Consider the following 48,102-nt stretch of genomic DNA (forward strand, 5'->3'; position numbering starts at 1 on the left):
ATCCAAAAGGAAATGTCATCGGTAACCCTAAATCAGACGATCCGAATACACCGGCACCGAATGATGCAACCGTGATCAGTATGGCTTCCAGCCCGGCAATTACCCTTGTTAAAACAGGTGTGGTAAGTACAGACGCAAATACTGTAACCTATAGTTTCAGCATCAGGAACACAGGAAACGTAACCTTGTCGGCCATCACCATCAATGATCCGAAAATTGGGTTGACCAGGACCGTTTCGGCGCCACTGGCTCCCGGCATATCAATTACAGAAACGGCTGTTTACACTTTGAGCCAGGCCGATAAAAATGCCGGAAGCGTAAGCAATAGCGCCACAGTGACTGCAAAGTCGCCAAGCGGCCAAACCCTAAGCGACGTATCCGGAACGGCTGAAAGCAACAATACGCCAACAGTAACAGTCATTCCTCAAAAGGCCCTGATCTCACTGGTTAAGACGGCCAGTTTCAGCGGCAACAAAGTTACCTATACTTTCAGCATTAAGAACCTGGGTAATGTAACCTTAAACACGGTAGAACTGAGCGATACCAAACTTGGCATCAGCAATAAAGCCATTGCCCTGGCAAACGGCTTATTGCCAGATGCTTCTGTGGTAACAACAGAGGTTTACACCTTAACACAGGCCGATAAAGATCTGGGCCAGGTCAGCAATACGGCTACTGTACAGGCCAAGGGGCCTTCTGGCGCTACAGTGCAGGATGTTTCCGGAACGGCGGAAGGCAATAATTCACCAACGGTAACTACTGTTCCGAAATCGCCGGTTGCGGTTGACGATAAGGCAGAAACCAAGGCGAACAGCCCGATTATCATATCCGTTCTGGCCAACGACGATCCGGGTAATTCCAGTCTTGACCTGCTGAGCATTGAAATAGTAACACAGCCTCAGCACGGTACGGTTAAAGTTAATACAGACGGCAGCATTACTTTCAGCCCTACACCGGGATATACCGGAGCTGATACTTTCCAGTATCGTGTTAAAGATTCATTTGGCTACTATACAAATGTGGCTACGGTAACGCTCAATGCAAACTTCTTTGAGATCCGCGTACCGAATCTGTTTACGCCAAACGGGGATGGCATCAATGATACTTTCGAGATCAGAGGGTTAAACCAATACCAGGACAATGAGCTGGCCATCTTTAACAGGTGGGGCAATGAGGTCTTCAAACAGAAAGGTTACCAGAATAGCTGGACAGGAGAAGGCCTGAATGAAGGTACATATTATTACGTGTTGAGGGTAAAACGCATTGGAAGTAATCAATATGAAATTTTCAAAGGTTATATAACCCTTGTCAGGGCATTTAAAAAATAGGAAACAGACAGGACCGGGTTGGTTCAATTACCTGGTCCTGATCAAAACGATATAAGATGAAGAAACTAATACTATCAATTACAGGATTAATATTTTTCCTTGTGCAACCGGTCTCGGCACAACAAGATGCACAATTCAGCCAGTATATGTTTAATGGCATATATATCAATCCTGCTTACGCTGGATACCGGGAGCAACTCAACGTCCATGCATTTTACCGGAGCCAATGGACGGGCATAGAAGGTGCGCCGAAAACAATGTCGCTGGCAATAGATGCCGTCGCTAATGATGGTAATGTTGGACTGGCTTTCCAGGTGTCGAATGACAAGCTGGGGGCACAAAGTAACCTTTCTGCGTATGCCAGTTATGCCTATCGTTTAAAAATGAACAGCGACGGAACATCAAGACTAGCCTTCGGCCTGAGTGCAGGTATAATGCAATTGGGAATAGATGGCGCGCTGCTTAACCCGAACGATCCGGAACCTTTTCAGCCTGTAGGGCTGCAAAGTACCATTGTTCCGGATGCCAGGGCGGGGATATATTATTCAGATAACCAATTCTATGCCGGCTTCAGTATCGATAACCTGCTGTCGCAATACATCGATGTAAGGAAACATGCTTTTATTCCGCAACCTAAGCCGCACTTTTACCTCACAGCAGGTGTATTGATGCCGTTGTCTGCCGAGGTCCTGTTAAAGCCATCCTTCCTGTTGAAAGATGACCGTGGCGGTCCTACCAGTCTGGACCTAAGCGCTTTTCTTATCCTGGCCGACAGGTTCTGGGTAGGTGGGGCTTACCGTACGGGGGTTAAACTATATCAAAAATCCTATATCCAGCAGGGCTTATCCAACCTCAATTCGGCTGTAGCAGCGGTGCAGGTTTTTCCTGCCCCGAACTTAAGGCTAGGTTATGCCTACGATTTCTCAATGGGCGCAATGCGGGGTTACAGTAACGGAACACATGAAATGTCTATCAGCTACTTCTTTAACCGCAAAAAAACCCGGATGTTAAGTCCACGTTATTTTTAAAAATATAAAGAAATGAAGAGAATCCTATCGCTAATATTGACCATTTCCGTATCGCTGTTGAACCTTGGTGTTGTAAGGGCACAATATATTTTAAAGGAAGCCGACCAGCAATTTGAGCTGTTTAATTATAATAAGGCCATCACTTTATACCTGCAGGCTTATAAAAAGAAAGCCACGGTGCATGCCGCCCAGCGTTTGGGAGAAGCGTACCGCTTCAAAAATGATTACCAGGCTGCAGAAAGCTGGTACGCCAATGCGGTAAAACTACCGGGAAGCAATCCTGAAAATACGCTTAACTATGCAAAGGCTCTACAGCAGAATGCAAAATTCAGTGCGGCCAAAGCACAGTATTTAAATTACTTCAGCAAAGAAAATACAACTTCACCGAATGTAAAAAACGAGTTGCTGGCATCCTGTGATTCCGCAATAAAATGGATGAGCAATCCGAAGCCGGTTCAGCTCAATAACCTTGGTTTGCTAAACGGTCCTGAATCAGAATGGGGCAGTGCAATTTATCAGCGCGCGCTGGTATTCGCATCCGACAGGGAGCATCCAAGCGGGAACAAGCCAATGAAAACACCATTTTTGAAGTTTGATGCTACAAAGCTTCCTGACAGGAAAGTTTATGGCTGGACAGGAAACGGGTACCTCAGGCTTTACAGCAAACAAGAGAACGATAGCGTACAGGTTTTTCCGGTCAATGTAAAGAGCAATTACCATATCGGAGCAGCAAGTTTTACTGCCGACGGGAATTATATGTACTTTACCCTAACCCGGATCCCGGAAAAACTGGCCAAAGGGGCACACAATATTGCGACCATTAATGTAGAGATTTACAGCAGCAAAAAAACCGATGAAAAGTGGGATGAAGCCGTTCCTTTTAAATACAATAAGGTAGATGCGTATTCCGTTGGTGACCCTTTTATTTCCAATGACGGGAACAGACTTTATTTTGTTTCAGATATGCCAGGTGGCCTGGGTGGAACGGACATTTACTACGTAGAAAAAAATGAGGGCGGTGAATGGGGCGAGGCAGTTAATTTTCGCGAGGTAAACTCGGCAGGAAATGAACGTTCCCCGTTTATGGCTAAAGCAGATGAATTTTACTTTTCTACCGATGGCAGGACAGGAATGGGTGGCCTGGATATTTTCAGGCGGTATAAAAAAGCCTACGGAGAAAATCAGATTGAAAATTTAGGATTCCCGGCCAATTCCCCCCAGGATGATTTTGCGTTCAATACCGACGCAAATACCGGGATATCTTATTTTTCATCCAATCGTTTTGGCGGTAAGGGCGGTGATGATATTTATAGTCTGGAGCCCAAAATAGCCGATAAACCCATTGCCCCTGTAAAAGCACTGACAGAGCCCCTAGCTGTTAATAAGGAAGTATCCCTTCCATCAACGGAAAACAATAAGCCCATCAGACTGGAGAACATCTATTACGATTTTAATAAATGGAATATCCGGGCAGATGCTGTGGTGGAACTGGAAAAACTTGTGCAGGTCATGAAAGACAATTCAAAGATCTGGATTGAACTGGGTTCACATACCGATAGCAGAGGAAATGACGCCTACAATTTCACCTTGTCGCAAAGAAGGGCAGAATCTGCTGTCCGGTATATCATTTCACGAGGAATAGATAAAGCCAGAATAGAGCCCCGGGGATATGGAGAAACGCAGTTGTTGAACCGCTGCCTGAATGGCGTAAAATGCACCGAACAAGAACACCAGCTAAACAGACGGACCGAGTTTAAAATAATTAAAGATTAATACGCAACGGTCCACATATCTGTGGTATTGTTTCCAATGATGGCATCATCTCAAAAACTTCTATTACAACGAAGCCCTGAGCGTTAAATGAAAAGGTACTTCCAGATGTGCTTTCGAATTGTCGAGGATCAGTTTAGCAGTCATCTCTCCCATTTCCCTGAAATCCGTAGAGATGGTGGTTATTCCGTTTAAAATGATCTTTTTTAATGGGGTTTCGTTATAGGAGATCACCCCAACATCCTTGCCCAGCTTCAGTTTCAGGTTAATGATCCTTTCAATCAGTATAACCAGGTCATCTTCCATCAGGTTAATGTAAACCTCTCCGGCACCTATTTCTTCTGTCAGGATCTGGTTGATCACTTTAGAAGTAAATGCGTACTGCTGACAAAAACGGTAAAAGCCCTTTAAGATCTCGATGGGATAATAGCTGCGCTTAGGCATGATGATCTTAATGGTATGGTATTTACTTAACTGTTCCCTTGCCTGTTCCAGCGCATTGTAAATGTCATTTTCAAAGTTCTCATAAACCGCAGCATATTCGCCGCTTACCCCCGGCACCAGTTTGTCCAGCATTACCAGCTTTTCTTTTGGGATCAGGTTGATCACTTCGTGGACATGGTCATGTCCTTCCATAAAATGAGGGATGATCACATAATGTGAATATTCTTCTTTATTGTTGGAAAGCAGCTTTTTAAACAGGTTAAAATCGTTGTTGTAGATATAAAAATCTACAGCCACATGATCGCCCAAAGCCTTGATAAAAGCATCGTAGATAATCTTTTTATGGGCACTGAGTTTGTTGAACAGCAGGAATATCTTAAGTGTACGCCTAAAATCGGTACTGATGATGTAATAACCTTTACCTGGAACAGAACCCACTACGCCGATCTTTTTCAGGTATTTATACCCTTTTTCTGCGGTATCTCTGGAGATTTCCAGCTCGTAGCTCAGTTCGTTGATAGAGGGCAGCAGGTAATCTTTCTGAATTTTACCTGCTTCTATGGCACTGAGAATAGAATTGGTGAGCTGCAGGTATTTCGGGGTAGAGGAATACTCGTCAACGTGTATGTAATCAAAAAACTTCAACGGCTTCATCAGGTTAATATAGCAGTTATTTAGGATAAAACCTTCCCGCCGGCGTAATATTTTAGTTCAATGATGTCGTTAGGTAAGGCTTTTGTATTCCATGAATGGTGAATGGCCAGTGCTGCACCAACTGCCGTTGCCTGGGCCATATAGGCTGCAAACACTTCCAGATCAGGAAAAACAGCGGCCAGTAAATTCATAAAGATAACGTTTTTACTAAAGCCCCCATCCACAAATATGCGTTTCACTGCGGTCCCATCCAGTACCCTCCTGGTAGAAATATATTGCTGGTTCACCAGGTCCAGGATCAGGCGGTGATAGGCCACAACATCTGAGGGATAATCGTTAAGGTCGCGCTGGGCGAAAGGTGATTCCTTTAAGCCTTTGGTCTCTTCTGCCCTGAATGGTGCAGCCTTATCTGATTGTTGTAAGTCCTCAACTATTTTAGGATCGTAAGCAACAGAACGGTAGGCAATGATATCTGTACCAAAATGGGCAGCAATCCTTTTTACCTGCTGTTCATGTTCATACCCTGCAAACAGCCGAGATGCTTTTACAGGCTTTCCTTCGTATTGTAAATAACAGAGACAGTCGTTCTCCAGTTCTTCTGTACTGAGCGGAATAGCATTAAAAGGATTTAAGCTGATGCACCAGGTTCCGGTAGAGAGGAGCACAAAGGGTTCATGGAAATTTACCAGGTAAGGGACCAGGGCAGCAGAACTGTCGTGGAAACCGGCACCAACGGCGTAATTGTTACCAGGGAATGCTGCCGGGATCACGCTGTCTGAGGGCACGATGGGTGCAAGTTTATCGATGATGCCTTCCTTACGTACCCAGTCGTGGTAATCGTTTTTCGTAAAATCCCAGAGATTGGTATGGCAACCAATACTGGTCAGGTCAGAATACGCCTCGCCCGAGATCAGGTAGCTCAGGTACTGGGGCAAATGGAGTGCATACCTGATCTGCTTAAACAGCTCAGGCTTTTCATATTTGATCCGGTACAACTGCATTCCGGAATTTAAGCTGCCCAATACCGGAGAGGCAGTACGATTGGAAAACGCTGCCATACCACCATAAGTATTGTAAAACTGTTCTTTTAAATTTTCCGGGTATTCCTTAAGGTAATTGTACAAAGGGGCCAGTGGGTTTCCATTTTCATCGATATAGACAAAGCTTGCCCCATAAGTAGCAAAGTTGATTGATTTTACTTCAAAAGCCGGATTTCTGAATACTTCCCGTAAGGAGTCAAAAACAGATAACCTTAAGCTTTCCAGGTTCTCGCAGGGGTCACCATCTTCATCTACTGTTTCTGTAAACCTGGCCGATCTTTCGAAAACAATTTTATAATGTTCATCAAAGAGGAACAGTTTTTTATTGGTCTTCCCTACATCAAATACAGCTATTACAGGAGTTGCCTTCATCTTTAATCCCATCAATTATAATCCAGTTGCTACAGTTTTTAAACCACGGCTTTTTATCAGTTCTTGTCTTACCTTACTATTTCTAAACAGCTCAAGCGGAGCCAGGGCCGCACCTGCACGTAAACGTGCTTCTGCTACCAAAGGACGCAGATCGCTACGAAATGCCTGTTGTAATATTTCCTGGGCACGCACCACATCATTTTCTTCCTGGGCCTGCTGCAATGCTTTACGGTCTACTGACAGTGCCTGCGCATAGGCCAGCATAATGGCTTCAACCGATTGTAACAGATCTTCTAAGGGGTCTTTAACATTATGTGAGGCATCGATCATCCAGCCCAGGTCTTTCCTGTGGTCCATACCACGTGCATCCATTCCTTCCACCAGTTCATTAAAGATCAGGAACAGCTGATAAGGTTTCATGCTACCTGCCGTTAAGTCGTCATCGCCGTATTTGGAATCGTTGAAATGGAATCCGCCCAGCTTTCCTTCCATCAGCAATAAAGAAACGATCTGCTCTATGTTAGCATTCGGCAGATGGTGACCAAGGTCGACCAGTGTAAAGGCTTTAGGGCCTAGTTTACTGGCGTACAATAAGGACTGTCCCCAATCGCCCACGGTAGTAGAATAGAAGTTGGGCTCAAAAGCCTTATATTCTACAAATACTTTCCAGTCGGCCGGCAAAGCTGCATAAATTTCCTGCAGGCTTTCCAATGTGTTCTGGAAGGCTTTCCTGAAGTTCAGCTGTCCGGGGAAACAGGAGCCATCTGCCAGCCATACCGTAAGTGCCTTAGAGCCCAGCTCCACACCCTGACGGATCACTTCAATGTTGTGTTCAATGGCCTGTTTTCTTACCGCCTTGTTTACATGCTGTAAGGAACCGAATTTATAGCTGTGCGCCTGGTTGGCCTGGTCCTGAAAGGTATTCGAGTTCATGGCATCAAAGCCCAGGCCATGCTGTGCTACCAAAGCTTTTATAGCCGGTACATTATCAGCCGTATCCCATGGAATGTGCAGGGATATGGTTCCGCTTGCTGCATTTAGTTTATGCAGCAGGCCGATGTCTTCAATCTTTTCTTCGATGTTGCGGGGCTCACCGCCCGAGGAGAAACGTCCGAAACGTGTACCCCCTGTGCCCAATGCCCAGCTGGGAATCCCGATCTGAAAGTCAATCAGTTTCTGTATGATCTCCTCTGCATTGGCAAGCTCATCTTTAACAAAGGTAAGTTTACGCTGATGTTTAGCCAACAGCTCATTGTTATGTGAATCTATCTGATAGTTCTCTAATATCATAATATTTGGTTTTAACGGACAAAGGCGTTGGCTACACCACCATCCACATTTAATACATTTCCGGTTGATTTATTAAGCAGGCCGCCTACAAAAGCGAAGCAGGCATTGGCTATATCGTCCGGTAAAATTATTTCATTCAGCAAGGTACGTTTTGCATAGTAAGCTGGCAACTCTGCCACGGTAATTCCGTAAGCTTTTGCCCGGCCTTCGGCCCAGCCACCAGCCCAGATATTGCTGTCGCTGATCACTGCATCAGGGTTAACCACGTTTACACGAATGCCATCTGCACCAAGTTCGGCAGCGTTTAACCTGCTTAAGTGCAGCTGAGCTGCTTTGGCACTGCCATAACCCGCATTGTTTGGCCCGCTTACCAATGCGTTTTTGCTTACAATGTTCAGGATATCACCACCGATATCCTGTTTTTTCATTACCGCTGCAGCAGCCTGGGTAATGAAAAACTGGCCTTTTACCAATACGTCATACAACAGGTCCCAATCCTTCTCGGTATGGTCTGCTATGGTTTTCGAAATAGAAAGGCCTGCATTGTTCACAATAATATCTACCCCGCCAAAAGCAAGCGCAGCAGCATCAAATGCAGCGTTAATGTCTTCAGCACTGGTTACATTCAGCAAGGCAGTGGCATAACTGTCTTTACCATATTTGTTTTTGAACTCTTCAGCAGCACCTTCCAGACGTTCTGCGTTCATATCGTTCAGTACCACTACAGCACCTTCTTCTACAAACTTTTTAGCAATTGCTTTACCAATCCCGCCTGCGCTTCCGGTAATCAGGGCTATTTTTCCCGACAAGGCTTTCGGCTTAGGCATGCGCTGCAGCTTTGCTTCCTCCAGCAGCCAGTATTCAATGTTAAACGCTTCCTGTCTCGGTAAAGAAGTGTATTCAGAAATGGCTTCGGCGCCTTTCATTACATTGATGGCGTTGGTGTAGAATTCTGCAGCCACCCTTGCCGTTTGTTTATCTTTTGAAAACGAGAACATTCCGATGCCTGGATATAAAATGATGACCGGGTTGGCATCACGTATGGCCGGGCTATTGGCATGTTTGCACGAATTGTAATATTCGGTATACATTTTACGGTAAGCCTCAAATTCAGGGGCCAGCCTTTCTTTCAGGGAGGACACATCACTCAGGTCTTCGCTGGCATCCAGTTTCAGTAACAGAGGGCTGATCTTAGTCCTCAGGAAATGGTCAGGACAGCTGGTACCCAAAGGGGCCAGACGGTCCAGGTCATTTGAATTGATAAATTCCAGTACCCTGGCGTCATCGGTAAAGTGCCCGATCATGTTTCTTTCGCTCGAGCAGAACCCCCTTAAAACAGGGGCAATAGCTGCGGCCTGTTTTGCACGTTGTGTTTTTTCGGCACTTTCAATTTTCTGTCCGCCAAATACCGGGCCTTTTTTACCATAATTTTCATCCAGGTATGCAGCACACCTTTCAATTACTTCAAGGGTATTTATATAGCTTTCGTAAGCTGTATCGCCCCAGGTAAATAAACCATGTGAACCTAACATAATGCCCCTGATGCCAGGGTTTTCGTCCAGGCATTTACGAAGCATCAGCCCCAGCTCAAAACCAGGTTTTTGCCATGGCACCCAGCCAATTGTTCCGTTAAACAATTCTTTGGTAATGCGTTCGCCATCTTTTGCAGCTGCAATAGCGATGGCTGCATCGGGATGCAGGTGATCAATATGTTTAAAAGGCAAAAAGCCATGTAAAGGGGTGTCAATAGAAGGCGCTTTACTGTCCAGATCGTAAATGCAATGGTTAAACAATTCCACCATTTCATCTTCGTATGCCAAACCCCGGTAAACATTTTTAAGGTTGCGCAGGCGGTCAACATATAAAGCGGCCAGGCCGCTTTTCTTTAAGGTACCCAAATCGCCGCCAGACCCTTTTACCCACATTACCTCTTTTTCTTCTCCGGTAAGCGGGTCTTTGGCCATGGCCTTGCAGGAGGTGTTACCTCCACCGTAATTGGTTAAGCGCAAATCTGCACCCAGTAAATTTGAACGGTAGATCAACAATGCTACTTCATCCCCGGCCATTTCAGCAGCCTTTGCATCATCCCACAAATAGCTTACATGTTTAAAATCGGTTGTTCGAGTACTCATAAAAATATTTCATTAATTGTTTATTGTTTCTATTTAATTGAATTGCCATAACCCACAATGAGTATGGATAAGATCAGGATTACAATGCCCGCAACTACGGTTCCAAAAGTCTTTTTCTTTACTCCCGACCATTCTTTAAAGAACAGGCCCCAGCCATTGGCCACCAAAATGATACAGGCCATGTGCAGGATCCAGCCACTGGCACCGTTACCCAGCTTGCTTTCGCCCATGCCATAAAAAAAGAACTGCAAAAACCAGGTGGTTCCGGCCAGTGCCGAGAAAATATAATTTTTAAGCAGCGGGGCTTTTTTATCCGAATAATCGCCAAAGGTTTTATTGCGGGAATTGAGCAGCATACACCAGAACAGGTTGGTGGTTAAACCACCCCATAAGATTACCACATAGGTTACATTGTTCTGGAACAGGAATTCACCCTGTCCGGGATTCAGTGCTTTCCAGGCCTCATTGGCATGATGGGCCATGTCTTTACCGGCATCAATACCAAAGGCAAAACAGGCACTTAAAATACCCGATACAATGGATACGATTAAACCGATACCCAGTTTATATTCTTTATTTGAAGGATCGGCCTTGCCCGAAGCAACCAGGTCCTTCTCTTTCATGCTGCCCGCCAGCCCGCATACCACAATACCCACTACGCAAACCAAAAGACCAAGCAATACCATTTGCCCCCATTGGGAAGCAGCCATATCTGATAAGCTGTCCTTACCAGCTGTAGGGTTAAAATCATAATACAAGGAAGGGATCAAGGCGCCAAACACCGAGCACAGGCCGAGTATAATGGTACTGCCCAGCGATATGCCCAGATAACGGACACCCAAACCATATGTAAGGCCTCCAATGCCCCATAACAGACCAAAGAAGTAAGTCAGGAATAAGATCTTGCCATCGGTTTGAACAATGATGTCCATAAAACCGGGGATGGTGAGGTAAGCTGCAAGTGGAGGTACGATTAACCAGGAGAACAGACCACCAACAATCCAGTAAGTTTCCCAGGCCCAGCCTTTAACTTTTTTGAAAGGGATATAGAAACTGCCGGAAGCAAAGCCGCCGATAAAATGAAAAATAACTCCTAATAGAATCTGCATGTTTAAGGTTTTAAATTTGGTCCGACTAAAATAGAGGAATGACAGTTGACTTCCGTCATGTACTGTCATGCCTAAATTAATGAATTACAATTATTTTGTAACTTTTATAATTACGGGGCCCAATAATCCGGATGACAATAATTTATCTTCTTTCTTAAAAACAATGTTTGTATTGGTGATGCGCTGCTCTTTCGGTAAAGCGGCATCTCCAATCAGCCTGTTGGGCCATAGGTTGATCACTTCTATCTGCAGCCTGTTCTGACCGGTCTTTAAAGCCGGGGAAATGTCGACATGCCAGGGTGCAGTCCACACCACGCCCAGGTTTTTACCATTCAGGCTTACTTCGGCTATGTTTTTCACTGTACCCAGATCCAGGTATACGGGTTTATCTTTCGACAATGGCTTATCGTAACTGAATGTTTTGGTGTAAACGGCCTTACCTGAAAAATACCTGATCCTTTCGTCAGCATGCTGGCTCCAATCCAGCAGACTGGCAAATTCAACAGCTTTAGGGCCGCCCCAGTTTTCATCAAAAGCCACCTGCCAGGCACCTGTCAGTTCCAGTCCGCCTGTTAATTCCGGATAATTGGCAGCAGTAGTTTTAACGGAGGAACTGTTTTTTGGAAAGACGATGAACCAGGATTGAAATGCCTCAAATTTTAAAGGTATTTCTACACGATCACCGGCGTCCCGGAAATTGACCCTTTTTATCACTGCGCCTTTAACAGGGTCCCAGATTTCGGGAAGCCGGTTTTTTACCCTGAAGGTACAGGTAGAGCTGACGCTAGTGCCATGTCTATTAGTGATGAAATAGATTTCAGCTTCCGGCGTACTGCGGTGGATAAAATCAATGTGTTCACCAGCGTTACCTGTATATTCAAAGTCTGGCTTTATCCCTTTGTTCATCAAAACATTACGGATAGCTGCTCTAGCTAAGACCTTTCCCTGCAATTCCCTGGCAATCTCCTGTACTTTGGCATCACATTCAGGATAGTTTTTAAGCCCTGAGTCTTTAACCGGCAGATGGCCAACAACTGTTGCGCCGGCTGCAACCAGCTCGCTGACCTTAGTGATGACTGCCAAAGGCATCCTTTCAGTATCCGGCAATACCAAAATGCGGTAATTCATTCCATCCGGCAGGGTAATCCTACCGTTTTTAACGCTTACACGGGTGAGAAGGACTTCTTCATTGCAAACATCATAATCATAACCTTTACCCAGCAAAGGGTCGATGTGTTTTTGTGCGACCAGGTTGGGTGCCCCGTCGCCATTATAATACAGCACATCGGCAACAAATTTACCCGAACGCAGCAGGTATTGTGAACGTGCAACATAATCAAAAAAGGGCCCTGATTTTTCCCACCAGGTTACATTAGGGTTAAAATGTGTACCTGCGCCATACTCATATCCGGGCTTACCATCTTTGGGCCGGGAAGCGGTTGAGGTATGGATGGCAATGCGGTTTATGCCTTCACAAAAGGCCCGGTCAAGGGCCTGCTTCAACGAGCCCGGATAATCGAGCCAATGCCGCATGGTGGTAAATGCCTCTGCTGAGGCGGTCTGACGTCCATAAACATGTGCTGCCGAAGCCACCATTTTGGTTACTTTATTCTGACCATAATCCAGCCTCGAAACGCCATAAGACTGGTCGTCTGCCAGTGTGCTTTCATCCTCGTGCTTAGGGCCGAGCCAGAATTCACCCATAGGGAAATCGCTGCGCCCAAGATTTTTGAGTCCGTCCAGACAGATGGTACCTGAGCGGCTTGGCCCTGCAGATTCATTCTGGACCAATATACCCTGCCCGTGACAGAGTTCTGCAAAACGTTTATAATGTTCATCAGCCATACAATCTGCCAGGGTTTTCCTGTAATCGTGCAAAAAGCGGTCGGCTATTTCTGCACTGCCGATCAGGTAACCTGAAAGTGCAGGCAGGTAGGGTGTAGGATCATAACCCCGGTAATGCTTAAAGTGTTCAATAATTTTTGCGGTCCAGTTGGGAAAGCCATCTTCAAAACTATCGTCACAAAAATATTTGGGTTTATTCCCAACTTTTGCAGCTTCTTCAATAAACATTTTGCCCAGCTTTTCAAACTGGATCTCTACGCCTTTACGGTCAAACCAGTCGACCGACAAACCATCTGCTTCGGGCTGGGCAATCATTAACTTCGAGCCCGTCATGCGGTGACCGGTACGGATAATTTTCCATTTACCGGCCGGCACCTCCCAGTCAAGATGCCCGTCTTTACCTACTTTATCTGTCAGGTTGATCACCTGTTCGACAGGGACAGGCTGATCGGCCGGATCATTTTCCCAGGCCTGCCTTACCGGGCCCATTACTTCATTTGCCTTGGCAAAATTGCTCAGGTCTTTATGATTGGTTTTAGCTGCCAGTACTTCTGCACGCGTTCCGCTGATGCGCATATCAGGCATTCCGTTATCAGGAATGGCAACGATGGCGGTATCCTGGTAGTCCATCTGCTCCAGAGGCAGGTCTATGTATTCCTTATAGCCAGGTGGGTTAAATACCTTATCGTAGCCTACCCTGTTGCCTGGCAAAGGCAAGGTGCCGGAAAACTTCCTGGGACCACTCAGGGCCAGTTCCGACTGCAGGTACCAGCGTCCGGAATTTTCAGGTTCTATCCAGGGCCCGCCCATACACCAGCCCGAGCTCATATTGATGCCTACGGCTATGCCTACCCTTTTGGCTTCTTTCATGGCATGCCGGTATAAGGCTTTCCATTCTTCCGACATGAACTTTGCACCCTGCGGATAGGGCACGCCACCAAGCCCGCCAGCAGAATTTACCAGCAGTACCTCACCCATGCCCTTCGCCCTGAATTCTTCCATATCGCGGGTAATGCCCGCTTCATCTACCAGCCCGTTAAACCACCACCAGTAACAGGATGATTTTGACGCATCTGGCGGATGGATAAAATTTTTTTCCAATGGAGAGCGGTCGGGTATCGTTGCTAACCCATCCACACTGAACAGGGATAAATTTAAGGCGCCAATAGAACTGATCTTTATAAAATTCCTTCTTCCTAATTTCATTTGTATTTTTTGCAGGGCATCGGTTAATATTCAAAATGATAAGTACCAGAACCTGCAGTAAGCTCGGTATTGTTATCCACATTTTTAATGGCTCTTAATCCTTTGGCTTTATTGAGGGCGACGTTAGATTCCGTTACCACAGCATTTCCGGTTCCCGGCAAAATAACTCTGGCAGTGGTATTAGGGGGAACGACAATGTCAATTTTAGTTTTACCATCAGCAACAGACCATGCAGATTTTACTTTGCCATACATGGTTTCCAGCTCGGCACCTGCATTTTTAAGATCGCCTCCAGGTTTTGGAGCAATGCTGATCTCTTTATATCCTGGTGCTGTTTCGTTAATCCCCGTTACGGTACGGTACATCCAGTCGCCAATTGCTCCATAAGCATAATGGTTAAAAGAATTCATGCTCACTGCCTGAAAAGAACCATCAGGTTTAATGCCATCCCATCTTTCCCAAATGGTAGTGGCCCCTTTTTTAACAGGATATAGCCATGACGGATAGGTATCCTGCAACAACAGCTTGTATGCAACATCATTGTATCCAAAACGGGTAAGGACATGGCACAGGTATGGCGTACCTAAAAACCCTGTTGTCAGGTGGTTGCCATAAGCTGCCACATTATCTGCCAGTCTTTGTGCGGCCTGGGCCCTTAAATTTTCAGGCAAAAGATCAAAATTCAGGGCCAGTACATAAGCCGTCTGAGAGCTGGAAACCAGTCTTCCTGAAGGGGTAACATATTCATCCAGGAAAGCTTTTTTAATTATTTTGAGCAGTTCAGTATAAGTTTTTACGTCCTCTGTATTGCCCAATACTGTGGCTGCATTGATCAGATTTTGAGTAGAATGCGCATAAAAAGCTTGTGCGATAAAAAATTTGTCTGTAATTGCTGCCTTACCATCACGGTCATCGGCCATCGTATAGAAAAGCCAGTCGCCATAATGCGGCCCGCTGTTCCACAGGTTATTTTTGCTGATGCTGCGGATATATTCTACCCAGGCTTTCATACTGCTGTATTGACGCGAAAGCAATTCCTTATCTCCATAAGCACGATAAAAATCCCATGGGATGATGGTGGCTACATCGCCCCATCCGGCAGAACCTGCATTCTTTATCGTACGCACATCAGGGATCACCACTGGCACATTTCCGGTTGGGTGCTGGTCTACTTTCAGGTCATGCAGCCATTTGTCGAAAAATCCGGCCACATCCATATTGTATGCAGCTGTTTTGAAGAACACCTGTGCATCGCCAGTCCAGCCCAAACGCTCGTCACGCTGCGGACAGTCGGTAGGCACATCTACAAAATTCCCTTTTTGCCCCCACTGGATATTACTTTGCAGCTGGTTGAGCAACGGGTTTGAAGTAGAGAACAGACCTGTAGGTTTCATGTCTGAATATACTGCAATGGCATTTACAGTAGTGCTGTCCAGTTTGCCTTTATAACCCGTAATTTTAATATAACGGAAGCCCTGAAAAGTAAAATGTGGTTCCAGCACATCTACTTTTGTGCCGCTCAGTATATATTTATTTTCCTGTTTGGCCTTTCTCAGGTTTTCTGTATAAAAATTACCGTCTTTATCCAATACCTCGGCATGGTTAATGGTCAGGGTATCTCCTGCTTTTCCTTTAATTTTCAGTTGGGCCCAACCTACCAGGTTCTGGCCAAAATCGATCACGGTTTCACCTTTAGGGGTTTTGATGACCTTTAGTGGGGCAAAATGTTCGTGCTTACTTACGGTTGGCCCGAGCGGCGCAACCAGGTTATCCATTTTCAGGTCAACCACTTTAGCCTGCTGCCAATCGCCCGTATTAAAATCCTGTACCAGCGCATTTTTTTCCAGTCGGGCGTCATAAGTCTCGCCATTGTAAATATCGGAGGCCTTTACCGGACCGCCAAAAGAGGTTTTCCAGTCCTGATCAGAACTGATGGTTTCTTTTTTACCATCTGCATATTCAATTTCCAGCTGGAACAACAGCCCAACCTCTTTACCATATAAATTGCGTTTATTGTTAAATTCCAGGTTTCCACGGTACCATCCGTCACCAATGGTAACCAGTGCTGTATTTTTACCCGCTTTTAAAGCCTGTGTCACATCATAGGTCTGATATTGTAAGCGTTTGTGGTAACTTGTCCAGCCCGGTGTAAAATAGTGGTCGCCAATCTTCTTTCCGTTTAGTTTTGCTTCATAAAGACCATGTGCGGTGATATAGAGTCTCGCATTTTTTATTTCTTTTGCTACCGTAAAGCTACGGCCAAACATCGGTGCGGGTCCTACTTTGCCTTCTGTATCGCGGGCGGTCTGGATCCATTTTGCCGACCAGTCTTTTGGCGACAACAACCCCATCTCCCAGAAGTTTACTACACTCCAGTCAGATGCTTTCCCATTGTTGTCCCATACACGTACCTGCCAGTAATAGCGTTGTTTGGCCTGCAGTGCGCTTCCTTTATAAATAACATGGGCAGATTGATCTGAATTTACCTTACCAGTTTGCCAGACAAGGTTTTTTCCATTTAAGAGGTCCTTGTCACTGCTTGCCACCCTTAGTTCATAAGCTTTCTGCATTACATTTCTTTCAGTAGCGCTTAACTTCCAGCTAAATTGAGGCTGTAATACATCGGTGCCTATCGGATTTTGTTTATAGTTGCAGGTCAGTTGTCCTACCTCAAGTTTTTGTGCCTGTACAAAAACTGAGAAATGAATGAGTAAAAATAATGCGCTGAGTTTGTTCATCTAATGTTCGTTATTTGGTTCATTTGTGCTACAATATAGAAACATCCATGTTAAGTCTTTAATAAAGTTAAATTAACTTTCAAATAACACCAACGCCAGTTTCATTTTATTACTAAATTATAATAATATGAAAGTAAAACTGTCATGAACTGTCCTGTTTAAGAACATGGGAAGAGATTAAATCAGGGCTTTATTTTTAAAAGGATAATTTCCGATCGTTTGGTGCAGGCTGCCGCTGTGAACCATGCGTCTGAGTTCATCCAGGTGTTGATGATGGTGCAGGTCTGTTCCTGCAAAGTCGTAAAATTTTTTCTGCAGCAGGTATCCCGCAACCTGCTTTATTTCTTTACCATAATATCCGCTTAAGGACAATAAGTTCAGCTGGAACAAAACTCCCATATCCTTTAAACGAAGGTACCTGTCTGGTTTTTTATGGTAATAACCATAACGTTCCGGATGGGCCAGGATTACTTTATGACCCATGATCTGCAAATCAAAAATAACCTGTTCAATGGCTGGCATTTCAGATAGGTAAGACATCTCAATTAAAACATGCCGGCCGGGAAGACTCAATAAATTTGTAGCAGGCTTAAATGTCTCATCAACCATATATTCCGCTGCGGCATCAATTTTTACCTGAACACCAGCTTTAGTTAATGCCGTTGTGGTAATTGTTAAAGCTGCATCAATTGTTTCGGCCGTATTGGGGTACAATTCTGTAAAAATATGCGGGGTACAGAAGAACTGGCTAAAGCCCAGTTCCTTTAAGCCTTTAATTAAACTCACAGTATCTGCTACGTTTTTTGCCCCGTCATCAATCCCTGGCAATAAATGTGTATGCATATCTACACCAAGCCATGCCACATCACGTATACCCGTATTTTTTTTAAAGAATGAAAACATGGTGGGTTTTTTAAATGGATTTATAGGTTATCCTGCAAACTGGGTTATTTTTCTGAGCGGCTTCATGATCAGGCCAAATACAGGAACATTTATACCGTGCTGCTTCATGGCTTTAAGGTCGTTTCTCCAGGCCTTAATCCTGTTTGTCAGGTTCTGGTTGCTTACCCCTCCTAAACTCATTTTAACTATTACTTTATTTAAATAAAAAACTTTCGCCCTGTTTAAATACATGAAACGGAGCATCAGCTCATAATCTGCAGCGGTTCCATAGCTAAAATTATATAGGCCAAACTTGTCAAATAGCCCCCTTTTTACATAAAAAGTTGGATGGGGTGGCATCCAGCCCCAATTAAATTTATTGGGCCGGTAATGGCCGGAACGCCAGCTACGGATTACCTTTCCATTCTTGTTTACATAATCCAGGTCAGCATAGAGCAGATCAGGATCATTTTTGATAAAAGAACTGGCTATCTCATTCAGCACATGTTCATTATCCAGGTAATCATCTGCATTCAGCATACCTATAACATCTCCTGTACACATAGAAATCCCTTTATTCATGGCATCAAAAATACCATGGTCGGGTTCTGACCTGAAAAGCTGAATGTGCGCGCGGTTGTTCAGCACAATCTGCCGGGTCTTATCGCTAGAATTACCGTCAATAATAATGTACTCAATATGCTTATAGGTCTGCCTGATCACAGAATCTATACATCGCTGTATGGTAAGTTCGGCATTATAGGAAACAGTTATCAACGAAATTTTTACATTCAACATAGCAACAAATTTAATAATTAATTATAACCATCTACAATTAATATGTATTTTTGAAGTCGTGGCGTGTTGCTATAAATGTTAAGTCTGTTTTTCATTATGTGTTTTGTTAAAAAACTCATTATTTTATTTGCGGTTGTAATGCTCTTTGTTGCTAGTTTTTCTTGCTCTTATAAGCAGCAACAAATACTTTTTGAAAGTAAAAATGCAAGTGACAGTTTAAAAAACAAAGCTTTTATACTGAACGTTTACAGGATAAAACCTCAGGACCTGCTTCAGATCAGGAATCTGCAAAACAAAAAGTACATTGTAGATGAAGCAGTTACCGGCAAAAGCAGCTCCACATCGGCTGATAATGGACAGACCTACCTGGTAGGCGCCGACAGTACAGTGGCCCTGCCCATAATTGGACATGTAAAGGTTGCCGGTCTTACACGGGAACAGGCCGCAGGTCATATAGAAAACCTTTACCGAAAAGAACTAAAAGACCCGATAATTGAGTTAAAAATTATTAACCTAAAAGTAACCCTGCTTGGTGAAGTTAAGAACCAGGGTGTTTACAACCTGATAAAAGACCAGACTTCGCTGATTGAGCTGATTGGTGAGGCGGGGGGATTAACAGAAAAAGCAGGCAGCAAACAAATCAAAATTATACGCGGAGGAATGCCCGCCCCTGAAGTTATTGAAGTTGACCTTAGTGACATCAGGGTATTTTCCGATCCAAGAATTGTACTTCAAAACAATGACATCATTTATGTGGCCCAAAATAAACGGGCTATACGATCCGAAAAGTTACAAAACGTCTCGGCCGTTTTACAACCCGTTATCACTTTACTAAATACAGCATTAATTATCTATACATTGACCCGTTGACACAGGAAGCAGAAAAAAACCAAAGAAAAACCAGGGAGATTGACTATTTAAAAATAGCCAGGATACTGTTTAGTCATTGGTATCTGGTAGCAGCAACTATTTTACTGGGTTTACTTCTTGCTTATTTTTACCTGTGGTACACTCCGAAGACATATACAACATCGGCTGTGCTTAAATTTGAAGAAAAGAAAACCGAATTGTCCGATCTGGTGAGTGCGATGAGCAACTCAGGCAGGGGCCCGGTTAACCTGCAAAGTGAAAAATTTATTATACAAAGCCGCGACTTGCTGCTAAGTGCCATCCGGAGCCTGGATTATAAAATCAGTTTTTATATAGCAGGCAGGGTACGGTCTTATGACTTGTACCCGAATAAGCCAGTTCAGGTCAGCATATTAAAATTTGACACAGCGCATCCCTTTCTGGGGCTGATTACCTTTAAACCCATAGATAAAAAAACATTTATGCTGACCTGGAACGCGGGGGAAAACGAGATACAGCGGAATTTTCAGTATCACGAGCCAGTAAATATTGAAAATATGGGTTTCATGATCAAATATCCGGGGCCGCTGAACGCCAATATTTCCTACCAGTTTAAGTTCAATACCCCTGAAAGTTTACTGGACCGTGTACGTAATGGATTGCGCACCAATGAAATTGTGAAGAACTCCAATATTGTTACCATACAGCAAACAGATTCCAACCCCCAGTTTGCAGCAGATATATTGAATGCGGTAATGAATGAATACCTGAACTACGACCGTGATCAGAAAACGCAATCGGCCACCCAGATGATCCGCTTCATCAACGATCAGCAGCAATATCTTTCTTCTGCAGTAAAAGGATCAGAAAGCTCGCTGGAGAAATACAAACAAAACTCGGGCATACTGGATGTCAGCTCGTCAGCAAATATGGCCCTTTCAAAAGTAACGGAACTGGAATCACAGCGGTCATTGTTAAAGATGCAGCTGATGGCAATAGAGCAGTTGAAAAAACAAATTACAAACGACAAGCACAATGTAAGCCTCAATTTTAACCTTGAGGGGGTTGTTGATCCTTTGCTTGGCGTACTGATCGGCAATATGAACAATTTGCTGGCCGATAAAAACGTCATGTTAAAAACTTACAACAGCGGCTCAGAAACTATAGCAGCGCTCAACGATCAGATTGCGCAGGTTAAAACCGCAGCACTGCAGAACATCAGCTCTTCAAACCAACGGATCCGGAAAAACATGGATTATCTGGACAGTCAGTTGTCAAGAGCAAACCAGCAGGTGAATGCACTGCCGGCCGCAGAAAAAAATATGATCAGTTTGAGGCGCGACTTTGAGATCAATGAAAAAGTATACTCCTTTTTATCCGAGAAAAAACTGGAAGCGCAGATCAATCGCTCCGCAATTTTACCTGGTGCAACAATCATTGAACAGGCCCAGGTAAACAAAGTGCCCGTATCGCCAAATGGAAGAGAAATTTATCGTACGGCTACTATATTTGGGCTGTTGGCTGGTGTTGGAATTATCCTTTCAGCAAGGGTATTTAATCCTTACATTTACGATAAGGAATCGGTTGAGCATGCCACAACTGTTCCTGTCATCGGCATTATCAGAAAGTTTCCCGATCAGATAGATGAGGACAATTCCCAGATTCTTGCTTTAAGCAAACCCAGGTCCCTCTTTGCAGAATCGGTACGTTCAGTTCGCACCAACCTTAATTTTCTTGCTTCCGGAAAAAAAAGTAAAATTATCAGCATCACCTCTGAGGTGGCCGGAGAGGGTAAATCCTTTGTTGCCCTTAACCTTTCCAGTACACTTGCGCTGATTGATAAAAAGGTGATCCTGATTGGGGCCGATCTGCGCCGGCCCAAACTACATCATGCCTTTGGACTGCCCAATACTACCGGGCTCAGCAATTACCTTGTCCACCAAAGTACGGTAAAAGACATTATCCAGCAAACAGCTTATAAAAACCTGGATTTTATCAGTTCGGGGCCTATTCCTCCAAACCCGGCAGAACTACTCCATCACGAACGCATTGCCCTGCTGCTCGATGAGCTCAGGACAAAGTATGAGGTGATCATGGTTGATACTGCACCGATCGGCCTGGTTTCTGACTCCATTCCTTTAATATGCCAGAGCGATATTAATCTTTTTATCATCCGGTATGGAAAGTCTAAACACAGTGCAGCCACCATACCCGAGGGCCTCGCCAGGGAATACGGCTTAAACAACATGGCCATTGTATTAAATGCTTTTGAAGAAAACCTTTTGCAGTCGAGCTATTATAAAAACAGTTCAAATCATGGCACATTTCATTACTATGCAGATTACAATGGTTACAAAAGTTCAGGTTATTACGAAGATGATGCCCCTGTAAAATGGTGGAATGTGAAAAATTGGTTGAGATCCTAATTTATGGAAAGTATGGCCTTAACATCAGATATAAAAAAATGGTACCCGGTTTATACACAATCGCGTGCAGAAAAAAAGGCATATCAGGCATTATTGAGTAAGGGTATTGAAGCCTATTTGCCACTTCAGCGGCAGCTCAGGCAATGGAGCGACAGAAAAAAATGGGTAGAAGAGCCGCTGATCAAATCGTACGTCTTTGTACGTATTGCCCGGCAGCAGCAAACAGAAGTATTGATGACCACCGGCATTTCGCGGTTTATCTATTTTTCCGGGAAAATAGCTGCTATGCCAGACAGGCAAATTGAAGAACTTAAACTATTGCTGGCCAGTCCTTATGAACTGGAAATTACAGAAGAAAGGCTATTACCGGGAGAGAAAATTGAGATTAAGGCCGGGCCACTAAAAGGGATCAGAGGAGAAATTATTGAATACCGTTCTCAAAAACAACTTCTTTTAAGACTTGGGGATATATCGCATTCCATTGTTGTGAATGTGTCAGCGTCTTTAATAGAAAGAATGAACAATAAAAGTTGAGTTCCGGCCAGACCGGGATTTCAAAAACAGGCTATCATCAATTATAAGTTACAAAAAAAGAACTGTGACTTAGGGGGCGAAGCTATGGGCAAGGCCCAATGACTGGAAAGTATAAAACAAATGTCTAAAAAAATTCTGCTGCTCACACTGGAAACATTTTGTGCCACGGGCGGTATACAGAAAATGGGCCGGATACTGGCTTACGGCTTACAGCAGTTGGGTGCAAAACATAAATGGGAGGCTGAGCTGTATTCCTTATGCGACCGGCAAACCGACTTAATGCCCGAATATTTAGCGGAAGAAAAGTTTAAAGCTTTTCGCAAAAACAGGCTGAAATTTATGTGGGAGAGCATAAAGGCAGGAAAGAAGGCAGACCTGGTTATACTAAGCCACATCAATTTATCGGTACTCGGCTGGGCAATATACCTGCTTAATCCAAATTGCCAGATCTGGCTTATTGCACATGGAATAGAGGTTTGGCGCCCCTTAAGGTTATGGAAAAAGTCGGTTTGGAAAATTTGCAGTAAGGTAATCTGTGTAAGCAGGTATACACAGGAGAAAGTTATTGCCTTACACCAGGTTGCACCCGAACAGTGTACAGTGGTCAACAACGCAGTCGACCCCTTTATCACCTTTCCTGAACATTTCCATAAACCCGGGTATTTACTGGAACGGTACGAATTAAATACAGATCAGAAAATCGTATTTACGCTGGCCCGCATTTCCGTTACAGAACAGTATAAAGGTTATGATCAGGTGATAAAAGCCCTTGGCAATCTCGGTCAGAACAATATACAGTATGTGCTTGCAGGACCTTATGATGAAGCTGAAAAGCTACGCCTTACACAATTGGCAAGCCAGTACGGCCTGGGCAATAATTTTATACTTCCAGGTTATATCAAAGCTGAAGAACTGGCCGATCATTTTTTACTGGCTGACCTGTTTGTATTGCCCAGCAAGAAAGAAGGCTTTGGGATTGTGTTTATAGAAGCTATGGCCTTCGGCTTACCCATCATCTGCGGCAATGCTGATGGCAGTGTGGATGCAGTGAAAAACCAGGAGATGGGTACAGCCATTGATCCGGATGATATCGGGGCCCTGGAACAGGCCATCCTCCGGAACCTTGGCCGCACCTTAAGCATTGGGGCACGCAAAAGCATTCAGCAACAATGTTTAAAATATTTTAGTCAGCAGCATTACCTGCAAACCTTAGAACGGTTAATCAAAAATGAAGCCTGTAACTGAAGAAACATGGGACATGGAGATCAGGCCAAAAAACAGCCTGATTGAACTTAAGCTCAGGGATGTATGGCATTACAGGGATTTGCTGGTATTGCTGGTGAAGCGCGATTTTGTTTCCTTTTATAAGCAAACCATACTGGGCCCGCTCTGGTTCTTTATCCAGCCCATTTTTACCACTATCACCTTCACTTTCATTTTTGGTAACCTGGCCGGGATTTCGACCGACGGGCTTCCGCAGCCTTTGTTTTACATGGCGGGCATTACTGCCTGGAACTATTTTTCAGATTGCCTGAACAAGACCAGTACTGTGTTTAAAGACAATACCAATCTGTTTGGGAAAGTATATTTTCCAAGGCTGATCATGCCCCTTAGCATTGTGGCCTCTAACCTGGTGCGCTTTGGGGTACAAATGCTGTTGTTTGTCCTGATGATTGTTTACTACCTGTTAACCGGCAAAGATTTTGGACCAAACTGGTACCTGCTCCTGTTCCCCGTACTCATTGTACTGATGGCCTGCCTGGGCCTGGGCTTAGGGATGATCATCTCGGCAATGACGACCAGATACCGCGACCTCAGCTTTCTGGTAAGCTTTGGGGTACAGTTGTTAATGTATGCCACTACAGTCATCTACCCCCTATCCACTGCGCTGGAAAAATATCCGGCCTATGCCTGGATCATTGAGTATAACCCCATGACGCCCATCATAGAAACTTTCAGGTATGGCTTTCTTGGAAGAGGTAGTTTTAGCTGGCAGAACCTGGGTTACTGTACGTTCATAACTTTTTGCATCACCTTTTTAGGGGTTGTTGTTTTTAATAAGGTTGAAAAAACATTTGTAGATACAATTTAGGGTAATTTATGAGCAACATCGTGATAAAAGCGAGCGGCCTTTCCAAAGCTTATCAGCTTGGTGAAATAGGAACCGGTACAATTTCCAGGGATCTGGAACGCTGGTGGGCAAAGCTGCGGGGCAAAGAGGATCCCTTTCTTCGTATCGGGGAGACCAATGACAGAAATACCAGGGCTAAAAGCGACCTGGTATGGAGCTTAAAAAACCTGGATTTTGAAATTGAACAGGGCGATGCCATAGGCATCATTGGTCGTAACGGTGCCGGAAAAAGCACATTGCTAAAAATTTTAAGCCGGGTAACCGCCCCTACCAGCGGTTCTGTAAAAATAAAAGGCAGGATAGCCAGTTTACTGGAAGTAGGTACAGGCTTCCATCCGGAACTGACCGGCAGGGAGAACATATTTTTAAACGGTGCGATTTTAGGGATGCGCAAAGCAGAGATCAAACGAAAGTTTGATGAGATCGTAGATTTTGCAGGGGTAGAAAGGTATATCGATACACCTGTAAAAAGATATTCTTCAGGAATGTATGTTCGGCTTGCCTTTGCAGTTGCTGCACATCTGGAATCGGAGATCCTCATTATCGATGAGGTTCTGGCTGTGGGTGATGCGGAATTTCAAAAGAAATGTTTGGGAAAGATGGGCGATTTGAGTAAAGGAGGAGGCAGAACGGTACTTTTTGTGAGCCATCAAATGAATGCAATACAGTCTTTTTGTAATAAGGGGCTACTGCTTACAAATGGAATACTGAGTTATCGCGGACTGGTTAATGATACGCTTCAAAAATACCAGCAAACAAATTCAAATGTACAATCGGCTGTATTGAGAACCCATCATTTTGGCAAGGGAAATACTCTCGAAATCCTGAATTTTAAAATAAATGAAATCGATATTGATCTTTCGTTCAGAATCACCTTAGCTCCCAATGAAAGGATAAAATCCTTGGTGGCTACCGTTTCTGATACAATAGGTCAGCGGATAGCATTAATTGATCTAAGAGAAAAATTAACTGAAATAAAAGGGAGAAATTTTGAGGTATGCAATAATATCAACCATGAAGGATTAGTTGAAAACGACTATGATTTTGGCATAAGTATAGAAACGTCTATTCAATGGTATGATTTTAAAACAATTATGCCAGCAGAAATCCCTGCAAAAAAAACCGGAATAATACCTTATGAGCCTTACCTAAGAGGATATTTGAATATTTCACATACCTACTCCATTAAAAATGCAAGGCAAAAATAACTATACAGTTTCTTTGGTAATTTTTACCTGCGAAGGGCGGGAACACCTCTTAATAAAAACCATTTCTTCATTCCGGAAAAGCTGCGGTTACAATTTCTTTCAAACTATTTTAGCCATAGATGGTCAGATAAACCCTGGTATAGTGGATGAAATTAATGCAGATGTCCTTGTGCAGAGCCCCGGGCGAAAAGGTTATGTAAATAATATTCTCCAAGCCATCCGCCAGGTAGATACGGACTATTTTTTCTGGCTTGAAGACGACTGGGAATTTCCTTATTCTATTCCTGTAAAATCATTATCAGACCGTTTATCGAGGGAAGAACGCCTCATACAACTGGTTTTATCTAAATCTGACAGAGACAGTTCCGGCAAAATACCGGCCTACATTTCTTTTAGCGCCAACCCCTGCTTATGTAATACCCGGCATATCAAAAACGGTTTTTCTGAAATTGTAGCTGCAGAGAAAAATGAGCAAAGCAGGTTCATGGGTTTTGAAAATTACCTTAGCGGTTATATGCTGAGAAATGGCTTGCGGAATGACTATATGTACCAGGACAATGAGGCCTTTGTATCTCATTCCGGCTATCTGGAGAGCACATCAAGAGCATTTCACATGATCAACACTCTTAAAAAAAATAATAACCTCTCCAAAACCGGATACATATCCGGCTTTGGACATCAAAAAAAGATCAGCATTTGGAATACATTCTTTTTATTACCCAAGCTATGGATAGCGGTGTGCATATTAAGTTTTAAAATATTTTATCAAAGACGGGCTTATGACTTTGCTTTCAGAATCTATTTATCATATAAACGAAAATTCAACACATAAGACCTTACCCGTATTTTCATCACCTCAATAATGCTCAGCATAAAAAAAAGTCTGGTATTTCGTATCCCTTTTATCTATAAGCAAATACTATCTCTATCAAAGCCAAAAAAGACTACAGTTGGAGGATCTGCAGGCATCAGCATGTTGATGTTTTGCGGTTTAAACCAACTGGAATTATTAGAACAATCATTGTATAGCGTATACCGGAAGTTCGAAAATTTGCCTACGGTACATCTTTTTACAGATCAGGACCTGGATAGCAGGATATGCCAGAATAAACTACACTGGTTTCCCTCAGCTAAACTTAGGATAATTTCTGCAGCAGACTGTATCCGCTATCATCTGAATAAAGGAGACAGCCTTTTAGCTAATTTTGCTAATCTAAACCCAATGGGGCTTAAATTAGCTGCAATTTCACAGCTGACAGACCAGGGACTGTCCTTGTTGTACTGTGACACTGATGTTTTATGGCATAAAGATCCATCGCCGGTTTTTTCGGCGTTCCTGACCAATGATAGCCTGACGCTATCCCTGTCGGAAGACTTTCAGCCATCTTATGATCAGCACATGATCGACAAGGCTGAGCTGAATATACTATCAGACAGGCCCTATTATTGTGCCGGAATGCTATTTATCAAGAGATTTACACCCGAAAGCAAGGTCCATATACAGCGCTTATTGGAAATTGCTGTTAAAAACTCTAACCATTTTACAGAACAAACCGTTTTAGCCTATCTACAGAAAGTGGGTGGCCATAAAAGTTTAGCTAAACATCAGTTTGCCATCATCCTTGAAGACAAATACAAGTTAATACCGGAAAGGAGACCCTTATTGATCGCGAGACATTATGTAGGGCCGGTCAGACACCAGTTCTGGAGGGATGCTTTTTTTATGAGGTTAGGTCTTTTATGAATATTGCTATGAGGATGAAAAAAAACATACTGACAATAGCAACAGGTAAAAAAGTGTATGTAGACCTGGCTGTCAATTTAGCGCGTTCATTCTGGTATTGGAATAAAGACGCTAATATGCAGTTGTACATCGCTACAGACCAAAGCAACCTTCTCCCGGATGATGTTAAGGCATATGCTATCGTTATCCCCGTACAACCAGATCAGTTGGGTACAGGTTTTAGCCCTAAACTACATCTGGATAAACTGGCCCCTGAGGGGCAAACTATCTTCATAGACAGCGATTGTTTGATTTTTGGCAAGTTAGATGAATTATTTGAGAGATTTAAAGGGCATTCAGTGTCGGTAATTGGCGATTACATCAGTGAAGGCGAATGGTTTGGGAATATTCAGGCAATCTGCAAACAGTTCCATGTACCTCATATCCCTAAATTTAATGGAGGAATATATTACCTGGAAAACGGCACCAAGGCAGCAGCAGTTTATTTAACAGCCCGGGAACTGGAAAAAACTTATGACCAAAGCGGATTTATACGATTAAGGAACAGCCCAAATGACGAATTAATTATGGCAGTAGCAATGCAGCTGCATCATGAGCAGCCCATCACAGATGATGGCACGATCATGAGTGATCCACAGGCCTGTCCAGGAGGTTATGGTATCGATGTTATTAAAGGGAAATGCTGGTTGCTTAATCCTCCAGCATCCCATCGTTTGCACCAGAATTGGTATCCTTTTGAAAAAGTATTTCCCCTTATTGTTCATTTCCTGGGTTATTATACCAACCATTACCCTTACAAAAGAGAGGCCTATAAACTTGCCAGGATCAGCAAAGGCAAATCGTCACAACTTGTGATCAACTTAGCAGCCTTCCTGACCATAGTATTTCCATCCCGTGTCAAGCATCTTATCAAATATATGCTCAGACCTCTTTATCGTTCACTTTTCGGGACAAGAGAAGTAAAGCCCTCCAATAGAATCTAATGGACCTGAGCATAATTATTCCAGCATACAACAGGTTGTGGAGCCTGCCCGAAACCATCGAAAGCTGCAGAGGGGGCCACTGCCTTAAGGAAATCATAGTCGTTGATGATGGCAGTAATGATGGCACCTATGAATGGCTGAACAAACAAAATGACATCATTACCCTGCGCCAGAGCCACTTGGGTAAATGCTGGGCAGTAAACAAAGCCTTCCAGATTGCCAAGGGCAAATATATTCGTTTTCTGGATGCTGATGATCTATTGTTTCCATCCGCAAATGACGAGCAGCTTAGCCTGGGAAGCCTAACTTCTGCCGATATCGTAGTCAGCGGTTATCAAACCTTCAACAATTTAAAGCAGACGTTGAAAAAACAAATGTGGATAGAAACTAACGACTTCATAGCACAACAATTGGGCGAATGCGACAGTTCACATTATTCTGCTTATCTTTTTAAGCGAACATTCATTGAAAATATACCACACAGGCCTGATTTTGCTTTTCGCGACGACAGGCTTTTTGTACTGGAGGCGGCATTAAAATACCCTAAAGTTGCCATCCATAAAGGAACTGCCCTGCTCCATCGAATCCATTATGCTGACCGGCTACAGGTATCGAGCGGTTTGAAACAGGAGGTTCAGAATTTTCAGCACCTCCATATCTATAAAAACATTCTCCAGCAGCTGGAACTTGAGGGCCGGCTTACCAAAAGACACATTGACGCGGTATTAAAGATTTTGTGGCCTTTGGCACATTGGATAGCCAAAAATCACCTGGATGAGGCAGAAGAGGTAGTAAAGTGGATTTACAACCTAGATCCCGGGTTCAGCATCCCCGACAGGGGACTGCTGGGAATGTTATATCGGCATCTTGGCTTTAAAAACGCGGAAAGGATATTGAAATTACGTAGACAATTAATTGAGATATGGAAATAAGTCCTTTAAACTTATTTTACGAAGAACCCGATCCGGACAGGTGGTTTAAATTTGACCGTTATCCCCGAAAAATAATACGGAGGATCATCAGAGGAAAACCACGCCCCGGAGGTGTCAAAACAATAGCCATCAATTTAAAGAAAGGTCTGGACCTAATCGGTATACCTTACCGGTTTAACGACTATCGTCACCTGAAAAAACATCCGCAAGAAATTGCCTGCATTATCGGCAAACCACAATTACTATTTGAAAAGCAATGGAAAAACCCCGTAATCTTTGGAGCAGGGGTTTACTCCCATCCTGTAGATTGTCCGGACCTGTTTGAAAAATATCCTCATGTAAAACGCTTTCTGGTCCCAGGCAACTGGATGCTCGAGATGTGCAGACCTTACTATGGCAACCGGGTATTGGCCTGGCCAGCCGGAATCGACACCAGCTACTGGTCGCCATCGCTAAATGCTAACCCACACTACGATTTTCTGATTTACAATAAAATACATAGCGCAGGTAGGGCTCAACAAGACCTGTTCCATATGCTTATACAAAAATTAGAGGAGCATCAGCTCAGTTATCAGATGATCAATTATGGCCATTATACCCTGGCAGAAATGAAGCATAAACTTTCCGACTCAAAAGCAGCTATATTTTTATGTGAGCATGAAACACAGGGAATTGCTTATCAGCAAATATTGTCCACCAATACACCTGTACTGGCCCTTGACAATGGCGGGTATTGGAAAGACCCTGCATATTTTCCTCATAAGGTTAAATATCAACCGGCAAGCTCAGTCCCCTATTGGGATGAACGTTGCGGTTTAAAATTTACGGGAATAGCAGATTTTAACTTAAAACTGGCTGAATTTAAGTCAAAAAGCGTTTATTTTAAGCCAAGAGCGTATATCCTGGAAAACCTTACCCTTGAAAAAAGTGCCCACATGTATTGTACTATTGTTCAGCAGGTTTATAAAGAACTATTGCCATTCAATTGAAAGCCCGCATCTGTATCGTATCACAATCGCATATATGCCGTAATCCCCGGGTATACAAGGAGGCTACTTGCCTGGCAACACAGGGCTACCAGGTGAGCATACTAACCGCCATCTATGCTGATGAACTGTTAAAAGAAGATGAGCAACTGCTGGCAGGTTTTTCCATCAATTATCATTTTTACAGTGATCAGCGTAAACTCACATTACGAACATTACTGGATAAGGCATTAAAAAAAATATTCATGCTGCTGCAAGCAAAATTCGGTTTGTCGTCTGTATATAGTCTGGGATACGCGCCGGGCAGACTCAAAATAAAATGTAAACATGAAGCTGCAGATTTATATATTATGCACCAGGAAATGCCATTAGTTGTAGGCTGTAAATTATTAAACGAAGGCCTGAAAGTTGGATTTGACCTGGAAGATTTTTACTCTGAAGACCTGCTACCTGCTGCCCGGCAGCAAAGACCGGTTAAATTATTAAGTAAAGCAGAGTCTTTTGCCTTAAACAAGGGGGCTTTTACGCTCACTACTTCAGCATCTTTAAGCGCATACCTGACAAAGGAATACGGGGGCACAAATCCTTATGTAATCAGGAATGTATTTCCCCTACCTGCAAAAAAGCTCATGTCCAACGCTGCCGGAAAAGCTTTAAAACTATATTGGTTCTCTCAAACAATAGGCCCTGGAAGAGGCCTGGAACTACTGATCGCAGCGGCAAACAAGGTAAGCAGTCCAATAGAAATACACTTAAGGGGGAAACCGGTCAACGCATATGCGGATATGCTGCGTAAAAACTTAAAGCCTCATCACCAGCTGGTGCTGAAATCCATTATCCCCAATGCTGAAATCACATCCGATATGCAAAATTATGATATAGGCCTGGCCTTAGAACCGATAACACCATTAAATAAAATGCTTACTACCTCAAATAAACTGTTTCATTATTTATCAGGCAGCTTGCCGGTAATTATCAGCCCTACTTCGGGACAGAAAGAGATCATGGCACTACAGGAAGAGCCCTGCATTTTCCTGTCCGAGGAACAAAATGCTGATTCTTTATCTGAAGTAATCCATACACTGATCCAGGCTTCAGACCAGGTTGAAACATTAAAAGAAAGGGCATACCAGCTGGCAGAAAGAAAGTTTAACTGGGAAATGGAAAGTAAAAAACTGGTCCTTATCATTAAACGTCATCTGGCTTGAAAAAAGTACTCATCATTTCGCCTTACTTCCCGCCTTCAAATGCGGCAGACATGCAACGGATACGCATGAGCCTGCCTTATTTCGAACAATTTGGATGGGAAGCTGAGATCGTAACAGTTGATCCCAAATATTCAGACCTGCAAAAAGACGATCTGTTAATGGAAAGCATTCCTGAAGGGTTAAAAATATATACTATAAAAGCCCTGGATAAAAAGTGGACATCTAAAATAGGATTGGGCAGTATTGCGCTAAGGTCACTATGGTTTTATTTTAGAAGGGTTAACCAAATCCTTAAATCCCGGAAGTTTGACCTTATTTATTTTTCCACCACACAATTCCCTGTTTGTATACTTGGGGTGTATTGGAAAAAACGGTTCAAAATACCTTATGTAATAGATATGCAAGACCCCTGGCATACCGATTATTATCTTAGCAAACCAAAAAATGAGCGTCCTGCAAAATACTGGTTTTCCTATCGCTTAAATAAATGGAGCGAACCTATAGCCATTAGAAATGCTGATGGTTTAATCAGTGTTGCAGCACAATACATTATGGATCTGGAATCCAGATATCCTGTGATCAAACCGATTCCAAAACAAACCATACCGTTTGCCTTCTCTGAAATAGATTTCAGGATAGCTAAAGATTCGCGTTTGCCCATTACTTTCCAAACAGGACAATGTTCAATAGTCTATGCAGGCGTTGCTGGTCACCAGATGCAACAAAGTATAAGGCACCTGTTTCAGGCTCTTCAACAATTAAAAGAGCAGCATGTTGAATTATATAATAAAACGACTTTTTATTTTATCGGAACAAGTTATGCCCCGCAGGGAAAAGGGGGGGAAATAATTAGCAAAACTGCCGCTGAATATGAGATTAGCAGTCAGGTCATTGAGTACAAAGCGCGCATCGGATTCTACGCTACCTTAAAATTGATTACGCAGGTAGATGCACTGTTGATTATCGGGACAGATGACCCTGGTTATACCGCTTCTAAATTGTATCCCTATATTTTTGCCAAAAAGCCATTATTGGCCATTCTACATCCAACAAGTAGTGCCGCCAAAATCCTTAAATCCTGTAAGGGAGGTACATTGATTACGACTGACATGCCTGCAGAGGATGCCAGTAAAATAATAATTGAATATTTGACAGCAGTGAACCTCGGCAAATACGAGATCAGGACAGATTGGAAGATTTTTCAGAAATACAGTGCTGAAGAAATGACGCAGTGTCAATGTTTACTTTTTAATGCAGTGCTGAATAAATGAAGAAACTCGCCATCATTACCACGCATCCTATCCAGTATTACGCCCCCGTGTTCAGGTTGCTGGCCGAAAGGCAGCGTATAGAAATCATGGTATTTTACACCTGGGGTATGGAAGCAGCTCAAAAATTTGATCCGGGCTTTGGTAAAGTTATTAACTGGGATATTCCCCTGCTTGATGGTTATCCTTACGAATGGGTACAGAATACCGCAGCGGTTAAGGGTTCCCATCATTTTAAAGGTATTCAAAATCCGGGCTTAGTCCGGCAACTGGAGTTCTGGCAGCCAGAAGCTGTCCTGATATATGGCTGGGCCTATCAAAGCCATTTAAAGGTAATGCGTCATTTTAAAAACAAGCTGCCTGTTTATTTCAGGGGCGACTCTACACTTATTGATGAAACATACAGGTTAAAAAGTCAGATTAAAACCTGGTACCTGAAATGGGTATATTCACATATCAATCATGCATTTTTTACCGGCACCCAAAGTAAAGTCTATTTCAAAAAATACGGATTAAGGGAACAGCAACTAACCTTTACACCACATGCAATAGACAATCAACGATTTTCAGTAAAAAGAACTGAGGAAGTCCATGAGCTGAGAAACCATTTAAAAATTTTGAACGGAGCGCTTCTTATTGTTTTCGCAGGCAAGTTTGAAGAAAAGAAAGATCCGGAATTATTGCTTAAAGCTTTCCTTGCTTTAAAAAGGAAAGACTTGCACCTGTTGTTCATAGGAAACGGAACACTGGAACAATCGTTAAAAAAAACTGCACAAGCTGATGCACAGGTACATTTTTTAAATTTTCAGAATCAGCAATATATGCCTGTGGTTTACCAGGCCTGCGATCTGTTCTGCCTTCCATCAAAAGGCCCTGGCGAAACCTGGGGGCTGGCCGTAAATGAAGCAATGGCCTGTTCAAAACCCATTTTAGTATCCGATAAAGTAGGTTGTGCTGTTGATCTGGTTAAATCAGAATGTAATGGCGCTATTTTTAAATCCGGTTCTTCAGACAGCATAGCCCTTCATTTAACAGCATTGCTGGATAAAGGAAAAGAAGGTCTGGCACAGATGGGCCTTCATTCGAAAAAAATTATTGATGACTGGAGCATCCCGGCACAGGTTGAAGCCATTGAATCCGCAGTTCTAAAACATGGATAACCGTACATCCATTGAACAATACTTTATCCTCTTTGCACCCTGGGTGCTGGCCTCCTTATTAAAAGACAATGCTGTACTGTCTTATTTTATCGCGTGGGCAGGCTCGTTTTTTATATTCTACCTTACTTTAACCGGAAAAATAAAAGCCCTGCCCGATGATCGAAATATAGCAGGACAACTTATGCGGCCCATTTTTCTGGTCCAGTTCATTTTTGCCGGTTATATGTGCTGTACCACCCTATTTTACTTTTTTGATGTACTGGGTTATGTCAACTTTAGTAAGATAAATGATTTCTACCTGGTTGATCAGGAAAGGCTCAGGCTAACTGCACAATGCCAACGTTATTATTGCCTGGCCCATGCAAGTTTTGTAACTGGCATACTTGTTTTCATGCACTATCCCATCCCCTCAAAATATCATTATAATGAGCTCAAACTGGTTAACCTGATCTTCGCTATAGCTTTAATTACACTTAGCCTATCTTACCTGCTTTTATATATCGGGGGCTTATCACAGTTTTCCCATCAGCTCAATACCCTAAGTTTTATTGCAGGTACCCTTGCCCTGGCCTTTGCCGTCCCGCAAAGAAAAACATGGAGTATAATTGCCTGCCTGGTCATCTATGGATTTAATTTTTATCAGGCCCTCATCTCGGGGTTTAAAGAGCCCATTATTTTAAGCATACTCATCCTGGGGATTTTTTTATACCCGGCCTATAAAAAGACAGTGGCCACCACCTTCATACCACTCCTGTTCATGCTTTTTATATTACTGCCTACCTATAACCGGGTATTTCGCCAGCATGCCTGGTCAGACAATGTATCTGCAGATGAAGCGAGCCAGCTTGCTTTGGAGTCGGCCCTGAACGAAGAAGAGGCGGACACCGACAACTGGTCCTTTTTCGCTTACAGGTTAAGTGAAATAGATATGTTTACCAAATATGTCCAATCTACACCAACCCATGTCAATTATTATGGGTTTGAGCTGGTCAAACAATCCCTCAGCTCCATCATTCCCCGTATTTTCTGGCCATCTAAGCCCATTACTGAGCAAATTGTAATGGAACGGGTTTACAACGCAGGCGTCGCCTCCCGGAGATCAAATGTTTCAGCCAAACCCGCTTTTGTGGTAGATGCTTATCTATCAGCTGGTACTGCCGGAATATTTATATGCCTGTTCATTTACGGGGCGGTTTGCCAGCTGATAGCCACAAAGGCCGAGGAATTGTTTGGCGGATATGTATTGGGCACGGCATTGGTGTTTACCGGTCTGTTCCAGGTTTTCTGGCGGGGACAAAGTTTTGAGTTCCTGTTCAATACCGTCTGCTGGAGTTATGTAACCATGTATATCATTTTCTGGATTTTGCGCTTTACCCAGATTTTAAAACCACAATGATCAGTACCATTCAGGGATAGATTCCAATGAAAATTCTTCAAATTAACGCCGCTTATAAACCTGCTTACGTTTACGGAGGACCAACCATGTCTGTTTCAAAACTTAGTGAACAGCTCAGCAAACATGGGCATCATATAGCAGTATTTACAACTACCGCAAATGGCCTGGAAGAACTTCCCGTAACCAGAAATATCCCACAAAATGTGGATGGTGTGCCGGTAACTTATTTTAAACGCCTCACAAAAGACCATAGCCACTTTTCTCCCTGGTTATTGATCAGGTTATGGAAAGAGGTAAGAAAATATGATGTGGTCCACATCCATGCCTGGTGGAACCTGGTGTCTGTATTGTCCTGCCTGATCTCCTGTATGCGCGGCGTGCCCGTGGTATTGTCGCCCCGCGGCACTTTAAGTCCCTATTCCTTTGGCAATAACCACATCCTGATCAAAAAAATGTTGCATAAGCTTATCGGCAGGTCCCTCTTAAACCGGTGTTATTTACACACTACTTCTGCCCGGGAGCAGGAGGCCATGTACAAGCTTCTTAAACCCAAGGGTATTTTTAACATTCACAATGCAGTAAACCTTCCGGCCATTTTCCCAAAACAGAGCCTGGACCAAACAGTACTGGTACTTAAACTTTTGTTCTTTTCCAGGATTGATCCTAAAAAAGGATTAGAATTACTGTTTGCGGCACTTTCGGAGATTTCTATTCCTTACAGTTTAACGATTGCCGGAAACGGTGATGAAAATTACATCACCTATTTAAAAGAACTGGCCAGGCATTATCAGATTGAGCACTCCCTGACCTGGCTGGGTTTTAAAAACAACCATAAATTTGAGCTGATTGCCGGGCACCACTTATTGGTGCTGCCCTCTTATGATGAAAATTTTGGCAATGTGGTAATCGAAAGCCTTGGCGTAGGCACTGCCGTCCTGATCAGCAAAGAAGTGGGTTTAGCCCAATATGTCAAAAAAAACAACCTGGGCTGGATCTGTGAAACAGCGGCCAGTTCCATCAAAAAGAATCTTGTCCATATATACCATAACCCCGGCACATTAAATATCATCAGGGAATTTGCCCCATTTATAGTAACAAATGAGTTTAATGAAGACAAGCTCATTGAACAGTATGTAGTCATGTATCAACAGATCAGCCTTGCTTAACCCTCATTACACTTTCATTATATTAACCTATAATGAAGAAACACACCTGCCCAGGTTGTTAAACTCCATTTATGAATTAAATGCAGCGGTTTGCATCCTGGATTCTGGAAGTACCGACCATACCATGACCATTGCAGCAACTTACAATGCACAAATTAAACAACATCCTTTTAAAAACCACCCCTGGCAATGGCACCATGCCTTAAGCACTTTTGACATCAAAACGCCCTGGGTTATTGGCCTTGATGCAGACCAGGTCATTTCTGATGAACTCAGCACACTATTGCTGAACTTTAGAGATGAAGATTACGCAGATGTATCCGGCATCTATTTTAACCGTAAAAATTATTTCAAAGGCCGGTGGTTAAAATATGGAGGCTATTATCCTTTCTATCTTTTAAAAATGTTCAGGTATGGTACGGGCTATTCCGACCTGAGCGAAAATATGGACCACCGTTTTATTGTTCCCGGAAAAACCATCATCTGGAAAAATGCTTACCTGCTGGAAGAAAACCTGAAAGAGAACCAGATCAGCTTCTGGATAGATAAGCACAACCGTTACAGCGACCTGCTGGCGCAGGAAGAAATAGAACGCAGAAAGAAATTAAGGCTACAAACCATCAAAGCTTCATTTTGGGGAACACCCGATCAGCGCACTGCCCGGCTTAAACAAATGTGGTGGCGCATGCCATTATTTATCCGCCCGGTTATATATTTCATTTACCGCTACATCTTCCGGCTGGGTATACTGGACGGCTATGCCGGTTTCATTTTCCATTTTATGCAGGCTTTTTGGTTCCGTCTGGTGGTAGACATCAAGATAAAAGAGCTTTTAGATAATGAACAAACAGACTGACCTTTCTACCTATGTCCATGCGGCAGCGCATCGCAATTACAGCCCGCTGAAAAGGATACTCTGGTTTTATGTCAACACCTTGATCTTTAAAACAGGGCTGTTTCCATCCAGCCGGCTCAAAGTTATGTTACTGCGTTGTTTTGGGGCCAAAGTTGGCAAAAAAGTGGTCATCAGGCCTGGCGTAAACATCAAGCATCCCTGGCTGCTGAGTATCGGAACACATGCCTGGATCGGTGAAAACGTCTGGATCGACAACCTGGTACAGGTATCCATCGGCAACCATGTCTGTTTATCCCAGGGTGCAACCCTACTTACGGGCAGTCACAATTACAAAGACCCGGCCTTTGGCCTCATTACCGGGGCCGTTACTTTAGAGGATGGGGTATGGATTGGTGCCAGGGCTACGGTTAACCACAGCATAACGGCCTCCTCTCATGCGGTACTTACAGCCGGATCAGTGGCCACAAAGAATTTAGAAGCCTGGTTTATTTATCAGGGCAATCCTGCCAGCAAAACCAGGCCCCGTTTTATCAGTTAATTTAAATGTAATGACAAGCTATTTACAGGAACACCAGCCGATCTATTATATCCTGGTTGTGCTCAGTTCAATTTCTATTACCTTACTCAGCATCCCATCTATCATCTTTATAGCACGTGAAAGGCGACTGTATGACGACCTGGGACATTTGCGAAAGCTGCATAAAGCTGATGTGCCGCGTTTGGGCGGGGTGGCCATATTTGTGAGCTTTACCATTACGCTGCTGTTCTGGAACATTACAGGCCCGGCCTTACCCCTCAATTACCTGTTAACGGCCTGCATTATGCTGTTTGCAATTGGCATTAAAGACGACCTGGCAGGCGTTAACCCTCGTACCAAGTTCATCATACAATTTATTGCAGGCTTAACACTCAGCGTTGCGGGCAATATCCGGCTCAGCAACCTATATGGTTTGTTTGGCATCTATGAACTCTCCTATTTTCCAAGCATGCTCCTGTCTATATTGATCATCATATTTATCATCAACGCCTTTAACCTGATCGATGGCATCGACGGGCTGGCCGCCACTACAGGGATCATTGTGAACAGTGTATTTTCAGCCCTGCTGATCAGCATGCACCAGTACCAGCTGGCGGCCATTTCCCTGTCACTGGCAGGCGCTATTCTAGGTTTTATTAAGTTTAACATCAGCCCTGCAAAAATATTTATGGGCGATACCGGCTCATTGTTAACCGGACTGGTATCGGCAGTGGTGGCTTTAAAATTCCTGGAAGCGGCACATTCCTCCGGCGGTCTTTTCAGCTGGGGGCCATCTGCATTGGGCATCTGTATGGCCATTTTAATCGGCCCCCTCTCCGATACCTTAAGGATCTTTGTGGTGCGCTTATCAAAGGGCAGGTCGCCATTTGTGGGCGACCGCAACCACATTCACCACCGGATCTTAAAACTGGGTTTCAGCCATCTGCAAACCACCCTCATTTTAGCAGGCCTAAACGGATCGGTCATTCTGCTGGCTTTTTTTCTGGCCGATTACGGCAATGGGATCATCATCCTTTCCATCGCCCTGCTCCTGATGTTGTTCAACTGGATACTCACCTATTTTATCCGCTCAAAAGACCGCGAAAGCTATGCGCTGCGCAATTTGTTTGTTTAATTATTTATATCCTACATATCACTTTTATAAATTTAATTCGCATATTGCAGTAATCCTCCCTTATTATTTTTTCGAAATCATGTAGCGTTAATTGAACCACAACTAAAGTGTATATCAGACCGTGCCCAATTTTAAAGAACTAGCCGAACGCAGCCACCTGATGGCCCGATTAAAAATAGAGGAAGAAAAGTACAACAATCTGTTGACCCGATTCAATACACTTTCAAAAGCTACCAGCGATGCCATCTGGGACCTGGACATCAAAAGCGGATATATGGTATGGAACAAAGGTATTGTGGGGATTTTTGGTCACCGGGACATTGCCCCTACCCGCGAATGGTGGTTAAGCCATATCCATCCGGAGGATTTGGACCTGGTGCTTAATGAATTCGAACAGCTGTTCAAAAACCATAAAAACCGGACAAAGACCGAATACCGTTTCAGGTGTGCCGATGGCACCTATAAATCAGTTTTAGACCGCTCTTTTACCCTTTTCGATGAAGAGGAAAAGCCGGTAAGGATCATTGGTTCTATACAGGACATTACAGAGCGGGTCAATTATGTGAATGCCATGCAGGAACAAAATGTCCGGTTAAGGGAGATTTCCTGGATCCAATCACACGAAGTACGGGCACCCTTAGCGCGGATCATGGGCCTGGTGAAGCTGCTGGATGCTACTGCTGAAACCCATCCTGATGTGAAAGAGCTGGTAGGCCACCTTAGCGGATCTGCAGCAGAGCTGGACAATGTGATCAGCAATATCCTCAAACGGACTTCTTAATTTAAGCGGCCTTTTGCAGACCGCTTAAATGTGAGTACTAATCCGGCTGCTCCATTCGTTTTACCCGCTTTTTTCTTTGCAGCCTTCTGGTCGGTCTTTCTGGTATGCGGTCTATTATTTTTTTATAATGATCGCAGGTGATGTTCTGATTGGTCAGGTCCCCATACTTTACACCAAAAATAATTTCCAGTTTTCTGATCGTACTGTAAGGGACATCCTTTTTACTGGTAATTTTGATCAGGCTGTAATTGATCAGGGTATTGCGCGACACCCCGATAACCCGGTGCAATTGGGTGTTCAGCTTTCTGTATTCTATTACAGGAAGCTGGTCCATAAACTCTTTAATTTTATATTTATACATGGTTAGTGGTTTTTGTTAATTTAAGCAAGTTGCTCGTACAAAACCACAGTATTCACAGGTAAATAAAGCGAAAAAACGGATTTTACAAAATATTGTTTGGCAGGTATAATCGTTCTTTCAATCAGGCCAACGCTTAGTGTTTCGGTTTCAGTGGAATCTGGAACCAGAATTCTGATCCCTTACCTTCCTCACTTTGCACACCAATGGTTCCCCCATGACGGGTTACGATCTCGGCACAAATGTATAACCCCAGTCCGAGCCCCGAAAACTGGTAATTGACATGATCTACCCTAAAGAACCTGTCGAACACCAATTTTGCCTTATCCGGTGCTATACCGATCCCAAAATCCTGCACACATACCCGTATCTCCTTACCCATCAACTTAGTATACACAATCACCACCTTATTGTCAGGCGAATACTTGATGGCATTCGACAGAAAATTTTTGATCACCTGTTCAATTCTGTGCTGATCGGCATAAATATCGATATCGTCTGTATGTTTAAGGCTGATTTCATATCCCTCAGTATTCTGCATATCATCCACGCATTCTGCTATCAGTTTACGTATATTAAACTCGCTGTAATTGAACTGCATCTTTCCAGCCTGGATTTTGGATACATCCAGCAGGTCATTTACCAGAAATGTTAAATTCTCCAGCTGCCGGTTGGCCTTGTCAATGTAAATGAGCATGTCGCGGTCGGCCGTACCTTTTGCTGCTGCCCGTTTGGTCAGCTGTAAAAACCCTTTAATACTGGTAATCGGCGTTTTCAGCTCATGGCTTGCAATACTCATAAATTCGTCTTTCTTTTCCATGAGTTCTTTTTGCAGTTCATTTGTTTTGGTAATGTCTACCATAGAGCCCACCATCCGGTAAGGTGTATTAAAGTCGTCGTGTAAAATACTGCCCCGGTCAAAAATAATGGCATATTCCCCATTGGCCTTTAACACCCGATACTCTGCCGACCACTGTTTTTCGTTGTTGTTAATGGCCTCGTAAACACTATCCTGCACCCTTTTTCGGTCTTCCGGATGAATTTTATCAAACCAAAATCCAATATTGCTATTTTCATCCGAATTCGAATAACCAAACATTACATTGAGGTTTTCACTTCTCCACATGTTATTATTTACCAGGCTCCAGTCCCATATGGTATCATTGGTGGCCTTGGCAACCTCGTTAAAGCGGTTCTCACTGGCCGTCAACTCTTTTGTACGCTGTCTTACCTTTTCTTCCAGCTCTACATTCAACAGCTTCAGATTTTCCCGCACAGCAATCAGTTCATTATAATTTTTCTTCAGTCGCTGATCGGCCCGTTTACGGTCGGTAATGTCGGTTAAGGTTGCGGCAAACCCATCAGACATTTTTACGGCCACCAATTGGAACCACCTTTTGTTCGTCAACTGAAATTCAGTCTGTAAAGAACTGCCTTTCTCTACCACACTGGTATATCTGCCAAACAGGTTACCTTCTGCAAGTTCAGGTAACTGTTTCACCAGCATCGCGTTGTACAGTTCGTCTTTTTTCTTACCCAGAAAAGCAAGTGCTACATCATTAAAGGCAACGCACTTAAAATCCACGATAAAATGTTCCTGATTCCTGACGGCTGTAAAAGCCATTACCGCATTTAAACTTGCATTAAAAACCCCGGAGATGATGTTGTTCAATTCCGTAATGTGCGATACATCCACGAAAGTAATCACAACGCCATCTGTTTTTCTATCCTTGCGCAGGTAAGGCAGTATGCGCATCAAACTGCGGTTACCATTCTTTAGCTGCACTTCCTTTTCCATTGTCCTGCCGGTAAGCAGAACCGAACGGATATCTTCTGACAGGTTTTCGGCCTTAATGTTATTCGAAATATGGTCAATCGACCTGCCAATATCTGCATCAATCAGGTTTACCATACTTACAGCTGCTGGGTTAAATTTCCGGATGTATAAATTACCGTCTAAAAAAACCTGACCAATATCTGTACTCCGGAAATAGTTGTCCAGGTCATCGTTCAGCTCTACCAATTCCCTGATTTTCACCTGATGTTCCGTATTTAAGGTGTGCAATTCCTCATTCAGCGATTGCAGTTCTTCATTTCCCGACTGCAGCTCCTCATTTGCAGACAACAGTTCCTCATTGCTCGACTGCAACTCCTCATTGGTGGTTTCCATTTCCTCCACTGCGAGCTGCAGATTGCTGCGCGTCTCGTTTAGTTCAGCCTCCAGTTCAAATACATATTCATTTTGCTGGTCATTGGACAGGAGAGACATCACCAGGTCTTCCTTGTCCGGAATTACCTCCATCGTGCTTTCACCAAATACAATCATGGTGTAATCATTGCCTTGATGTATTTCTGGGGGCCTGATAGAAATGTTCAGATATACATCATCCTCCTTACGCTTAAAGCGGATCCGTTTCAGGTGTGTATTTTTATTTTCCTTCCATGACTTTCGCAGGGCGCTGTTCAAAACAATAGAAATCTCTCTGGGTACCATTTTCAACAGGTTGAGCTCTATCTTATCATCCGGTAAAGACAGAAACTGTCGGTAATTTCCTACAGCATCCTGTATGATATAGGCTTTGTCGATAAATATTCCAACATAGCCAAGGTCATTGGTAATAAATTTATTGAAACTCTTTTCTGCTGCTGTAAGCGGAACATCAGCAATGGATTTCTCTTTTTTAGCCTTTTGCTCCAGGATCCTGCCACCAGTACTATAGGTATTGTAATTTGAATAATTGATTGGCCCCGACTTCTGGTACACCTTCCATTTACCCGAAATCTCTCTGAGGCCCTCCTTCAGCACAGATGCGGTTTCACTCGATCCGAGGAACAGGTAACCATCTCTGTTCAGGGAAAAATGAAAGGTTGATAAGATTTTTTCCTGCAATATGCCATTCACATAAATCAGCATGTTGCGGCAGGTTACCATATCATTCTTTATAAAAGGGGGCGATTTAATCACATCGTGCTTCGCAAATACCACCTGTTTCCGGATTTGGGGAATCACCCCGTAAAATTTACCATCCTTTACAAAATACTTGCGGAACAAATCCGGGGGAATTTCCTTAATGATCGATTCCGGATATTTGTTGGCCGATGCAATTTCAATGCTTTTTTCATCAATGTCGGTAGCAAAAACTTTAATGTCCAGTTTTTTACCCGACTGCTCTACACATTCATTCAGCAATACGGCTATAGAATAGGCCTCCTGACCGGTACTGCATGCACATACCCATACCTTTACCAGGTCGTTTTCAGTTTTTGCATGAATCAGATCGGGAAATATTTTTTCTGCCAGCAATTCATAAGCCTGATGATCCCTGAAAAATTTGGTTACCCCGATCAGAAAATCTTTGGCCAGTATTTTAACCTCTTCCTTATCCGATGCCAGGTATTTCACATAATCCTCCAACCGCTTTATCCTGGTCTCATTCATTCTTCGTCCAATGCGGCGGATAATGGTGGGTGTTTTGTACAAATTAAAATCGTTGCCACTTTGCCGATGCACCATATTGAAAATTTGATCCAGCAATTTTTCATCCATCCCCTCTTCTTCCAGCAGCAAGGGTTCTTCTTTAATATAATTGAACAATTCCTGGTACATCTTTTTTGCCGGCAATATAAAATCTGCATTACCCGAAGAAATTGCGCTGTTGGGCATTCCATCAAATTTGGCCGTTTCAGGATCCTGCACCATTACCATTCCACCACATGCTTTAATGCTTTGTATGCCCCTGGTACCGTCTGTACCCGTACCAGATAAAATGATGGCAATTGCCTTTTCCTTTTTGTCCTCGGCAAGGGTATGCAGAAAAGTGTCTATGGCGGTGTTCGGGGCTTTTATCAGCGATTTATCTGCCAGTTTAAGCTTCCCCCGCTTTACGGTCATCAGCTTATTGTTGGGAATGATGTATACACAGTCCGGTTCAATCAGCATATCATTCGCGGCTTCAATCACCTTCATATTGGTATGCTTGGCCACCAGTTCAACGAGCAGGCTTTTGTAATCGGAAGAAAGGTGCTGGATGACCACAAAAGAAAAATTTGAGCTTTGTGGCATATGGTCAAAAAACTCATGTATGGCTTCCAGTCCACCTGCCGATGCACCGATTGCAACTATATATTTTTCCTTATGTTCAGCCATCATATTCAATCAATTGTATAACTGTTTTGTCCTGAATTCAAACAAGAAACTCCTCAAGGCCTCTGCGGCTTCCAGTTCCTGCTTTTTCCAGGGCAGGGCATGTTGTTTAACGGTTTGTTTCCATAATTTAAACGAGTTCCTCGGATGATACCTTTTCCCGTCCTTTTCAAAATTGATAGCCTGGTTAGGGTCGCCCCCCCATTGAATTGTTTCTACCACTTCAGGCCTGAAGCAAAAGATATAATCTCCTTTATTGTTGTCTATCGGTATGACCAGTACACCACTTGCTATATCGGCAAATTCACTGGCCTCCTCATATAAACCACTCAGGTGTTCCGTTGCAAAAACCTTGTTTATGCTTTTACCTTCTACCCACATCATCAGGTTATCTATGGCCTCCTCCGCTGGAACCATTCCCTGAGTTACCATTCTTCCATTTAAAATCATGGCTGCCCCCGTTGCATTAAACAGGTCAGGTAAACTCAGGCCCTCTTCAGGCAGCAAGCCAGCCACGATATTGTCGGCATCGTAAATCCGGTCTGTCAAAGTACTGCGTATCTGCTGAAGTGAGCTGGAAAAATCGTAGTCTTCTTTGTCAAGTATACGTGATACACCATTGGAAATCACTGCCGACAGCCATTCAAAAATAGAGCATACCTCATAATCCAGGTATTTTTCGGTCAGGTGATGGCAGGAGATCAGTCCCCATAACTCAGCATTTCTGATCACGCGGATAGACATGGACGCGTCAATGTTCATGTTCTTCATGTATTCCAGGTGCACTGCTACCACGCTTCTCAGGTTACAGTCGGACAAGTCTATGAACGAGTTGGTAACCGGGTTGATCACCGGATATAGGCGAACCGGCTGATAAGACCGGTTTGGGATCAGCCGGTAAGGATTTTTCAGGTAAAGCTGCCGGGCTTGTTTAGGCACATCAGATGCCGGAAAAGTTTGCCCGATATAAGGTTCAAGCCTTTCATCTTTTTCCTCTGCTATAACGGTACCATTCCAGTCGCGGTCAAACTGGTACATCAACACCCCGTCAAAGCCCGATATTTTACGGATTTCGTGAACGACCAGTTCACAAACTGCCTGCACGGTATCTGCCTGTTCAATGGCAGCCATTATTTTTTTTATTTCCTGGAAAACATCCGTAAAACTCTTTCTTTCCAAATCCCTGGCTTTTTCCAGTTCAATCAGTATATAGTCTGCTTTAATGTGCATTAAAGCATGGAAATGTTCAGCATTCTGTCCATTCTTTATAGATAGATTGAAGGGCAGCCTCTGTTTGATACCGGATTTTAAATTATCACTTAATTTGTCCGCACTTTCCACATCCAGGTATTGTGAAAGCGCTGTGCCTACCAGTTCCTGAACCGGCCTACCGGTTATTTCAACTGTATTTTCACTTGCCTGGATGATCTTTAAGCCTTTTGGTTCAAGCACCAGCAGGTAACCATAATCCTGTATCAGGTTCACGTTATGTAACGGCAAATTGCCGCAAAATTCAGAATCAAAGTTTTTTTTCTCTGCCATCTATTGCTTAGTTATCTGTTTGTCCAGCCTGCATCCCCTAAATTTGTATAAGTAAAATGGCTGTTGTTTAAACAATGCATTAAATACCAAATAATGTACCAAATTGTTTGCTAAGTTTACCTGCAGATACGTGTTTACGTTAATCAGAGATTTAATCCCTAAAATATATCTTTGCAGGCGGAAAATAAACAGAATTGAAAAAAAATGATTGCCGATAAAGTTAAAGCACAAACCAGCACTTACCACAGGGAGCTTGAAGCCATCCTGGTACGGAAAATAAAATCTATCCGTTCGGTCCAGGATTACATCCAGATCTTAAATGATTTTTACAGTTTTTTTGCTGGGCTAGAACTGCTGATCAGCAAACATCTGCAGCCTACACTTGCAGATGCAGGTGAGCGAAGGAAAACAGCCGCTATTGCAGATGACCTTAGCTATTTTAAAGCGAAAGTTCCTGATCTGGCGACCGGAGCAGAGCTCCCTGTCATTTTAAACCATTTCCAGGCGCTGGGCGCATTGTATGTGATAGAAGGCTCTACGCTAGGTGGAAAATACATCAGCCAGATGATATCGCAACAGCTGAATATTCCTGTTGATGAGGGTTTGTCCTTCTTTAACGGCTACGGAGAAAGTACCATGGAAATGTGGGCCAGGTTTAAAGATTATTTGAATAAAGAAGCAATTGCTGATGAACAACAGGCAGATGTAATTGAAGCTGCAAATCAGACATTTTTGAAGTTTAAAGATTGGGTAAATCTATCTTAACCTTTCTATACAAACCTTCAGGCTATCTTTCCAATAAGGGATATCCAAATTAAACGTAGATTTAATTTTAGTTTTATCCATTACGGAAAACTTTGGTCTTACGGCCCTTGTAGGGTATTGAGATGTTGGGATAGGCTTCACTTTGATTTTAGTGCCACTTAGTTCAAATATGCCAACAGCAAAGTCGTACCAGGAGGTTACGCCTTCATTGCTGTAGTGGTAAACACCATAATCTTTTTGGCCAGATTCTATGATGGATAGTATTGCTCCCGCAAGGTCTATGGCATAGGTAGGTGTTCCTATCTGATCGGCGATCACATTGAGTTCATCCTTATCCGCACCAAGCCTAAGCATGGTTTTTACGAAGTTATTGGCATATTCAGAATAGAGCCAGCTGGTACGTAATATAAAATGTTCTTTGAGATTATTAATGACATCTTGTTCCCCTTCCAGCTTTGTAAGGCCATATACATTAATTGGCTCGGCCAGATCATCTTCTTTGAGCAGCTCTGGCTTATCACCCTTAAAAACGAAATCTGTAGAAACATGGATTAAGGTTGCCTTATTTTCTTTGCAAAGCACTGCAATATTCAAAGCTCCATCTTTATTGATTTTTCTGCAGAGTTCGACATCATCTTCTGCCTTATCTACGGCAGTATAAGCAGCGCAATTGATGACATGGGTAGGCATTTCTTCGTTAAAAAGAATTTGAAGGAGTGCAATATCCAGAATATTGGCCTTGCTTTCATCAGGGAAACTGATGTTGTTGATGTTTCTTTCTGCAGCAACCTTTTTGAGGCACTGGCCAAGCTGGCCGGAAGCTCCGAGAACTAGTATTTTCAAAATTTTCTATTATTAGGAAATCAAATCAATCTATTTTTAAAAAATGTTAAGATCGTCAAAAATAAGACTTCCCTTAACAAAAGCAAAAAGGGTATAGCCATATTACAAAACAAAGGCAGTTTTTACTTTATCTACAAAATCAAGTTTTTCCCAGGTAAACAGGTCTACTGTAACTGTTTTTTCCTCACCATTAGGCGACCTGAAAGTTTTGGTTACGGTTTCTGGCTTGCGGCCCATGTGGCCATAAGCTGCGGTTTCGCTGTATATAGGGTTTCTTAGTTTCAGGCGCTGTTCAATAAAGTAAGGGCGCATATCAAACAAGCCCTCTACAATCTTAGCGATCTCGCCATCAGTTTTACCAACCTTAGCTGTTCCGTAAGTATTGATGTAAATTCCCATAGGCTGGGCCACACCAATGGCATAGCTTACCTGTACCAGGATCTCATCAGCAACACCGGCTGCAACCAGGTTTTTGGCAATGTGACGGGTAGCATAAGCTGCAGACCTGTCTACCTTGCTTGGGTCTTTACCCGA

38 protein-coding genes (1 of these 38 cut by a window edge) are annotated in these 48,102 nt (G+C 43.3%); 24 read left to right on the plus strand and 14 right to left on the minus strand.

From position 1 onward, the window contains the following. The 3 genes in view from HDC92_RS12340 to HDC92_RS12350 are tightly spaced (at most 56 nt apart) and all read left to right on the plus strand, a layout consistent with a single transcriptional unit that may run on beyond the window. Window positions 1-1,328, plus strand: the 3' portion of a protein-coding gene (locus tag HDC92_RS12340; protein WP_183874829.1) for a gliding motility-associated C-terminal domain-containing protein. Its footprint begins 13,345 nt before the window's first position; only the last 1,328 of its 14,673 coding nucleotides appear in the window; its start codon lies beyond the left edge, outside the window; it ends in the stop codon at window positions 1,326-1,328. Window positions 1,329-1,384: 56 nt separating this feature from the next. Then, the gene (locus tag HDC92_RS12345; RefSeq protein WP_183874831.1) at window positions 1,385-2,356 is read left to right on the plus strand and encodes a type IX secretion system membrane protein PorP/SprF; all 972 of its coding nucleotides are present in this window, start codon (window positions 1,385-1,387) and stop codon (window positions 2,354-2,356) included. 12 nt (window positions 2,357-2,368) lie between these two features. Then, a complete protein-coding gene (locus HDC92_RS12350; RefSeq protein WP_183874833.1) occupies window positions 2,369-4,129 on the plus strand; it encodes an OmpA family protein in 1,761 nt (586 codons plus the stop codon). Between the two features lie 63 nt (window positions 4,130-4,192). Here HDC92_RS12350 and HDC92_RS12355 read toward each other — a convergent pair whose 3' ends face one another. The 9 genes from HDC92_RS12355 to HDC92_RS12395 form a co-directional block, all read right to left on the minus strand. Next, on the minus strand, window positions 4,193-5,224 hold the full coding sequence (locus HDC92_RS12355) for a GntR family transcriptional regulator (protein WP_183874835.1): 1,032 nt from the start codon (window positions 5,222-5,224) through the stop codon (window positions 4,193-4,195). 20 nt (window positions 5,225-5,244) lie between these two features. After that, the gene (locus HDC92_RS12360; RefSeq protein WP_183874838.1) at window positions 5,245-6,636 is read right to left on the minus strand and encodes an FGGY-family carbohydrate kinase; all 1,392 of its coding nucleotides are present in this window, start codon (window positions 6,634-6,636) and stop codon (window positions 5,245-5,247) included. A 15-nt stretch (window positions 6,637-6,651) separates the two neighbouring features. Next, window positions 6,652-7,926 carry a TIM barrel protein gene (locus HDC92_RS12365; RefSeq protein ID WP_183874840.1) on the minus strand — a complete coding sequence of 425 codons (1,275 nt, stop codon included), beginning with the start codon at window positions 7,924-7,926 and terminating at the stop codon, window positions 6,652-6,654. Between the two features lie 11 nt (window positions 7,927-7,937). Then, window positions 7,938-10,058 carry a bifunctional aldolase/short-chain dehydrogenase gene (locus HDC92_RS12370; RefSeq protein WP_183874842.1) on the minus strand — a complete coding sequence of 707 codons (2,121 nt, stop codon included), beginning with the start codon at window positions 10,056-10,058 and terminating at the stop codon, window positions 7,938-7,940. Window positions 10,059-10,087: 29 nt separating this feature from the next. After that, entirely contained in the window at window positions 10,088-11,167 is a 1,080-nt protein-coding gene (gene rhaT, locus HDC92_RS12375) for an L-rhamnose/proton symporter RhaT (protein WP_183874844.1), read from the minus strand. A gap of 90 nt (window positions 11,168-11,257) precedes the next feature. Then, the gene (locus tag HDC92_RS12380; RefSeq protein ID WP_183874846.1) at window positions 11,258-14,218 is read right to left on the minus strand and encodes a glycosyl hydrolase; all 2,961 of its coding nucleotides are present in this window, start codon (window positions 14,216-14,218) and stop codon (window positions 11,258-11,260) included. A gap of 23 nt (window positions 14,219-14,241) precedes the next feature. Next, on the minus strand, window positions 14,242-16,956 hold the full coding sequence (locus HDC92_RS12385) for a glycoside hydrolase family 78 protein (RefSeq protein WP_183874848.1): 2,715 nt from the start codon (window positions 16,954-16,956) through the stop codon (window positions 14,242-14,244). A 177-nt stretch (window positions 16,957-17,133) separates the two neighbouring features. Then, window positions 17,134-17,859: a tyrosine-protein phosphatase gene (locus tag HDC92_RS12390; protein ID WP_183874851.1), complete on the minus strand. Its 726-nt coding sequence runs from the start codon at window positions 17,857-17,859 to the stop codon at window positions 17,134-17,136. A 27-nt stretch (window positions 17,860-17,886) separates the two neighbouring features. Beyond that, the gene (locus HDC92_RS12395; protein WP_015809689.1) at window positions 17,887-18,636 is read right to left on the minus strand and encodes a glycosyltransferase family 2 protein; all 750 of its coding nucleotides are present in this window, start codon (window positions 18,634-18,636) and stop codon (window positions 17,887-17,889) included. Between the two features lie 138 nt (window positions 18,637-18,774). On the opposite strand from HDC92_RS12395, the gene HDC92_RS12400 reads away from it, so the two are divergent. The 20 genes from HDC92_RS12400 to HDC92_RS12495 all read left to right on the plus strand — a co-directional run bounded on the left by HDC92_RS12400 (window position 18,775) and on the right by HDC92_RS12495 (window position 39,916). Continuing rightward, window positions 18,775-19,506 (plus strand): polysaccharide biosynthesis/export family protein, encoded by a 732-nt coding sequence (locus HDC92_RS12400; RefSeq protein WP_162141671.1) that lies wholly within the window; start codon window positions 18,775-18,777, stop codon window positions 19,504-19,506. Further along, window positions 19,503-21,911, plus strand: coding sequence for a GumC family protein (locus HDC92_RS12405; protein WP_183874853.1), 2,409 nt, complete (start codon window positions 19,503-19,505; stop codon window positions 21,909-21,911). Before HDC92_RS12400 ends, HDC92_RS12405 begins: the two co-directional genes overlap by 4 nt. 12 nt (window positions 21,912-21,923) lie before the next feature. After that, on the plus strand, window positions 21,924-22,445 hold the full coding sequence (locus HDC92_RS12410) for a UpxY family transcription antiterminator (RefSeq protein WP_255484519.1): 522 nt from the start codon (window positions 21,924-21,926) through the stop codon (window positions 22,443-22,445). Window positions 22,446-22,565: 120 nt separating this feature from the next. After that, window positions 22,566-23,690: a glycosyltransferase family 4 protein gene (locus tag HDC92_RS12415; protein WP_183874857.1), complete on the plus strand. Its 1,125-nt coding sequence runs from the start codon at window positions 22,566-22,568 to the stop codon at window positions 23,688-23,690. Then, on the plus strand, window positions 23,674-24,537 hold the full coding sequence (locus tag HDC92_RS12420) for an ABC transporter permease (RefSeq protein WP_015809694.1): 864 nt from the start codon (window positions 23,674-23,676) through the stop codon (window positions 24,535-24,537). The genes HDC92_RS12415 and HDC92_RS12420 overlap by 17 nt, the downstream gene beginning before the upstream one ends. 8 nt (window positions 24,538-24,545) lie before the next feature. Beyond that, window positions 24,546-25,784 (plus strand): ABC transporter ATP-binding protein, encoded by a 1,239-nt coding sequence (locus HDC92_RS25145; RefSeq protein WP_255484520.1) that lies wholly within the window; start codon window positions 24,546-24,548, stop codon window positions 25,782-25,784. Beyond that, window positions 25,768-26,616, plus strand: a complete 849-nt coding sequence (locus tag HDC92_RS12430) for a glycosyltransferase (RefSeq protein WP_183874859.1) — start codon at window positions 25,768-25,770, stop codon at window positions 26,614-26,616. Before HDC92_RS25145 ends, HDC92_RS12430 begins: the two co-directional genes overlap by 17 nt. Before the next feature lie 30 nt (window positions 26,617-26,646). Continuing rightward, entirely contained in the window at window positions 26,647-27,528 is an 882-nt protein-coding gene (locus HDC92_RS12435; protein ID WP_183874861.1) for a putative nucleotide-diphospho-sugar transferase, read from the plus strand. Between the two features lie 14 nt (window positions 27,529-27,542). Next, a complete protein-coding gene (locus HDC92_RS12440) occupies window positions 27,543-28,511 on the plus strand; it encodes a hypothetical protein (protein ID WP_183874863.1) in 969 nt (322 codons plus the stop codon). Continuing rightward, entirely contained in the window at window positions 28,511-29,443 is a 933-nt protein-coding gene (locus tag HDC92_RS12445; RefSeq protein ID WP_183874865.1) for a glycosyltransferase family 2 protein, read from the plus strand. The genes HDC92_RS12440 and HDC92_RS12445 overlap by 1 nt, the downstream gene beginning before the upstream one ends. Beyond that, window positions 29,434-30,432: a glycosyltransferase family 1 protein gene (locus HDC92_RS12450; protein ID WP_183874867.1), complete on the plus strand. Its 999-nt coding sequence runs from the start codon at window positions 29,434-29,436 to the stop codon at window positions 30,430-30,432. Before HDC92_RS12445 ends, HDC92_RS12450 begins: the two co-directional genes overlap by 10 nt. 92 nt (window positions 30,433-30,524) lie before the next feature. Beyond that, complete coding sequence (locus HDC92_RS12455; RefSeq protein WP_183874869.1) at window positions 30,525-31,637, plus strand: hypothetical protein; 1,113 nt, start codon at window positions 30,525-30,527, stop codon at window positions 31,635-31,637. Then, window positions 31,634-32,908, plus strand: a complete 1,275-nt coding sequence (locus tag HDC92_RS12460; protein ID WP_255484521.1) for a hypothetical protein — start codon at window positions 31,634-31,636, stop codon at window positions 32,906-32,908. Before HDC92_RS12455 ends, HDC92_RS12460 begins: the two co-directional genes overlap by 4 nt. Further along, on the plus strand, window positions 32,905-34,065 hold the full coding sequence (locus HDC92_RS12465) for a glycosyltransferase family 4 protein (RefSeq protein ID WP_183874871.1): 1,161 nt from the start codon (window positions 32,905-32,907) through the stop codon (window positions 34,063-34,065). Before HDC92_RS12460 ends, HDC92_RS12465 begins: the two co-directional genes overlap by 4 nt. Further along, window positions 34,058-35,461: an exosortase Y-associated Wzy-like protein gene (locus HDC92_RS12470; RefSeq protein ID WP_183874873.1), complete on the plus strand. Its 1,404-nt coding sequence runs from the start codon at window positions 34,058-34,060 to the stop codon at window positions 35,459-35,461. Before HDC92_RS12465 ends, HDC92_RS12470 begins: the two co-directional genes overlap by 8 nt. 26 nt (window positions 35,462-35,487) lie before the next feature. Further along, window positions 35,488-36,627 carry an XrtY-associated glycosyltransferase XYAG1 gene (locus HDC92_RS12475; RefSeq protein ID WP_183874875.1) on the plus strand — a complete coding sequence of 380 codons (1,140 nt, stop codon included), beginning with the start codon at window positions 35,488-35,490 and terminating at the stop codon, window positions 36,625-36,627. Continuing rightward, a complete protein-coding gene (locus HDC92_RS12480) occupies window positions 36,620-37,483 on the plus strand; it encodes a glycosyltransferase family 2 protein (RefSeq protein ID WP_183874877.1) in 864 nt (287 codons plus the stop codon). Before HDC92_RS12475 ends, HDC92_RS12480 begins: the two co-directional genes overlap by 8 nt. Then, entirely contained in the window at window positions 37,467-38,021 is a 555-nt protein-coding gene (locus HDC92_RS12485; protein ID WP_015809709.1) for a putative colanic acid biosynthesis acetyltransferase, read from the plus strand. The genes HDC92_RS12480 and HDC92_RS12485 overlap by 17 nt, the downstream gene beginning before the upstream one ends. A 10-nt stretch (window positions 38,022-38,031) precedes the next feature. After that, on the plus strand, window positions 38,032-39,135 hold the full coding sequence (locus HDC92_RS12490) for an MraY family glycosyltransferase (protein ID WP_183874879.1): 1,104 nt from the start codon (window positions 38,032-38,034) through the stop codon (window positions 39,133-39,135). Between the two features lie 121 nt (window positions 39,136-39,256). Continuing rightward, the gene (locus HDC92_RS12495) at window positions 39,257-39,916 is read left to right on the plus strand and encodes a PAS domain-containing protein (protein ID WP_036674949.1); all 660 of its coding nucleotides are present in this window, start codon (window positions 39,257-39,259) and stop codon (window positions 39,914-39,916) included. A 37-nt stretch (window positions 39,917-39,953) separates the two neighbouring features. Here HDC92_RS12495 and HDC92_RS12500 read toward each other — a convergent pair whose 3' ends face one another. The 3 genes from HDC92_RS12500 to HDC92_RS12510 all read right to left on the minus strand — a co-directional run bounded on the left by HDC92_RS12500 (window position 39,954) and on the right by HDC92_RS12510 (window position 45,960). Continuing rightward, a complete protein-coding gene (locus HDC92_RS12500; protein WP_183874881.1) occupies window positions 39,954-40,277 on the minus strand; it encodes a hypothetical protein in 324 nt (107 codons plus the stop codon). Between the two features lie 133 nt (window positions 40,278-40,410). After that, the gene (locus tag HDC92_RS12505; protein WP_183874883.1) at window positions 40,411-44,424 is read right to left on the minus strand and encodes a chemotaxis protein CheB; all 4,014 of its coding nucleotides are present in this window, start codon (window positions 44,422-44,424) and stop codon (window positions 40,411-40,413) included. A gap of 6 nt (window positions 44,425-44,430) precedes the next feature. After that, on the minus strand, window positions 44,431-45,960 hold the full coding sequence (locus HDC92_RS12510; RefSeq protein ID WP_183874885.1) for a GAF domain-containing protein: 1,530 nt from the start codon (window positions 45,958-45,960) through the stop codon (window positions 44,431-44,433). Window positions 45,961-46,164: 204 nt separating this feature from the next. On the opposite strand from HDC92_RS12510, the gene HDC92_RS12515 reads away from it, so the two are divergent. Continuing rightward, window positions 46,165-46,725 (plus strand): biliverdin-producing heme oxygenase, encoded by a 561-nt coding sequence (locus tag HDC92_RS12515; protein ID WP_183874887.1) that lies wholly within the window; start codon window positions 46,165-46,167, stop codon window positions 46,723-46,725. Here HDC92_RS12515 and rfbD read toward each other — a convergent pair. Together rfbD and HDC92_RS12525 are read right to left on the minus strand one after the other, a co-directional pair. Then, entirely contained in the window at window positions 46,717-47,568 is an 852-nt protein-coding gene (gene rfbD / locus HDC92_RS12520; RefSeq protein WP_183874889.1) for a dTDP-4-dehydrorhamnose reductase, read from the minus strand. The genes HDC92_RS12515 and rfbD overlap by 9 nt on opposite strands. 102 nt (window positions 47,569-47,670) lie before the next feature. Continuing rightward, the coding region (locus tag HDC92_RS12525) for a methionine adenosyltransferase (protein WP_183874891.1) at window positions 47,671-48,102 on the minus strand (432 nt) is incomplete at its 5' end.

This window comes from Pedobacter sp. AK017, assembly GCF_014200825.1.
Taxonomy (GTDB): Bacteria; Bacteroidota; Bacteroidia; order Sphingobacteriales; family Sphingobacteriaceae; genus Pedobacter; species Pedobacter heparinus.

Coding starts and splice junctions, on each gene's coding strand:
- HDC92_RS12370 (WP_183874842.1), bottom strand. CDS start 10,058: ATGAGTACTCGAACAACCGATTTTAAACATGTAAGCTATTTGTGGGAT.
- HDC92_RS12450 (WP_183874867.1), top strand. CDS start 29,434: ATGGAAATAAGTCCTTTAAACTTATTTTACGAAGAACCCGATCCGGAC.
- HDC92_RS12345 (WP_183874831.1), top strand. CDS start 1,385: ATGAAGAAACTAATACTATCAATTACAGGATTAATATTTTTCCTTGTG.
- HDC92_RS12420 (WP_015809694.1), top strand. CDS start 23,674: ATGAAGCCTGTAACTGAAGAAACATGGGACATGGAGATCAGGCCAAAA.
- HDC92_RS12505 (WP_183874883.1), bottom strand. CDS start 44,424: ATGATGGCTGAACATAAGGAAAAATATATAGTTGCAATCGGTGCATCG.
- HDC92_RS12500 (WP_183874881.1), bottom strand. CDS start 40,277: ATGTATAAATATAAAATTAAAGAGTTTATGGACCAGCTTCCTGTAATA.
- HDC92_RS12430 (WP_183874859.1), top strand. CDS start 25,768: ATGCAAGGCAAAAATAACTATACAGTTTCTTTGGTAATTTTTACCTGC.
- HDC92_RS12515 (WP_183874887.1), top strand. CDS start 46,165: ATGATTGCCGATAAAGTTAAAGCACAAACCAGCACTTACCACAGGGAG.
- HDC92_RS12475 (WP_183874875.1), top strand. CDS start 35,488: ATGAAAATTCTTCAAATTAACGCCGCTTATAAACCTGCTTACGTTTAC.
- HDC92_RS12360 (WP_183874838.1), bottom strand. CDS start 6,636: ATGAAGGCAACTCCTGTAATAGCTGTATTTGATGTAGGGAAGACCAAT.
- HDC92_RS12445 (WP_183874865.1), top strand. CDS start 28,511: ATGGACCTGAGCATAATTATTCCAGCATACAACAGGTTGTGGAGCCTG.
- HDC92_RS12400 (WP_162141671.1), top strand. CDS start 18,775: ATGCTCTTTGTTGCTAGTTTTTCTTGCTCTTATAAGCAGCAACAAATA.
- HDC92_RS12390 (WP_183874851.1), bottom strand. CDS start 17,859: ATGTTTTCATTCTTTAAAAAAAATACGGGTATACGTGATGTGGCATGG.
- HDC92_RS25145 (WP_255484520.1), top strand. CDS start 24,546: ATGAGCAACATCGTGATAAAAGCGAGCGGCCTTTCCAAAGCTTATCAG.
- HDC92_RS12485 (WP_015809709.1), top strand. CDS start 37,467: ATGAACAAACAGACTGACCTTTCTACCTATGTCCATGCGGCAGCGCAT.
- HDC92_RS12380 (WP_183874846.1), bottom strand. CDS start 14,218: ATGAAATTAGGAAGAAGGAATTTTATAAAGATCAGTTCTATTGGCGCC.
- rhaT (WP_183874844.1), bottom strand. CDS start 11,167: ATGCAGATTCTATTAGGAGTTATTTTTCATTTTATCGGCGGCTTTGCT.
- HDC92_RS12395 (WP_015809689.1), bottom strand. CDS start 18,636: ATGTTGAATGTAAAAATTTCGTTGATAACTGTTTCCTATAATGCCGAA.
- HDC92_RS12470 (WP_183874873.1), top strand. CDS start 34,058: ATGGATAACCGTACATCCATTGAACAATACTTTATCCTCTTTGCACCC.
- HDC92_RS12385 (WP_183874848.1), bottom strand. CDS start 16,956: ATGAACAAACTCAGCGCATTATTTTTACTCATTCATTTCTCAGTTTTT.
- HDC92_RS12490 (WP_183874879.1), top strand. CDS start 38,032: ATGACAAGCTATTTACAGGAACACCAGCCGATCTATTATATCCTGGTT.
- HDC92_RS12410 (WP_255484519.1), top strand. CDS start 21,924: ATGGCCTTAACATCAGATATAAAAAAATGGTACCCGGTTTATACACAA.
- HDC92_RS12435 (WP_183874861.1), top strand. CDS start 26,647: ATGCTCAGCATAAAAAAAAGTCTGGTATTTCGTATCCCTTTTATCTAT.
- HDC92_RS12440 (WP_183874863.1), top strand. CDS start 27,543: ATGAAAAAAAACATACTGACAATAGCAACAGGTAAAAAAGTGTATGTA.
- HDC92_RS12465 (WP_183874871.1), top strand. CDS start 32,905: ATGAAGAAACTCGCCATCATTACCACGCATCCTATCCAGTATTACGCC.
- HDC92_RS12355 (WP_183874835.1), bottom strand. CDS start 5,224: ATGAAGCCGTTGAAGTTTTTTGATTACATACACGTTGACGAGTATTCC.
- HDC92_RS12510 (WP_183874885.1), bottom strand. CDS start 45,960: ATGGCAGAGAAAAAAAACTTTGATTCTGAATTTTGCGGCAATTTGCCG.
- HDC92_RS12415 (WP_183874857.1), top strand. CDS start 22,566: ATGTCTAAAAAAATTCTGCTGCTCACACTGGAAACATTTTGTGCCACG.
- HDC92_RS12365 (WP_183874840.1), bottom strand. CDS start 7,926: ATGATATTAGAGAACTATCAGATAGATTCACATAACAATGAGCTGTTG.
- HDC92_RS12350 (WP_183874833.1), top strand. CDS start 2,369: ATGAAGAGAATCCTATCGCTAATATTGACCATTTCCGTATCGCTGTTG.